This is a genomic window from Derxia lacustris (assembly GCF_002105195.1).
Classification (GTDB): Bacteria; Pseudomonadota; Gammaproteobacteria; order Burkholderiales; family Burkholderiaceae_E; genus Derxia; species Derxia lacustris.
In genome coordinates, this window is record NZ_MUHU01000002.1 from 226504 (window position 1) to 282252 (window position 55749).

Sequence of the window (55749 nt, forward strand, 5' to 3'; positions counted from 1 at the left end):
CCGCCGCGACGATGGCGTCGAGCGAGCCGTGCTCGGCCAGCCATTTCACCGCCGTCTTCGGGCCAACCTTGTCCACGCCGGGCACGTTGTCGACCGTGTCGCCGATCAGCGCCAGGTAATCGACGATGCGCTCCGGCGGCACGCCGAACCGCGCGATCACGCCTTCGCGGTCGAGCAGTTCGGGCTTGCCGTCCTTGCTCATGGTGTTGACCAGCGTGACGTGCTGATCGACCAGTTGCGCCAGATCCTTGTCGCCGGTCGACACCACCACGTCGATGCCCTTGGCCGAGGCTTCGCGGCACAGCGTGCCGATCACGTCGTCGGCCTCGACGCCTTCCACCATCAGGATCGGCCAGCCCTCGGCGCGCACCGCCGCGTGGATCGGCTCGATCTGGCGTGCCAGATCCTCGGGCATGGAGGCGCGGTTGGCCTTGTATTCCGGGTACAGGTCGTCGCGGAAGGTCTTGCCGCGCGCATCGAACACGCAGGCGATGTAGTCGGCGCTGAAGTCGCTGCGCAGCCGGCGCAGCATGGCCAGGATGCCGTGCAGCGCGCCGGTCGGCTCGCCCTGCGGACTGCGCAGGTCGGGCAGCGCATGGAAGGCGCGATACAGGTAGCTGGACCCATCGACCAGAAGAAGACGCTTGTTCATCGTTGGAGACAGCTCGTGGCGGGAAGGCCGGCATTATGTCGGGTCGCCCTGGGGGCCGCTGCTAGAATCCGGCCGATGAAAACCCCCTCGCTGCCGCCCGCGTCGCGGCACATCCCGGCCCGGCGCAGCCGCATTGCCGGCCTGCTCGCGGGCCTCGCGATCGGTCTGGCCGCAGTCGCTACGCAAGCCGCCGAGCAAGCGCCCGACCTCAAGCTCGAACCGGTGCCCGACGGCGCGCCCACGCTCGAAGGTGGCACGCCGGCCGACATCACCATCCGCCGCGACAACCGCGCCGAGTTCAAGGAATACCGCGTGAACGGCCGGCTCTATGCAGTCAAGGTCACGCCCATCGGCGGCAAGCCCTACTGGCTCATCGACCGCAGCGGCGGCGGACAACTCCAGCGTTTCGACGGCCCCTCGCCCAACCTCACGGTCCCGAGCTGGCTGATTCTCGAGTGGTGAGCAAGAACCCATGGCCGTATTCACGCCGGTAAGTCCGGCCGAGGCAGACGTCTGGCTGCGCCAGTACGACCTCGGCGCGCTCGTGTCGATCGAAGGCATCGGATCGGGCATCGAGAACAGCAACTTCTTCGTCACCACCACGTCGGCCGACAACGGCGGACGCTTCGTGCTGACCATCTTCGAGAACCTGGACGCGGCCCAGCTGCCGTTCTATCTCGAATTCATGGCGGCGCTCGCCGCGCGCGGCGTGGCCGTGCCGCGCCCGATGGCCGACCGCAGCGGCGCGATCCTGCAAAGCCTCAAGGGCAAGCCCTGCTGCCTGGCCACGCGGCTGGTCGGCGAGTTCGAGCTCGATCCGTTGCCCGAGCATTGCCGCCAGCTCGGCCGCACCATTGCCCTCATGCATGAAGGCGGCGCCGCCTTTGCCGCCGCCCGGCCCGAGCTGATGCAGCCCAATCTGCGCGGCCTCGACTGGCAGCGGGAAATGCTGCCGCAGGTGCTCAGCTGGCTGCCGGTCGACGTCGCCGCGCTGCTCCAGGACGAGATCGCCGCGCAGACCGCGCACCAGTCGGGCGCCGAGCACGCCGCCCTGCCGCGCGGCCCGGTGCATGCCGACATCTTCCGCAACAACGTGCTGTTCGACGGCACGCGCGCCGCGCCGCATCTGGGCGGCGTGTTCGACTTCTACTTCGCCGGCGTCGATACCTTCGTGTTCGACCTTGCCGTCGCGGTCAACGACTGGGCCATCGACCTCGACACCGGTGCGATCGATCCGGCGCGCGCCGAGGCACTGCTCGCCGCCTATGCCGCCGAGCGCCCCTTCACCGCCGCCGAACGCGCCGCCTGGCCGATGGCCCTGCGCGCCGGCGCGCTGCGGTTCTGGGTCAGCCGCCTGTACGACTACTACCGCCCGCGCGAAGCCGAAACACTCACGCCGCACGATCCGACCCACTTCGAACGCATCCTGCGACTGCGGCGCGCCTCCCCGGCCTGCGCCCTGCCCGCCTGACGCGCTCGCAACCAGCACCTACATGCAGGCCTATCGATTGCCGGCCGCCGCCGGATGGCACTGGATCCGCGACGGCTTTGCGCTGTTCCGGCGCCAGCCCATCGCGCTGATGACGCTGTTCCTGTTCTATCTGTTCACGCTGTTTCTGGTGGTGCTCATTCCGCTCGCCGGGCCACTGGTCGAAATCGCGCTGATGCCCGGGCTCTCGGTCGGCTTTCTCAGCGCCGCCAAGGCCGCCAGCGAAGGGCGCGGCGTGAATGTGCGCGAACTGGTGGTCGGCTTTCGCGCCAACGACGGCCGCGCCGCCAAGCCGCTGCTCCAGCTCGGCGGGCTGTATTTCCTGGCGATCTGCGCGGTATTCGTGCTGTCCGCCGCGCTCGACGACGGCACGCTCTACCAGCTGTTCATCGAGGGCCGCGAGCCGGTGCCGGGCGAGCTTGAATCGCCCCGGCTCACCGCTTCGATGCTGGCGGCCATCGTCGGCTATCTGGCGGTCACGCTCAGCTTCTGGTTCGCGCCGGCGCTGGTGGCTTGGCATGAGGTGCCGCCGCTCAAGGCGCTGTTCTTCAGCATGGTCGCGGGCTGGCGCAACATCGGCGCGTTCTTCAACTTCTTTGCCGGCGCCTTCGCGGTGATGCTGCTGGCCCAGGTGCTGCTGGTGGCGCCGCTCGCGCTGTTCGGCGCGCCGGCCTCGCTGCAAGCCTTTCTGGTGATGCCGCTGTCGGTCGTGGTGTTCTCGACGCTGCACTGCGCCATCTACCTGTCCTACCGCCAGACCTTCGGTCTCGACGCGCAAGCCTGACCTGCGCGATGCAGACCGCGCTGCTGCTGCTGCCCGATTTCGCGCTGATTGCGCTCGGCGTGCTGCTGGCGCGGCGCGGCGGCTTCGCGCCGCAGTTCTGGAGCGGCATCGAGCGGCTGGTCTACTTCATCCTGTTTCCGGCGCTGCTGCTGCATTCCATCGCGCGCACCAGCTTTCATGCCGGCACCGCGCTGGCGCTGGTGCAGAGCGCCGTCGGCATCACGCTGGCGGGCGCGGCACTGGGTTGCGCGGTGCTGGCGTTCAGGCCCGATGCGCGGCGCTTTTCGTCCGGCATCCAGTGCGCGTTCCGCTTCAACAGCTATGTGGCGCTGGCGCTTGCCAGCCGGCTCGGCGGCGAGACCGGCACCGCCAACATGGCGATCCTGATCGGCGTGGCGGTGCCGCTGGCCAATGCGATGGCGGTGTTCGCGCTGGCGCGCAACAGCGAGCGCAGCCTGCTGGCCGAGCTGGCGCGCAATCCGCTGCTGGTGGCGACGCTGGCCGGCCTGCTGTTCAACCTTGCCGGCGGCACGCTGGCCGAGCCGGTCGCGGCCCTGCTCAGCCGGCTCGGTCAGGCGTCGATCGCGCTCGGGCTGATCGCCGTCGGCGCCGGGCTGCAACTGCGCCATCTGGACAGCGCCCGGCTGCTGGTCGGCTGGTTCACCTTCGTCAAGCTGGGGCTGCTGCCGCTGGTGGCCTGGGCGCTCGCGCATGCCTTCGCGCTGCCGCCGGCCGAAGCCCGCATCGTGATCCTGTTCGGCTGCCTGCCGACCGCCTCGTCGGCCTATGTGCTGGCCCAGCGCATGGGCGGCGACGGCCCGCTGGTCGCCGGGCTCATCTCGCTGAGTACCGTGGTGTCGATGGCGGCGATCCCGCTTTGGCTCGCCCTGCTCGGCTAGTTGCGAAGCTTCAACAGGCTTTGTCCGGCGTTCATCCGGATTGGAATGCCGGCATCGACATCGTCGCCACCGACGACTGGACCGGCCCGCTGGCGGCGCGCGGAAACGTCTTCCTGAGCGAGCACCGTGAAGCGCTGCTCTCTTTCCGTCTCCGCCCATCCCAGGCGTGGTGTCCAGGCCCAAGCCTGACCCCGGCACAGGCACTGCCCGCACAGGCCTCGGGAATTTTTCCCGAGTTTGGATTGCTGGAACATTTCACATTCATTTCGACTTGTCCGTGGATCGAAGCGTCCAGGTGGAAGCCGGGCAAGGAGGAGCGCGCCTGAGACTCCGGGCCCGGTCTACTCCGTCATCCAGCTGACATGCATGAAACTGTCGCCCCCTACCCTGCGCCCATGTGCGCCGAGCGTGAAGCCGGTGCGGGCACCGGCCACTGGTCATGACGCCGCCGCCCCACCTCGCGGACGTCGACGCCGATCTCGATCCAGCGCGCTCGCGCGCTTCGACTTCACCTGGTTCATCCCTGCCGTCGTCAAGTCCCGGCGCCTGCTGGCCGAGGTGCCGCTCGCGCCGCTCGTGCTCCAGCTTGTCGGCCTCGTGACGCTCGCGATCATGTGGCTCGGCGACATCTCCTGAACACGCGCACCGGTATCGAGGGCAACCGCACGCGGATCCCGCGGCTCACGGGCCGCGTCGAGTTCGCCCACAGCTGGACCGACTGGCAGTCGGCCCGGCTGCGCCTCGTGCTGCTCGATGGTCTGCCGCCGTGCCGTCCCGATCCTTCCGACGGAGCCCACCCATGACGCTCTGCTTCGCCAGCAGATTCGTTCAACAGGTGCTCAAGCCATCCCGCTGAGCCGCCGCACACGCACCCGCCCAATGAACACTCCCCGCGCCCTGCGCCTCGGCGCCCTCGCCCTCCCCGTCCTCCTCACCGCCTGCGCGGGGCCGCCGGTGCGGTACGAGCCCGAGGCATGGAAGCCCTGGCAGCAGCGATGCGCCCGGGCCGGCGTCTTCATTCACCGCACGGTGGACAACGTCGAGGGCGTGCTGCTCATGAAGCCGCGCCCGGCGCGGCCCAATCTCGACCGCCAGTTCGATCTCGACGATCCCTACGGCAACGATGTCGGCGGCGACGAGTACATCGCGATGTTCCTGCGCAGCGCGCGCCGCAGTGCGCTGCCGCCGTCGCCGGCCCTCCCGGGCATCCCGCCGCGCGCGGGCTACCGCTACGTCGAGATGGTCGATCCGGCCGATGGTCGCCGCTACCGCTATTCGGGCGAGCTGGGGCCGTTGCCGGCGGCAGCGATCGTGCCGACCGACCTGCCCTGGCTCATGAAGGTCGGCGTGGGGGGCAGGCCCGTGCGCACGGAGCTTCCACGCGCCGAGTTCCATCTGCGCCGCGAGCCGGCGCCCGGCCCCGCGCCGCGCTACGGCGTGACCTGGGAGGACATCTCCACGCGCGAGGAGCGCCAGCTCTGGATCGCGGGCAGCTCGCTCAAGGTGGTGGACCTCCAGACCGGCGAGGTGATCGCGGAGCGCATCGGCTACATGGCCAGGATGTACCGCAGCGACGCGCCCTGGCACAGCGCCACCGACTACGCCTGTCCGGGCTTCACCCGCATCCCGGGCGATGGCCTGCGCTTCGAGGGTCCGCCCGCCCAGGCCGGCCAGACCCAGGTCTTTGTCGAACAGGTGCTGAGGCCCGCGCCATGACGGGCCCGCACCGCACCCCATCCCCACGGAGAACCCGCATGCGCAATGCCTGTTCCAGCGCACTCGCGGCCGGCGTCGCCGCCGCGCTTTTGTCCGGCTGCGTCACCGGCATGATCGAGCAGTACCAGGCCCGCAACCAGAGCAAGGCCGCCGTCGCCCGCTGGCAGGAGCACTGCAAGAAGGCCGGCGTCTTCATCCACCGCACCGTCGAGGATGTCGACGGCATCTTCGTGCTCAAGAAGCCGGTCGACGCCCTCAACCGCGGCGGGCAGTTCATCCTCGACGACCCCTACGGGGCCGACATCAGCGGCGACGGCTATATCGAAGGACTGCTGCGCATCGGCGACGAGGAGATTGGCTCGATCCAGGATTACGTCGTCACGCGCTCGCGCCGCCCCGGCTACCGCTACGTCGATGCGATTGACTCGTCCAATGGCGTGCGCTACCGCTATACCGGCAGGTACAAGGCCATCAAGACGCCAAACCTCAACGATCCGAAGATCCAGGACGAGCTGCGCCGCAATCCCGGGGTCGATCTGAACCGCTACGAGTTTGTGATGACCCGCCGACCCGCGCCCGATCCCGCGCCGCGCTACGGCCTCACCCGGGACGACATCTCCACCCACGAAGACCGACTGCTCTGGATCGCCGGCAGCTCCCTCAAGGTCGTCGATCTCCAGACCGGTGAGGTCATCGCCGAGCGCATCGGCTACATGGTCGATCCCGGCCAAGACCGCTATATCGGGCCGCAATCGCCCTGGTTCGAGGCCGCCTATTACTCATGCCCTGCATTCACACGCGGTTTTCAGCTCCGGCAGACAAGCACATTCGTCCAACGAATTCTCAGGCCCCGGCCCTAATCAGTGATTTCAGAAAGCGCTAACCATGACTACTCCAACCGTGGCCGAGCTACTTGGATATGCCAATCTCCAGATGGCGGCTGAAGCATTTCTGACGATAGGCAAAGACCCCGCCACCGGAACCGAGCTGGAAGAAGCACTAACCAGAGGGAATGAGCGTGCCAGCCGATTTACCTCCGTCCAGGCAACGCAGTTCCTGGACGAATGGGACGTCCTTGCCCAGCACTCCACCAACACCGGCTTCAGCGGCACGGTCTTCCGGCGCGGTGAAGGTGCCAACGCCGAATACGTCCTCAGCTTCCGCAGCACCGAATTCCTCGACGACTGCGCGCGCCGACTTGAGCCGGATGACGCAGCGCCGGATCGCCCGGCACGCCGGGCGATTTGCTGCACATCGACACCCGGAAACTCGGGCAAAGCCAAGGCGGTGCGCCACTGCGCCGCGCTCGGCGTCACCGGGAAGCGGCTGCGCTCGGCGCTGCACGAGTGGGCCCATGCGCGGAGCTGTCGGCAAACAAGCTCTTGAAGCCTCGCACCTAGGGCACACTGCGCGCGCCCGCCGGCCACCTCCGGTTGCCGGGCCCGCCGAAGCCCCGTCATCCCCATGCCACCCAAGCTTTTCCTCGCACTGATCGGCGCCAGCCTTGCGGCGGCGCTGCTGGCCGCACTGGCGCTGCGCCTCTGGCTCACGCGGCGCCGGCTGGCGCGCGAACTGGCCGAACTGCGCCAGCGCCTCGCGCGCGAAGCCGCCGACCGCGAACGCGCGCTCAGCCTCGCGCGCACCGAGGGCGAGCTGCTCGACGCCCTGGTCACCGAGCTGCACGGTCCGGCCATGATGCTGGCGCGCGCCACCGACACCCTGGCGCAGGACGCCGCCGGCAGCGCCGGCCAGCGCCTGGCCGACAGCCTGCGCCGCTCGGCCCGGCTGATCGACGGCACGCTGTCGACGCTGGCCGACCGCATGCTGCTGCAGGACGGCCGGCTCAAGCTGGCCGCCGCGCCGGTCGATGTGCCGGTGCTGATGCATGAACTGGTCGACCGGCGCCGCGCCAGCGCCGGCCCGTCGGGCGCGCTGCCGCGACTCGACATCACCGCCTTCGGCAACCAGTGCGTGCTGGCCGACCGCGACCGGCTGGCCCAGCTGCTCGGCCAGCTGCTCGATTCGGCGCTGGCCCAGGCCGATGCGCGCGGCGTGGCGGTCGAGCTGACCGAGACCGTCGTCGCACCCAAGCGGCTGGCGCTGCGCATCGACATGCGCAGCGCCGCCGTGGTCCATCCCGACCATGCCGCCGTGCTCACCCTGCTGCCCACGCTCGAACCGCTGCCGCCCGGCCTCGGCGCCAAGGGGCTGGCGCTGTCCAATGCGCGCCGGCTGGCCACGCTGATGAACGGCCGGCTCGACATCAGCCTGGGCAAGAGCGATCTGCTGATCCGCTTCGACGTGGAACTGCCGGTCGCCGAAGTGTCGGAAATCGCCACCCTGCCGCAGCCGCGCAGCGAGCCCGCCGCGCCCGAGCCGCGCGTGGCCGGACTGCGCCGCGTACTGCTGGTGGAGGACAACCGCATCACCCAGTTCATCACCGTCGACACGCTGACGCGCATGGGTTTCGAGGTGAGCAGCGCCGGCGATGGCGCCGAGGCGCTGGCGCTGCTCGACCGGCTCGACGTGGATCTGGTGCTGACCGATTGCGACATGCCCGACATCGACGGCCCCGAACTCGCGCGCCGGCTGCGCGCCGATCCGCGCCATGTGGGCCTGACCATCATCGCGGTCACGGTCGACGACTCGGAGCGCATGCGCGCCAGCTGTCTGGCCGCCGGCATGGACGGCTTTCTGGCCAAGCCGATCGAGCCGCACAAGTTGCAGCAGCTGTTCGACCGGCTGCCGCAGCGGCGCGACTAGGCGTTCGGGCCGCCCTGGGCCAGCGCCCAGTCGATGTGCTCGCGCAGCAGCGCCGAGGCGGTCGCGCGCTCGGCGGTCAGCGCCGCGACGATGGCGGCGGCGGCGGCGGCGGCGGCGGCGGCATCGGCATCGGCATCGGCATCGGCGGGCATGGTCGAGCCGGCCGCGACCGGCGCGATTCCGCCCGCATCCGCCGCCGCTCCTGCGCGCGCCGCCGCCGGCTGCGCGCCGGTCACCGCCGCCAGCGCATTCCCCAGCGCCACCGCCAGGTTCCGCCGCCAGCGCTCATGCCCGATGCGCCGGATCGCGCTGCCCTCGGTGCGACGCAGAAACTCCGCCTCGTCCCAGCGCCACAGCGCGAGCAGCCCGGCGCCGTCGAGCCCGGCGCGCGCATCGAAGTCGGGCAGGCTGGCGCGGCGCGCGAACTTGTTCCACGGGCAGACGCGCTGGCAGTCGTCGCAGCCGTAGATGCGGTTGCCCAGCGCCGGCCGCAGCTCGACCGGAATCGGCCCCGGATGCTCGATGGTCAGATAGCTGATGCAGCGGCGCGCATCCAGCTCGTAGGGCGCGACGATGGCGGCGGTCGGGCAGGCGTCGATGCAGGCGCTGCAACTGCCGCAATGCGGCGCCACCGGCGCATCGACCGGCAGCGGCAGGCTGGTGAGCAGCTCGCCCAGAAAGAACATCGAGCCGCCGTCGCGGTCGAGCAGCAGCGTGTGCTTGCCGCGCCAGCCGATGCCGGCCGCGCGCGCGAATTCCACTTCCAGCACCGGCGCCGAATCGGTGCAGGCGCGACTGAAATGCGGCCAGCCGGCCTCGGCCGCCAGCGCGTCGATGCGCTCGGACAGCTTCTGCAAGCGATTGCGCAGCACCTTGTGATAGTCGCGGCCGCGCGCATAGACCGACACCAGCGCGCGCTGCGGATCGGCGCTCGCGGCCTCCTCGCGCGCGCGCCAGTCGGCCGGCGCGGCGGCGGGCAGATAGTCCATGCGCACGCTGATGATGCGCAGCGCCTGCGCCAGCAGCCCGCGCGGATCGGCCCGGAGCGCCGCATGCCGCTCCATATAATCCATCGCGCCGTGGCGCCCGGCCGCCAGCCAGCGCGCCAGGCCGTCGATGGCCTCGGCCGGCACCTCTGCCGAAGCGATGCCGCAGGCGGCAAAGCCCAGCGCGGCGGCCTCGGCGCGGATGCGCTCGGCAAGCGCCGCGAGCGCGGCAGTGCCGGGCGGTGCCGGCGCGGCAGCTTCGGGCGCGCCGGCGCCGGTTTCTGAACGGTCTTCACTCATCGCCAACTCGTCTGCCCGGCGCGCGCAACATGGCTGTTGCCATGCGCCCACGGCGGCGCTTTTTCATCCTTTGAACCGATCGAGGCCCGAGTATGAATTCACCTCTCGCGACGCTCGCGGTCAGCCTGCCCGATGCCGCCGCCACCGATGCGCTCGGCGCGCGCCTTGCCGCCGTGCTGCGCGCGCCGCTGCATCTGCAACTGCACGGCGACCTCGGCGCCGGCAAGACGAGCTTTGTGCGCGCCGTGCTGCGGGCGCTCGGTCATGCGGGGCCAGTCAAGAGCCCGACCTACGCCATCGTCGAGGGTTACAGCCTTGAACCGAACTTGCGCACAACCGAGAACGATTCGAGAATTGCGTTCTACCACTTTGATTTTTATCGGTTTAACCGTGATGAGGACTGGCTCGATGCTGGCTTGCGCGAATACTTCGCCGCCGATGCGGTCTGTGCCGTCGAATGGCCCGAGAACGCCGGCGCGCTGCTGCCGGCGCCCGATCTGGCCCTGCATCTCGATTACGCCGATGACGGCCGCCTCGCGCGGCTCGATGCCTACAGCGAACGGGGGCGCGAATGTCTGAACGCGCTGGCAAGCCCACGGGCGACATGAACCGCCTCTTCGATCGTCGCCGCGTGCTGCGCGCCGGCGGTGCCGCCTTGCTGCTGCCGCTGGCGGCGCCGCAGGCCGCACGCGCCGCGCAGATCGCCGCCGTGCGCGTCTGGCCGGCGGCCGACTACACCCGCGTCACGCTCGAACACGACAACGAGATCCGCTTCAGCCATTTCATGGTCGACAACCCCGACCGGCTGGTGGTCGACGTCGAAGGCCTCGATCTCAACGCCACGCTGCGCGACCTGGTCTCCAAGATCACGCCCAACGATCCCTACATCCGCGCGGTGCGCGTGGGCCAGAACCGGCCGCGCGTGGTGCGCCTGGTGCTCGACCTCAAGCAGCGCGTGCGGCCGCAGGTGTTTTCCGTGGAGCCGGTGGCGCAGTTCCGGCATCGACTCATCTTCGACCTGTATCCGGCCGAGCCGAGCGATCCGCTGATGCAGCTGGCGCAAGGCGGCGACGCGCCGCCCGCCACCGACCCGCAGCAGCCGGCGCGCGCCGCCGCCAGCTCGCCGCTGCCCGAGCCGCCCGCCGGCCCGGCGCCGCTCGCGCGTGCCAACGAGCCCGGCAATGGCGACTGGATCACCCGCATCGATCCCGAGACCGGCGGCCGCGTAACGCAGACGCCACCCGCCGCCAATCCGGCCGATGCCGCACGCGGCGCCCACGCGCCGGCCACGCCGCCGTCGGCCGCCAACCGCCCGCCCGCGCCGGCGCTGGCCGATCCGCGCCCGTCGGTGGCGCGGCTCGTCACCATTGCGCTCGACCCCGGCCACGGCGGCGAAGACCCGGGCGCGACCGGCGCCAGCGGCAGCTACGAAAAGAACGTGGTGCTCGAAATCGCCCAGCGCCTGCGCCGCAAGCTCGATGCCGAGGCCAATGTGCGCGTCTTCATGACCCGCGACGACGACTACTTCGTGCCGCTCAACGTGCGCGTGCAGAAGGCGCGCCGCGTGCAGGCCGACCTGTTCGTCAGCATCCACGCCGACGCCTTCATCAACCGCGACGCGCGCGGCTCCAGCGTGTTCGCGCTCAGCGAAAGCGGCGCCTCGTCGGCCGCCGCCAAGTGGATTGCGCAGAAGGAAAACGACGCCGACCTGATCGGCGGCGTCAACGTCGCCGCGCGCGACCGCCAGCTCGCCAGCGTGCTGCTCGACCTGTCGACCACCGCCCAGATCAACGACAGCCTCAAGCTCGGCCGCGCCGTGCTCGAGCACATCGGCAAGATCAACAAGCTGCACAAGGGCGATGTGGAGCAGGCCAGCTTCGCGGTGCTCAAGGCGCCCGACATCCCGTCCATCCTGGTCGAGACCGCCTTCATCTCGAACCCCGAGGAAGAGCGCCGCCTGAACGACGACGCCTATCAGGACAAGCTGGCCGACGCCATCGTGTCCGGCATCCGGCGCTATTTCGCCAAGAATCCGCCGCTGGCCAAGAGCCGGCTCGCGGCGGCCGACGCGGCCGTGCGGCGCGGCTGACCGCCGCCTCGCGCCGCAAGACTTAACCGTAACGGCGTGGCCGCAGCGCCACGCCGGGCGCTGCCGTCAGACGTGCAGCGCCGCCGCCGCCAGCCCCAGCGCCAATCCCGCCGCTCCCAGCCCGTACACCCCCAGCTGAAGCCACTTGCGCCGCGTCAGCAGCGCAATCGCCGACAGCGCGATCGCCACCTGCATCGCCGTCGTGGCCTGGGCCCAGCGGTGATGCACATGCAGCTGCCGCTCCGACTCGTGATCGAACTCGGCCGACTCGTGCTCGAGTGCCTCGGCCTCCTTCTTGATGCCTTCCTTCTCGCTCTTGTAGCGCTCGGCCTCGGCCTTGAGCCGCGCGATCTCGGCCACCACCGCCTCGTTCTGCGACTGGGCGCCGAGCAGGCCCATGCCCAGCTCGGCCAGGTTCTGCTTGCCGCTCTTCGACTGGTAGAAGGCCCAGCGGTCGGCCGCCTCGGTCTTCTTGATGGCCGCATCGTTCTTGGCCAGCGACGATGCCGCCTGGGTCGCGCCGCCCTCGTAGGCGAACAGCGCGCCCACCGTGGCCAGCACCGCCGTCGTCACCGCCACCCGGCTCGCGAACGGATCCTTGTCGCCATGCGCGGCGGCATGCTCGATCTCGTGGTCATGCGGTCCATGCACATGGAAATGATCGCCAGACATTCGCTTTGCTCCTGCGGATTGCGGGGCGGCCCGGGCCGCTGCCCGATCGGTAGCGGCCATGCGTGGCCGACGGAAAAATCGGGGCCGGATTGTGCCGCAGGCAGAAGACCGCGCCATCGTCCGCGGCCGTGTCGCGGGTGGCGGATGTGACCGCCTCGCCCCCGTCGATCTCATGAAGATCACCGGTCTCGGCGCCCGCTGGCAGCAAGTCGCCTTCGACGGCCGGTCGCCCGACGCCTGCCCGAAGCCGGGCGTGCGGCGCCGCGCTGGCGCGATGCCGGCACTTGTGCGGTGCCGCACGAAGCTATCCTGAAGGGGAAAGCAGAGCGCCCCCCGCCCCTCCCGCATGCGGGTCCGAGGCGTCAACCACAGCCCGCATGATCGAACTCATCCACACCAGCGAACCCGGCGACAGCAACATCGCGGCCCGGATCGCGCAACTGGCGCGCGAATCGCGGCGCGGCAACCGCGCGGCCGGGCTTACCGGCCTGCTCATCTTCGACGGCTGGCGCTGCTGCGAATACCTCGAAGGCGAAGCCGAGGCGCTGGATCGGCGGCTCGGACTGCTCGCTGCCGATCCGGCGCTCGGCAGCGTCACCGTGCGCCATCGCGCACCGCTCGCGCTGCCTGAAAGGCGATTTCACGGCTGGAGCCTGAGCTTTGCCGAGCCGGCCGGCCCGCACAGCCTCGACGCCCTGTTCGCCAACCTCGGCCCGGCCTGCATCGTCCATCTGCTCGCGCTCATGCCCTGGCTCGACAGCGCGCCGGGCGGCGTCGGCGTCTGACGCGCCGGGCAGGTTCCGCCTCGCCGCCTCGCCCGCCACCCGTCGCCTCGCACGCCGCCTTCGCGCCGGATCGCCCGATCAGGTGCCGATCCGCCCGGCTTAGCCGGCTCAAGCCCTGCTGCCCGACGGCCGTCAACCGTTCATGCCCCCTCTTGCCGGGGCAACGAACGCTTTCCTCCGCATGGGCTTTTCCGATTCCCTTCGGGCGCGTTTTCGCCGCCTGCTGCCACGCCGACTGTCGCGCCAGATCACGCTGCTCGTGATGGGCATGCTGCTGATCGCCCAGGTCACGGGCTTCCTGATCGTGCGCGCCGGTCTGGACAGCGTCGCGCGCGAAACGCTCGCCATCGACCTCGACGCCGGCATGCGCATCGCGCAACGGCTGCTGGAGCAGAGCGGTGCCGAACTCGGCGCCGGCTTCCGCGTGCTGCGCAACAGCAGCGACTTTCTCGCCGCCGCGCGCGCCGACGCGCCCGACCGCGATCACCTGCGCGAACTGGCCGCGCCGCTCGGCGCCCGCCGCGTGACCGTGCTGACCGAATCGACGCACCCGCTGCTCGACGAACTCGACCTCGCCGGCGCGCCCGGCCTGCCGGCGCTGCTCACGCACGCCCGGCAAGCCGGGCTCGCCAGCTCGATGGCGCTCGCGCCCGACGGCATGGCCATGCGCGTGGTGGCGCTGAGCGTGGGCGCAGGCCCGCGCTTCGTGCTCTACGGCGTGCCGCTCGACCAGCCCGCGATGGACAGTCTCGCCAGCCTGAGTGGCGTCGACCTGATGCTGGCCGCACGCGCCGAAGGGCGGCCCCGCCTCCTCGCCGCCAGCCTGCCGCCCTCGGACTGGGTCACGCTCGAAACCCAGCTCGTCGCCGGCCCGGTCGAGCCGGGCGAACGCCAGTTCCTCTTCGCGCTGGGCGACACGCGCCGCGAAGGCGTGGCCGAATGGCTGCCCAGCCTGCGCGCCGAACCCCAGCTCCAGCTCATCGCGCTGCACACCCATGGCGACAGCCTCGCGCGCTTCACCGGCATGCGCCGCAACCTGCTGCTGGTGACGATCGCCACGCTCGCGCTCGGCCTCGCGCTGGCGCTGACGCTGGCGCGCTCGATCGCCGGGCCGATCCGGCGCATCGCGGTCAAGGCGCTGCGCGTCGGGCGCGGCGAGGCGGTCGAGCAGGTCGCCTTCCACAGCAGCGCCGAACTGGAACAGCTCGGCGCCGCCTTCAACGCGATGCGCGCCAGCCTCGCCGAGCGCGAGCAGCGCATCAACGAACTCGCCTTCTGCGACGGGCTGACCGGCCTGGGCAACCGCACGCTGTTCATGAGCCGGCTCGAACACGCGCTGCAGCACGGCGAGGCGCGCAGCGTCAGCGTGCTGCTGGTCAACCTCAACCGCTTCGGCACCATCAACGACGCGCTCGGCGCGCGGCTGGCCGACGCACTGCTGCGCGAGGTGGCGCGGCGCCTGTTCGAGACCGCGCGGCCGCAATGCGCCGCCATCGCGCGCATCGCCGCCGACGAGTTCGCCTTCCTCGTCGACCAGCCGCGCGCCAATCACGACCGCGTGCATGCGCTGGGCGAGGCGCTGCTCGCCGCGCTCGACGTGACGCTGTCGGTCGAGGGCCAGCCGGTCGACATCTCGGCGCGCGCCGCCAGCGTGACCGCGCCGGTCGACGGCCGCGACGCGCCCACGCTGCTGCGCCATGCCGCGCTCGCGCTCGACGAGGCGCAGCGCAAGCACCGCCCGCTCGTCGCCTACACGCCCCAGGTGCAGCGCGATCCCTGCGTGCGGCTCAGCCTGCTGTCGGAGCTGCGCGTCGCGATCGACAAGCACCAGCTCGAGCTGCACTTCCAGCCCAAGGTCGGCATCGGCAACGGCCAGCTCGAATCGGCCGAATGCCTGCTGCGCTGGCGCCATCCCGAGCGGGGCCTGATCCCGCCCGACAGCTTCATTCCCTGGGCCGAGCAGACCGGCTTCATCAAGCGGCTGACGGCCTGGGTGCTCGACACCGCCTGCGCCCAGATCGCGCGCATGCGCGCGCTGCACATCGAGCTGCCGCTGGCCGTGAACCTGTCGGCGGTCGATCTCGACAATCCGGCACTGCACGGCAAGGTCGAGGCGGCTCTCGCGCGCCACGGCGTGCCGCCCGCGATGCTGAAGCTGGAAATCACCGAGAGCGCGGCCATGAACGACCCGGGCCGCGCGCTGGCCACGCTGGCGCGGCTGCGCAGCCTCGGCATCGGGCTGGCGATCGACGACTTCGGCACCGGCCAGTCGTCGCTGTCGTACCTGAGCCGCTTTCCGGTCGACGAGCTCAAGATCGACAAGAGCTTCGTGCGCGGCATGTGCGCGCACCGGCATGACGCGATGCTGGTGCGCTCGACCATCGACCTCGGCCATCTGCTCGGCCTGAGCGTCGTGGCCGAGGGCGTGGAGGACGAGCGCACGCTGCGCCTGCTCGGCCATGTGGGCTGCGATCTGGTGCAGGGCTACATCGTGAGCCGGCCGCTGGCGGCCACCGACTTCGAGCGCTGGGTCGCCCAGCACCGGCTGCGCCACGAGGGGCCGCTGGTCGATCTCGATCCGACGGCGACGGTGATCGAGCTGTTCCACTGAGGGCGTCCGGGCGCCGGGACGGCGGTCGCGGGCCGGATGATGGGGCGCTGCCCGGGCCGTGCGCGGCGGCCGGACCCGGCCCGGACTGGCGCGCACGCCCGTTCCCGCACCGACACCGCCATCGGCGCCGATAATCCGCGCCGCCCGATCCGCCTGCCGCGTCCGATGTCCGCTCCCGCCCCGCCCCTCGCTCCCGTCTATGCGCCGCCGCCCGATACCGGCCTCGACCTGCTGCACGCCGATGACGCGCTGGTGGTCGTGGTCAAGCCGGCCGGCCTGCTCAGCGTGCCCGGGCGCGGCGCCGGCCATGCCGACTGCCTCGCGGCGCGGGTGCAGGCGCGCTTCGCCGATGCGCTCGTCGTGCACCGGCTCGACCTCGCCACCTCCGGCATCGTCTGCTTCGGGCGCGGCGCGGCGGCACAGCGCGAACTGAGCCGGCAGTTCCAGGCCCGCGAGACCGCCAAGCGATATGTCGCGGTCGTGGCCGGCCGGCCCGCCGCCGACGCCGGCGAGATCGACCTCCCGCTCATCTGCGACTGGCCCAACCGGCCGCGCCAGATGGTCAGCTTCACGCACGGCAAGCCGTCGCTGACGCGCTGGCGCCGGCTCGCCGCGACGGCGGTGGCGGACATGGCGGACGGTCACGCCAGCCTCGCCGCCCCGCTCGCCGTCCGGAACGACGCCGGGTCCGACGCGGCTGCAATCGCTTGCAGCCGCGTCGAACTGGAGCCGGTCACGGGCCGCTCGCACCAGCTGCGCGTGCATCTGCTCGCGCTCGGTCATCCCATCCTCGGCGACGAGCTCTACGCGCCACCGCCGGCGCGCGATGCCGCGCCACGCCTGCTGCTGCATGCGTCGCGGCTTGCGCTGACGCATCCCGTCGACGGTTTTCCGCTGGCCTTCGAAAGCCATCCCGGGTTCTGATGCGGGCGCCCGGACCGGGGCTATCAAGTCGAGCGGATCAATAGTTAATTGACTATCGATTCGCTTAACACAATGAATTAGACCTATCGGCGGCCCATCCCGATACTTCGCTCCATCGCTGCACGACGCAGCGCAGGTCAACCCCCAGCAGCACTGAACATTCCGAGGAGTCAGCAATGCCCACGTTTGAAAGCCGCGAAGGCCAGCGCGTCCCCAACGTCACCTTCCGCACCCGCGAGAACAACGCCTGGAAGGACGTCACCACCTCCGAGATCTTCGACGGCAAGACCGTCGTCGTGTTCTCGCTGCCCGGTGCCTTCACGCCCACCTGCTCGTCGTCGCACGTGCCGCGCTACAACGAACTCGCCGCGACGCTCAAGAAGCACGGCGTCGATACCGTGGCCTGCATCTCGGTCAATGACGGCTTCGTCATGAGCGAATGGGCCAAGGATCAGGAGAGCGCCAACATCGTCATGATCCCCGACGGCAACGGCACCTTCACCGAAGGCATGGGCATGCTGGTCGACAAGGCCGACCTCGGCTTCGGCAAGCGCAGCTGGCGCTATTCGATGCTCGTGAAGGACGGCGTGGTGCAGAAGATGTTCATCGAGCCGGACAAGGAAGGTGACCCGTTCGAAGTCTCGGACGCCGACACGATGCTCAAGTACGTGGCGCCCGAAGCCACGGCGCCCGACCAGGTCGTCGTGTTCACCAAGCCGGGCTGTCCGTTCTGCACCAAGGCCAAGGAAGAACTCAAGGCCGCCGGCTACGAGTTCATCGAAGTCCCGCTCGAACACAAGGTGCGCGGCAAGGTGCTGGGCGCGCTGAGCGGCAAGATGACGGCGCCGCAGGTGTTCATCAACGGCAAGCTCATCGGCGGTTCGGAAGAAGTCACCGCCTTCGTCGCCGGCAAGAAGTGATGCCGCGATGCCGCCCCGCCCGGGGTGGCGACGGCAGGGTGACGCGGCATCACGGGCCGCGTCACCCTGCCTGATGCAAGCCTTTGCAGGCCTGGCCTTCCGGTGGGTCGGCCTGCATCGGCGGCAATTCCAGACGCCCTGTCGCCCGGGTGCGTCGCCGGCATGACCGGCATGCAACTCCTCCAATCGATTCCCGGCCCGGGACATCCGCAGCGCCCGCGCGCGACCCGGCCCGCCCCCCCCTTCCGCTCCTGCCCGAGTCGCGCGCCGCGCCCCGGCCGGCAGCGTTCAGCCCGACGATCTGCAAACCCTTGCAAGGCGTCGCCCGATCCGGGCCGCCCACGGAGATAACGAGATGAAGACCCTCACACCCGACGTTGCGGTGATCGGTGCCGGCACCGCCGGTCTGGCTGCCTACCGCGCCGCCAAGGCGGCGGGCGCCAGCGCCCTGCTCATCGAGGGCGGCGCCCACGGCACGACCTGCGCCCGCGTCGGCTGCATGCCGTCCAAGCTGCTCATCGCCGCCGCCGAGGCCGCGCATTCGGCCCGGCACACGGCGCCCTTCGGCGTGCATGTGGACGGTGCGGTGCGCATCGACGGCCGCGAGGTGATGGACCGCGTCAAGCGCGAGCGCGACCGCTTCGTCGGCTTCGTGGTGAAGGGCGTGCTCAACATCCCGACCGAAGACCGCATCGAGGCCTTCGCGAAGTTCACCGCGCCGATGGAGCTGCTGGTGGGCGAGGACACGATCGTGAAGCCCGGCCGCATCGTCATCGCCACCGGCTCGGCGCCCGCCGTGCCGCCGCCGTGGCGCGCGCTCGGCGACCGGCTGATCGTCAACGACGACGTGTTCGCCTGGGACGATCTGCCCGAGCGCGTGGCCGTGTTCGGCCCCGGCGTGATCGGGCTGGAGCTGGGCCAGGCGCTGCACCGCCTCGGCGTGAAGGTGCGGTTGTTCGGCATGGGCGGCAAGGTCGGCCCGCTGAGCGACGAGGCCGTCATCCGCAGCGCGATCGGCATCTTCGGCGCCGAGTTCCCGTTCTCGCCCGACATCAAGGGCAGCGACATCCGCCGCGAGGGCGACGAGGTGGTCGTGACCTGGACCGAGGCCGCCACCGGCGAGACGCATACCGAGCGCTTCGACTACCTGCTGGCCGCGACCGGCCGCCGGCCCAATCTCGGCAAGCTGGGGCTGGAGCATTCCGGCCTCGAACTCGACAAGCAGGGCGTGCCGGTGTTCGACCCGGCCACGCTGCAATGCGGCACGCATCCGGTGTTCATCGCGGGCGACGTCAACAACATCGTGCCGCTGCTGCACGAGGCCGCCGACGAGGGCAAGACCGCCGGCCACAACGCGGCGGTGTTCCCGGACGTGGTGGCGGGGCTGCGCCGCGCGCCGATCTCGGTGGTGTTCAGTGAGCCGCAGATCGCGATGGTCGGCAAGCGCCGCGGCGAGCTGGAGGACGGCTGCTACGTGACCGGCGAGGTGGATTTCGCCGACCAGGGCCGCAGCCGCGTGATGCTGAAGAACGCCGGCCTCATGCATGTGTATGCCGACGTGCGCGACGGCCGCTTCCTGGGCGCCGAATGGCTCGGCCCGCGCGCCGAGAACATCGCCCACCTGCTGGCCTGGGCGGTGCAGCAGCGGCTGACGGTGGCGCAGATGCTCGACATGCCCTTCTATCACCCGGTGGTGGAGGAAGGCCTGCGCACCGCGCTGCGCGACGCGGCGGCCCATCTGGCAAAGCTGGGCGCGGCGGAGCGGGAGTGCCTGAGCTGCGAGGACAAGGCCAGCGACGCGAACTGAGCGATGGCGGCCCGGGCGACCGGGCTGTCCCCGCTCAGGACGCAAAAAGTCGGCTAAAGAGTCGGCTAAAGAGTCGGCTAAAGAGTCGGCTAAAGAGTCGGCTAAAGAGTCGGCTAAAGAGTCGGCTAAAGAGTCGGCAGAAAATTATTCTTCAAACTCATCATTCCAATAAAATTCTCTTCCTTATCAACAAGTTTTGACTGCAAAATTTCGGCAGTAAAGTCGGCAAAAAATGTTCACGCATCCCGCGCAGTTCGAACCCCTTCAACCGGACTTCCAGCATCGGAAGCTCGACGAACTGCGCGAGCGCTGCGCGACGCTGGTCGAGCGTGCCCAGCGCCTCGCTGGCATGGCCCATCCGGTCACGCGTACCGAGTTGCGCGAGCTGCTGCGGGCAATGAACTCGTACTACAGCAACCGCATCGAGGGGCAGGGCACGCATCCGCTCAACATCCAGCGCGCGCTTGCCCGCGATTTTTCCGAGCGGCCCGACGTAGCGCGGCTCCAGCGCATCGCCGTGGCCCATCTCGATGCCGAGCGCGAACTCGAAGCGCGCGTCGCGGCCGGCGACTCGCCCACCACCATGGCCTTCCTGATCGACGCCCATCGCGCGCTGTATTCCCGCCTCGCGCCTCAAGACCGCCTCACCGATGACGGCCTGCCGATCGAACCCGGCGCCCTGCGCAACCGCGAGGTCGAGGTCGGGCGCCATGTACCGCCGGCCGCCGCCGCGCTGCCCGCCTTTCTCGCGCGACTCGACCAAGTGTTCGGCAAGCTGCCGCCCGGCGAGCGCCTGCTGCTGCCGGTCGCCTGCCTGCATCAGCGCGCCGCCTGGGTCCATCCCTTTCTCGACGGCAATGGCCGCGCGCTGCGGCTCCAGACCCATGCCGCGCTCTGGCGCCTGAGCGACGGGCTGTGGTCGGTCAATCGCGGGCTCGCGCGGCGCCGCGCCGACTACTACGACCATCTCGCCGCCGCCGACGCCGCGCGCCGGGGCGATCTCGACGGGCGCGGCAACCTGAGCGAGGCCGCGCTGCGCGACTGGTGTGATTTCTTTCTCGGCATCTGCGAGGACCAGGTCGGCTTCATGACCCGCCTGCTCGACCTCGACGCGATGAAGACGCGCATGCAGGCGCTGCTGAGCTTCCGTGCCGCGCACGACAAGAACATCCGCATGGAAGCGCTAGCGCCGCTGCACTACGTGTTTGCCGCCGGGCCGGTCACGCGCGGCGAGTTCGCGCAGATGACCGGACTCAAGGAACGCACGGCGCGCGCGCTGCTGTCGCGCCTGCTCACGACCGGGCTGCTGCGCAGCGACACACCGCTCGGTCCGGTGCGGCTCGGGCTGCCGCTCGACGCGCTGCAATTCCTGCTGCCCGATCTCTATCCCGAAGCCGCTACCCAGCCGGATTGAGCGACCCTCCCCTCGGAGGGACGGCCGGCTCGCCGCCGGCTGCCGGTCGCCCCCCGGCCAGAACAGCGCGGCGGTCTTGCATGCCCCCGTCATCTCCGTTTCACCCCAGCGCCGCCACCGCAAAGTCCACGAAGCTCCGCAGCTTGGGCGGCGTGAACCTCCGGCTCGCCCACAGCGCATGCAGCATGAACGGCGGGTGCTCGTGGTCGGACAGCAGCCGTTCCAGCCGGCCTTCGGCCAGGTCATCGACGATGAGCACGTCGGGCAGCCAGGCGATGCCGAGCCCGGCCTGCACGGCGCGCAGCGCGAGCAGGGTGTCGTCGGTCTTGAGCACGGAGCGCGGGCGCAGGCGCGCCGGGCCGGCGGGGCCGTTCATCGTCACCGAACTCATGTCCACGTAGGTCGGCAGGATCGCGTCGAGGCGCGGGATGTCGTCCGGCCCGGCCGGGCGACCCGCGCGGTCGAGATAGGCCGGCGCCGCCACCAGCAGCAGCCGGATCGGGCACACCGGCCGCGCCACCAGCGACGGCGTCGGCTCGTTGGTCACGCGCAGCGCGAGGTCGAAGCCTTCCGACGCGAGATCGACCTTGCGGTTCTCGAGCCTCAGGTCCACCACCACCTCGGGATAGCGCGCGTGATAGTCCACGAGCATGCGGGCGAAGCGCGGCGTCGCGGCCCAGACCGGCGCGGTCACGCGCAGCAGGCCGCGCGGGCGGTCCTGGATGCCGAGCAGCTCGGCCTCGGCTTCGTCCAGCAGTTCCAGCGCGCCGGCCGCGTGGGCGTGATAGCGCTCGCCGGCCTCGGTCAGGCTCAGATGGCGGCTGGTGCGGTTGAGCAGCCGGGCGCCGACGCGGCGTTCGAGCGCGGCGATGTGCTTGCTCGTCATCGCGGCCGACAGGCCCAGCCGCTCGGCCGCGCCAGCAAAGCTGCCCGCGTCCACCACCTCGCGGAAGACCTTCAGACCGAGCAATCCGTCCATTGAGTTTCTTTTTGGGAAAGAAAGCCTCAACGGTATCGCGCTCGATCAACGGGCAGGAAAGCTTTACGGTCGGCAGCTCCGGCTTCCAGCATCTTCGATCGTCATGTCTGATCTCTCCTCCCTCAAGGCCGCGCAAGCACGCGGCCCGGTTGCCACGCCGCTCGCGGCGGCGGTGGCGGCCTCATCAGCTGTCACGGCTGCGTCGGCCGCCTCGACCATCGCGGCCGCCATGGCCGGCGCACCGGCGGGTTCGGCGCGCGCGAAGGCCAATGCGCAACGCCCCGAGCTGTGCGCCGGGCAGCTGCTGCCGCTGCCGGCCAATCCGCTCGCGCGCGCGGCCGTGCGCGGCCGGCGGCTGTTCGTCGCGGCAGTGGTCGTCAGCGCGCCGATCGGCTGGGGCATCGGGGCGCTCGGCCTGCTCGGGCACTGGGCGCTGGGCTGAGTCCGTGCCCTTCGTCGTCACCGAAGCCTGCATCCGCTGCCGGCATACCGACTGCGCGGTCGTGTGCCCGATGTCCTGCTTCCGCGCGGGACCCGACGTTCTCGTGATCCATCCGGACGAATGCATCGACTGCGCGGTGTGCGTGCCCGAATGCCCGGTCGGCGCGATCTTCCCCGACACCGGACTGCCGGCCGGCCAGGAGGCCTTCGCCGCCATCAACGCGCGGCTCGCGCGCCACGCGGGCTGGCCCGTCATCACCGAGCGCGAAGCCGCGCCGGCCGATCACGCGCGCTGGGCCGAGGTGAAGGACAAGCGCGCGCTGCTCGCCGCGACGCTCGCGCGGCTGCCGGGCTGATTCAGCCCTCGCCGCCGGCCACCGTGTCGTGATGCCAGTCGGGCAGCTTCGCGCCGCAATGGCGGCAGAAGTTGGCCTCGGGCGAATGGCCTTCGGTCAGGCAGAACTGGCAGGTGCGCGTGGTGACGGCGCCGGGCCAGCCGCGCCGCTGGGCGGTCATCTCGGCGGTGACGATGCCGGTCGGCACCGCCAGCACGCCCCAGCCGAGCAGCATCATCACCGACGAGATGAGGCGGCCCAGCTCGGTCTTGGGCGTGATGTCGCCGAAGCCGACGGTCGTCACCGTGGTCACCGCCCAGTACATCGCCACCGGAATGCTCGTGAAGCCGTTGTCCGGCCCCTCGATCACGTACATGACCGAGCCGAACACGAGGATGAGCATCAGCACGAAGCTCAGGAACACGGCGATCTTGCGGTAGCTCGCGCGCAGCGCCGCGCCGAGCGCGCTGAACTCGGCCACGTAGGCCGTGAGCCGCAGGATGCGGAACACCCGCAGCAGCCGCAGCACCCGCACGTCGATGAGCACATGCGCGCCCGGCACCAGCACCGCGATGTAGGTGGGCAGGATCGACAGCAGGTCGATCACGCCGAAGAAGCTGAGCGCATAGCGGCCCGGCCGCCGCACGCACAGCAGCCGCGCGACGTACTCGGCGGTGAACAGCAGCGTGAAGAACCATTCCGCGCCGTACAGCCAGCCGCCCCAGCGGTCGGAGATCGCATGCGTGCTGTCGAGGATGGCGACCAGCACGCTCGCGAGGATGGCGCCGATCACCGCGAGGTCAAAGGCGCGGCCGGCGCGCGTGTCGGCCTCGAAGATGATGGTGTAGAGCGTCAGCCGCCAGCCCGACAGCGGCTTGCCGAACTGCTGCGCGGCGCGGGCATAGGCGGGGACGGGCGGTGGCGCGGGGCGGGCGGAAGTGCGGTCCATGGGCGACGGCGCGAATCTGGATGAAGCCAAATTGAAACAAAGTGCGCGCGGCGGCAAGCGGCGTTGCGACGGGCGCGATGTTGCGCGCAAGACGGTGGCGAGCCGTGCCGGTGCACCGCCGGCGGCCGCGCGGGAAGGCGCCGCCCAGCCAGCCATCATGGCAATTTCGGCCGAAATGGCTAAGATTCAGGCATTCCCCGCCGGAACGAGGCCGTCATGTCCGCATCTGCTTTGAGCCTTACCACCTCCCTCGGCCAGTCGGTCGAGATGCCCGCCTTCAGCGCCACCGAGGTCAAGAACGAATTCGGTCGCGTGCTCGAAACCGCCTTCACCAAGGGCGCGGTCGCGATCACGCGGCATGACGCGCCCAAGGCGGTGCTGCTGTCGCTCGACGCTTGGCGCGCGCTTACCGGCGCGCAGGCCGCGCCGGCCGATCCGCTCGCGGCGCTCGGCGCCGAATTCGATGCGCTGCTCGCCGGCATGCAGACGCCGGCGGGCCGATCGGCGGGCGAGGCGCTGTTCGACGCCTCGCCCGATGAACTCGGCGCCGCCGCCGTGATGGCCGCCGCCACTGCCGGCCGATGACGGCCGCCGCGCCGCCAACCGATTCCGCCGCGGTGCCGACCGCCGCCGTCGCCTCGACCTCCGCCAGCAGCGCCGCGCCGCCCGCCGACGGCGCCGTACCGCGCCCGACGATCCGCGTGCTCGCCGGCACCAACGGCGCCGGTAAGAGCAGCGTGGCCGGCGCGATGCTGCGCGCCGCCGGCGGCGATTGGTTCAACCCCGACGCGGTCGCGCGCCGCCTGCGCGACGCCCATCCCGATCTCGACCAGGCCACGGCCAACGGCCTCGCCTGGCAGGCCGGCAAGTCGCTGCTCGAACGCGCGATCGCCGGCCGACTCGACTTCAACTTCGAGACCACGCTCGGCGCCAGCACCCTGCCGGCGCTGCTCGCGCGGGCGGCCGACGCGGGCTTCGCGGTGCGGGTCTGGTACGTGGGGCTGGAAAGCGTCGAGCTGCATCTGAAGCGCGTGGCCGAGCGCGTCGCCAAGGGCGGCCACGACATTCCCGAGGCCGACATCCGCCGCCGCTACGACGCCGGCCGGCGCAACCTCGTCGCGCTGCTGCCCCGGCTGGCGGAGCTGAAGCTGTTCGACAACAGCGCCGAGGGCGATCCGCAGGCGGGCATCTCGCCCCAGCCGCACGCGCTGCTGCACTGGAAGGATGGCCGGCTGCTGGCGATGTGCGAGCCGGCGGCGATGCCAGGCTGGGCGAAGCCGATCGCGGCGGCGGTGCTGAGGCTGGCGGCGGGTTGAGACGGGCGGGCCGGCACGCCGTCGCCCGCAAACGCCGGCAGCCACAAGCGCCTGCAACCAAAGCTGCGCCGGCATGAGCGATCACGCATGCTGCAAACGCTTGCAGCCCGGCATCACCTCACCAGCAACTGTCGCGCAAACGCGTTGTGCCGCTCCAGCACCACCGGCAGATCCACCGTGGTGACGCGCCCGTCGCGCACTACCACACGGCCGTTGATGACGCTCGTCGCCACCTTGGGCGGCGCGCAGAACACCAGCGCCGCCACCGGATCGTGCAGCGCGCCCGCGAACTCGATCGCGCCCAGGTCGAAGGCCACGACGTCCGCCGCCATGTCCACCGCCAGCGCGCCGATGTCGTCGCGGCCGAGCACCTTCGCGCCGCCGAGCGTGGCGATCTCCAGCGCCTCGCGCGCGCTCATCGCGGCCGGGCCGAAGCCCACGCGCTGGAGCAGCATCGCCTGCCGCGCCTCGCCGAGCAGATGGGCGCCGTCGTTCGAGGCCGAGCCGTCCACGCCGAGGCCCACGCTCACGCCCGCGTCGCGCATCTTGCGCACCGGCGCGATGCCCGAGGCGAGCCGCATGTTCGAGCACGGGCAGTGCGCGACGCCCGTGCCGGTGCGCGCGAACAGGTACACGCCCTCGTCGTCGAGCTGGACGCAGTGGGCATGCCACACGTCGGGGCCGACCCAGCCGAGGTCTTCGACGTACTCGGTCGGCGTCATGCCGAACTTCTCGCGGCTGTAGGCGATGTCGTTGACGTTCTCGGCCAGATGCGTGTGCAGCGACACGCCGCATTCGCGCGCGAGCGCGGCCGAGTCGCGCATGAGTTCGCGGCTGACCGAGAACGGCGAGCAGGGCGCGAGCACCAGCCGCGTCATCGAGAAGCGGCCGGGGTCGTGGTACGCGTCGATGAGGCGCTGGCTGTCGTCGAGGATGTCGGCTTCGCGCTCGACAAGGCTGTCGGGCGGCAGGCCGCCGGCGCTCTCGCCGACGCTCATGCTGCCGCGCGCGGCGTGGAAGCGCATGCCGATGCGGCGCGCCGCGTCGATGCTGTCGTCGAGCGTGCAGCCGTTGGGGTAGAGGTAGAGGTGGTCGCTGCTGGTGGTGCAGCCCGAGAGCATCAGCTCGGCCATTGCCGTCTGCGTCGAGATCTCGATCATCTCGGGCGTGATGCGGCTCCAGATCGGGTACAGCGTCTTGAGCCAGCCGAACAGTTCGGCGTCCTGCGCGGCGGGCACGGCGCGCGTCAGGCTCTGGTACATGTGGTGATGCGTGTTGACGAGGCCGGGGATGACGATGTGACCGGTCATGTCGAGCACTTCGTCGGCGGTCGGCGGCAGTTGCGCCGTCGGGCCGACCTGGGCGATGCGGCCGTTCACGCAATACAGGCCGCCGCCGCGGATCTCGCGGCGCTCGCCGTCCATGGTGACGAGCACGTCGGCGTTGCGGACGAGCAAGGTCTTGTTTCCAGTTGCGGCGGAACGGGCCGGCATCGATTCACCTTCAGAAAGAAATGGCGCGCCAGAATCGGCACGCCGGTCGGCAATGATGCAGTGCAAGCCGCGCGCCAGCCGGGGCTTACGCCTTTCGGGTGGCTTGCGGCCGATGGTCGAGCGCAAGCCGGAGTTGCCGCTGCCGGAGTTGCCGCTGCCGGATTCGCCCTGGCCACCGGATTCGCCGCCGCCGGCCCGCGCCGGCCGACGCCCCCTTCCGAACCTTCGCTCTCCCGCGCGCCTGCCCCAATGTCCTTACGACTCCGCCCGCTCGCCCTCGCCGCTCTGCTCGCGGCGCTGTCCGTCCTGCCCACCCTGCCGGCCGGCGCCGATCCGGTGGCCGATTTCGCGCCACCCGACAACGACCTGCGCTTCGACGCCGCCGGCGCCACCCTCGGCAACGCGGGCGACGGCTGGTTCGTGCCCGTGACCTTCGCGCCCGGCGCCGCGCCGCGCCTCACGCTCGCGCCGCCCGCCGGCGAATGGAACTGGGCCCGGGCCGGCAGCCTGCGCCTGCATGCGCAGAACGGCATGCCCTGGGCCGTCACCTTCGATCTCGCGCTGACCGATGCCGCCGGCAACCGGCTGGAGGCCCGTGTCGCGCTGCCGCCCGGCCCGCCGCAGACGCTGGTGCTGCCGCTCGCGGCCACGAGCGGGCGCGGCTGGGGCATGGTCGCCGCGCCCTTCGCGCCCTGGCTGCGCAATGACGAGCGCCTGCTCGTCGCCACCGAGGTGCGCGGCGCGATCGACCGCGCCCACATCACCGGACTGACGCTGTCCATTCCCGGCCCGACCGCGCCGCAGACCCTGCTGTTCGGCAAGCTCTTCACCGACGCCGAGGGACTGGACGCGCGTCTGGCCTACGAGCGCATCGTCGATACCTTCGGCCAGCTCAACCGGGGCCAGTGGCAGGACAAGGTGCTGTCGAAGGCGGAACTGCTCGAAGCCGCCGAGGACGAGGACGACCAGCTCGTGCAATGGGCCACCGAGGTCAAGCCCGCCGACGCCTTCGGCGGCCTGCCCGACGCACCCGGTGCCGCGCCGCTCGTGCCGGTGCCGCTCACGGCGACCGCGCCGCCGCCGGCCGCGACCGCGCCCGCCGACACCGCCGTCGAGGGAGGCGCACCGGCGGGGGCCACGCCCGCCGCTCCCGCCCCGAATGCCCCCGCCTCCGGCTTCTTCCGCACCGAAAAGCGCCCCGGCGCCGACGGCCAGCCGCGCTGGTGGCTCATCACGCCGGCCGGCAACCGCTTCTTCTCGCTCGGCGTCAACACGCTGCGCATCGACGATGCCGACACCGTCGTCGAGGGCCGCGAATTCATGTTCGACGACCTGCCGGCGCGCGCCGATCCGCTCGCCCGCTTCTACGGCCAGCGCGACGCCGGCAGCGTGCTCGGCGCCGACGCCGGCGCAGCCCAGGGGCGCGGCTTTGCGCGCGGGCGCAGCTACGACTTCTATCGCGCCAACCTGTTCCGGCGCGACCGCGACCGCTTCGAGGCCGCCTGGCGCGACCGCGCCCATCTGCGCCTGCGCGCCTGGGGCTTCAACACCGTCGGCAACTGGAGCGACGACGCCCTCACCGCCCAGCACCGCACGCCCTATGTGCGCAACCTGGAAATCGGCGGCGACTTCGCCCGCATCAGCGACGGCCACGACTGGTGGGGCCGCAGCCCCGATCCCTTCGATCCCGCCTTCGCCGCCGCCGCCGACAGCGCGCTGGCCGCCGGCACCCGGGCCCGGCGCGACGATCCCTGGCTGATCGGCTGGTTCGTCGACAACGAGCTGGCCTGGGGCAACGGCGCCGCCAGCGATCCGCGCCAGCGCTATGCGCTCGCCTACAGCACCCTGCGGCTCGACGGCACGGCGCCCGGCGCCGGCTTCGCCAAGCGCGCCTTCGTCGAGCTGCTCAAGGCGCGCTACGGCGAGGTGGCGCTGTTCGCCAACGCCTGGGGCATGGCGCTCGACAACTGGGAGCAGCTGCTCGCGCCGGTGTTCACCGCGCCGCTGCCCGATGAGCAGCATCCGGCCGTCGCCGCCGACCTGTCGGCCTTCCTCGGCTTGCATGCCGAGACCTACTACCGCGTCGTCGCCGAAGCGCTCAAGCGCCACGATCCCAACCACCTCTACCTCGGCAGCCGGCTCGCCAGCCGCACGCCCGAAGCCACCGCCGCCTGCGCGCGCTGGTGCGACGTGGTCAGCTTCAACCTCTACGTGCCCGACATCGCCAGCGGCTTCGAGGCGGCCGAATTCGCCCACTACGACAAGCCGGCGCTGCTGACCGAATTCCACTTCGGCAGCCGCGATCGCGGGCCGTTCTGGAACGGCGTCATGGCGGTCGCCAGCGAGCCCGAGCGCGCCGGTGCCTATGCCCGGATGCTGGCCTCGGTGGCGGCCAATCCGGCCTTCGTCGGCGCGCACTGGTTCCAGTACCTCGACGAACCCGCCACCGGCCGCTGGCTCGACGGCGAGAACGGCCATCTCGGCCTGGTCGCCATCACCGACCTGCCCTGGAACGAGTTCGTGCCCGGCGTGCGCGCCGCCAATCTCGGTCTGCTGCGCCGGCTCGGCGGCGAATAAGCCGCGCCAACGGCCGGCGGCGCCGGATTCGGCCCGGCATTGCATGCCGCCGGGCCGAATCAGGTGCAATCGCGCGCCAATTGCCGCCGCCCGACCCGAATGCCGGCGCAATCGCCACCAGAGAAAAGACTAGGCATTTTCATTAGGTGTGCGGATTGCGCCGGCGCGAATCGCGCATTCCGCAAAAGCGCATACCCACTTTCTGCGCGATGCAGGACGGCAGCGCATTCCCCGCAACGGCAACTGCGGCAACTACGTCCTCGTTAATAGAACGGCCTATTCCGGCCGACTACACTGCGCGCCCGGCATCCCAATCACGCCCTGCAATGGCCGCAACGGGAATTGACCTGGCGCCGGAAAATCCGCCTGCCCCAATCCAACGGAATTCACGTCTTGCATCGGTATGGGGCAAGAGTCGGAACAATTTCGTCCACCTGGGGCTGGCAGGTGAATTTGCGCACAGGAAGATTCGACGGGCTTGACTACGGTTGGGCCACAGCCAACCGGGTTACAACCCTCTCCTTCAGGAACAGCAATGAAACTTAAATTCCTTGCGGCCGCTCTGCTGTTGGGCGGCGCGGTCGCTGCCCCCGCCGGCGCCACGGTAATCGACTTCGAGAACGTGCCTGGCCTCGCCAGCAGCGGCATCGACTCGCTGTCTTCGCTGACCAGCTATGCCGGCTTCAACTGGTCGAGTTCGGACGACATGGCACTGGTCGGCAGCAGCAGCTTTTTTGCCGACAACACCGCGTCCTATCTGGGGCTCGTCGCCGGATGGTCGCTGGGTGCCATTCAGGGCGGCTACGGCGCCTTCCTCGGCGAGAGCCACAACACCGTCTCGTTCGCCGCGGTCGATGGCAGCACCTTCAGCATCAATAGCGGCTACTTCGCCGGCTTGAGGGCTGACGGTCTGGCGGGCGCCACGCTGGGCTACACCGCCCTCGTCAACGGCAGTCTGGTCACCGGCAGCGTTCAGCTGAACGGTACGGGCGCAAGTTCGACGGTGGCGTTCAACCTCAACAACGTCAGCCGCTTCAGCTTCACCTCCGACGGCTATGTCAGCTTCGACAACCTCAATGTCGGCGCCGTCCCCGAGCCCACCAGCGCCGCCCTCACCGGCCTGGGCATTGCCGTTCTCGCGCTCAAGCGCCGCCGCGCCCAGCGCAACAACGTCGCCGCCTGACGACGTTTTCACGTCGGCGGAACGCCATCCCCGGCGTTTTGCCGACGTCTGGCCGCAGCCATCGCGGCCGCCAAATCCCGAGCGCCAATCAGGGTTTATCTTTCGGCTTCCACCCCTTCCCGCGAAAGAAAAACCATGAGCCTCATCGCCATCGCGTGGCGCGCGCATCCCGAGTACCCCTTCATCATGATCATGAACCGCGACGAGGCTCATGATCGGCCGACCACGCCTGCGGCCTGGCACGAGGCCGACGGCCTGCGCTGGGTCGGCGGGCAGGATGGCGTGGCCGGCGGCACCTGGTTTGGCGCGACCGAACAAGGCCGCTATGCCGCCGTCACCTCGTGGCGCGGTGTCGGCGATGCGCCGGCGGGCAGCCTGTCGCGCGGCAAGCTGCCGCTCGATTTTCTGGCCAGCGATGCCGAACCGGTGCAGCACGCCCGCGGCTTCATGCGCGCCAAGCCCGACTGCAATCCGTTCAACCTGGTGGTCGGCACCACGCGCGACGTGTTCTATGCCGGCTCGCGCAGCAAACTGCCGCTGGCGCTGACGCCGGGCATCCACACCATCAGCAACGGCCTGCTCGACGAGCACTGGCCCAAGAACGACTGGCTCAACAACGCCTTTGGCGCCTATGTGCGCGACAGCGGCGGCTACCGCATGCTGCTCGACTGCTTCACCGGCATGGCCTTCGCCACCGAGGGCCGCGATCTGGGCCTGAAGGTCGCGCCCAACGCCACCGCCGAAGAACTCGCCGACGGCTGCTTTGCGCTGCTGAGCGACACCACGATCTACGCCGAAGGCCTGCCGAACACCGGCATCAGCCGCGAGGAAGAAGAGCGGCTGTCGGCCGTGTTCGTGCTGGGCGAGCAGCACGGCACCCGCGCCAGCACCGTGCTCGTGTTGTCGCGCGAGGGCGATTCCTGGTTCGAGGAGCGCAGCTTCGACGCGAGCGGCGCCGAAACCGGTCGCGCGGTCCACAAGTTCGCGCTGCCGGCCGGCGCCTTTGCCGGCGGCGAAGACTGAGCCAAGCCGTCCGCGTGGCGCCGCCTAAACTCGCGCCTGCCGCGCTTCGCGGCGCCACGCCTTCGCCTTTGCCATGACGCCTGCCCACACTCCCTCGCCCGTCCGTCCGCCCGCCTCCTTCGCCGAACGCCTGCGCCTGTACGGCCAGCTGATCCGCTTCGACAAGCCGGTCGGCACGCTGCTGCTGCTCTGGCCCACGCTGACCGCGCTGTGGATTGCCGCCGGCGGTCCGCCGCCCTGGCACATCGCGGCGATCTTTGCGCTCGGCACCTTTCTCATGCGCTCGGCCGGCTGCGCCATCAACGACTGGGCCGACCGCCATGTGGACCTGCATGTGGAGCGCACCCGCAACCGGCCGCTCACCAGCGGCCGCATTACCGGCGCCGAGGCGCTCGGCGTGGCGGCGGCGCTGGCGCTTGCCGCCGGCCTGCTGATCCTGCCGCTCAATCTGCTCACCTGGGCCTATGCGGTGCTCGCCGTGGGCGTGGCCGCGAGCTATCCCTTCTTCAAGCGCTTTTTCCCGGTGCCGCAGGCCTGGCTCGGCATCGCCTTCAGCTTCGGCATTCCGATGGGCTTTGCGGCGGTGCGCGGCGAAGTGCCGGCGCTGGCCTGGCTGCTGTTGGCGGCCAATCTGCTGTGGGTGATCGCCTACGACACCGAATACGCGCTGGTCGACCTGCCCGACGATCTGAAGATCGGCATCCGCACCTCGGCCATCACCTTCGGCCGGCATGTGGTCGCCATCGTCATGGCCTGCCATGCGGCGCATCTGGCGCTGATGGCGCTGGCCGGCGCACTGGCCGGTCTGGGCTGGCCGTGGTGGCTGGCGCTGGCCGGCGCCGCCGCGCTGGCCGCGCGCGACTGGTGGCTGATCCGCGAAAAGGACCGCGCCCGCTGCTTTCAGGCCTTCCGTGAAAACCATCGGATCGGTGCGCTGCTGTGGCTGGGCGCAATTGCCGCCAGCGCGCTTGGCTGAATCGCCAGCGGCTGACCGCAGCGCCAGCCGATGAATTGCCGGCAATTCATCAGTCAATTCGCTCGATGCAATGTTTTTCGATAGCACCAGCGATTGCGCTCATCCCGTGCCTGCGCAATGCAGGCAATCACCTCGGCCATTTCCCGATGGATGGTTTCGGCCCAGTTCACTCGGCAAGCCCGGATAGCCGGCAATCTCGTCAAAGCGTAGAACCGGGAATCCAGCGGATCGCCGGCAATTCCTCTACCCGACTCACCGACCGCCATCGCGCAATTGCCCGATGGCGCACCGGTAAAACTCCCCGGTAAATACTCAGGCAATTGCCGCATTGGCCTGATCGCTCCTCGCAGTGCGGCAAACCGGGCATCGCGGCGCTCGCCATGCGCACACCGGCTGCCGCTACCGCAGCCGATTTGCGCCCGGTACGCAAGCAAACCAGTGCAAACGCCTGAACTGGCGGCTTTTTCCCCAACATCGCACGCCCGGTGTCATGCAAGCGGGCGATGCACAAACCGGTGGCTCTCAATCGGCCAATATGCGCTGCTGCATTGCCGCATTTCAAATTCAAGTTCCGCGATTGACTGCCGAAAGCCGAAATAGAATCTCCACAACCAAAGCCAGCGCTTTCCCGGAGATTCCAATGAATTCGGTTGTTCGTGAACTGCCTCGTCTCAACAGCCCGGTTGCCCCTGCGCAATACGAGACCGAATTCGATCCGGAATTCGGCGTGTTCTGGGGCTATTTCGCCAACAGCGGCAATGCCTGCTTCACGCTCGAACTGCTGCACGACATCCGTCGCGCCGATGCACGCTTTCAGGCCAGTCATGGCCAGATCGAGATCGACGGTCAGCGCCGCCGGGCCAATTACTACGTGGCGGCGTCGCGCCAGCCCGGCGTATTCAATACCGGCGGCGATCTGGCGCTATTTACCCAATTGATTGCCGAGCGCGACCGCGAAGGGCTGCACGATTACGCGCGGCTGTGCATCGACAATCTTTATGCGCGCAGCCAGCGCTATTTCTGCGAAGGGCTCATCACCATTTCGCTGGTGCAGGGCGATGCGCTGGGTGGCGGCTTCGAGACCGCGCTGTCGAGCGACATCATCATTGCCGAGGAGCAGAGCAAGTTCGGCCTGCCCGAAATCCTGTTCAACCTGTTTCCGGGCATGGGCGCCTACAGCTTTCTGGCGCGCCGCGTGGGTCGGCGCACCGCCGAGCGGCTGATCCTGTCGGGCGAAATCCTGAGCGCGCGCGAGCTGCACGAGCTGGGCATCGTCGATGCGGTGGTGCCCGAGGGCACGGGCCGGGCCGGCACGATGGACTGGATCCGGCGCCAGCACCGGCGCCGCAACGGCATGCAGGCGGTGTTCCAGGCGCGCGACGAGATCCAGCCGGTCACGCATGACGAGCTGATGCGGGTGACCGGCATCTGGGTCGATGCGGCGCTGCGGCTCGACGACAAGGATTTGCGCACGATGCAGCGGCTGGTGCGGGCGCAGACGCGCCGCTTCCAGCCCGAGACCGCGGCACGCCTGCCGCAACGGCCGATGCCGGCGACCGCCAGCCGGGCGACCGGGACGCAGCCGGCCGACCAGCCAGCCGGCTGCGCCTGACGGCAGGGCGGGCGGCGGCTGGCGACGGCGCCGCTCGGTGCCGCCGCCCGCCCCGCCACAGCCGCTCAGGCCGTCGGCCGCACCGCCGTCGCCTCGGCAACCGTGGCGATCAGCCGCAGCGCCGACACCGGCTTGGACAGGAAATGCGCAATCCCCACCTGCCGCGACGCCTCGATCACCTCGGGCGTGGCATTGGCGGTGAGCATGACCAGCGGCGTGCGCGGCCGGCCCAGCTCGATGTGGGCCAGCGTCTGCGCCACCTCCAGCCCGCCCAGGCCGGGCATGTTCATGTCGAGCACGATCAGGTCGAAGCCGCCGGCCTCGGCCGCATCCAGCGCCTGCTCGCCGTCGGCCACCAGGGTCACGCAGCAGCCGACCAGTTCGAGGATGCGGCGCGCGACTTCCTGATTGATGAGGTTGTCGTCGGCCACCAGCAGCCGCAGCCCGGGCCGGCCGCCGAGCGCCGCGAACTGCTCGGCCAGGCCCAGATCGCTGCGCGCGCCGCCGGGCCGGGTCGCCTCGCGCGCGAGCTGGCCCGGCGCCAGCGGCCAGGGCAGCACATCGGCATAGCCGATCGAGCGGCAGAGCGCGCCGAGCCGCGCGTCCTGCGCCGGATCGCAGAGCGCCAGCCGCGGCGCGGCATCGAGCCGGTGCAGCGCCGCGCCCAGCTCCACCACGTCTTCCTGCGGCAGGCCGCCCCACACCAGCACCAGCGCAAACGGGCGCGACTCGGCAAACGCGCGGTCGATGGCCGAGAACGCCGTGGCCAGCTGCTCGGCCTGGACCAGCTCGACCGCGGCGGCCTCCAGCCCGGCCAGCGTCGCCGGCGCAAACCCCACCGCCAGACAGCGCGGTCGCGCGTCGGCCGCCGCATCGCCGCGCGCCGACACCGAGGCCAGCGCGATGTCGAACCAGAACCGGCTGCCCTGGCCCGGCGTGCTTTCCACCTTGAGCTCGCCGCCGAACAGCTGCACCAGCTGGCGCGAGATGGTCGTGCCCAGCCCGGTGCCGCCAAAGCGCCGCGTGGTGCTGTCGTCGGCCTGGGTAAAGCTGTCGAAGATGCGGGTCAGCGCCTCGGCGCTCATGCCGATGCCGGTATCGCTGATGACGAAGCGCAGCCGCTGGCCGGCGCCGGCGTCGGGCTCCAGCCGCTCCACCGCCAGCTCGACCCGGCCGCGCTCGGTGAACTTGAGCGCATTGCCCACCAGATTGAGCAGCACCTGGCGCAGCCGGAAGGCATCGCCGCGCAGCGCCGTGTGCAGCCGCGCATCGAGCCGGGTGACGAGCCGCAGCCCCTTGGCGCGCGCCTGCGGCTCCAGCAGCCGGACCATGCCGTCGACCAGCTCGCGCAGATCGAAGGGCGCGTCTTCGAGCACGATCTTGCCGGCCTCGATCTTGGAAAAGTCGAGCACATCCTCGACCAGCCCCAGCATCGCGTTCGACGCGGTCGAGATCGAGGTGAGCATCTCGCGCTGATGCACATCCAGCTCGGTTTCACGCAGCAGATCGTGCATGCCCTGGATCGCGTTGAGCGGCGTGCGCAGCTCATGCGTGACGGTCGACAGAAAGCGCCGCTTGGCCTCGTTGGCCACCTCGGCATGCTCGATCGCGGTGTAGAGCCGCCGGATCAGCGTGCGCGCATACAGGCTGATCGCCACCAGACCGATGGCCACGCCGATGCCGAAACCGTGGTTCTCGCGCCAGAACGGCGCCTGCCGCAGCACCGCTGCAAAGCCGATCAGGCTCAGCCCCAGGCTGATGTCGAGATAGCGCCGGCCAAACCGGAAACCGTTGCCGATGGTGATGAACAGGTAGACGAAGAACAGCGCCGCCCCGTCGAGCCCGGTGGCGATCATCGAGAAGCTGGTCATCGCCACATCGGCCACATTGCCGATCAGCCGGGGCCAGGGCGCCAGCCAGGGCGCGAGCCGCATCGCCAGCAGGATCGCCAGCGCCAGCGCCAGAAAGCCGAGCAGCGCCATCGACACCTCGGCCGCCGCCGGATGCGGCTCGGCGCCGAAGAAGGCCGGCAGCAGGCACAGGTAGATGCCAAGGCTCACCGCGATGCGCAGGGCAGCCTGCTCCAGCTCATTGTCGAGCGGCAGCGTGAAATGGCGCGTCAGGAATCTGGACATGAGGGAGAGCGGACCTCCGGGCGCTTCGGCAGCGGGAGGGGCGCGCGCCGGGACCAGTGTTTGAGCGGCGATTGTCTTCAGCCCGTCAGGCCGGCGATCCGGCTCGGTCTAGGGCTTTTCCCGGGCAATGTCCCGGTTCGCCAGCCCTCAATTTTTTGCCGGGAACGCCGTGTGCATGCATCGCCGCCCCGCTGCCCGCCGCCGACAAGAAACACAGCCCATGTACGTCGCCGCACTCCTCGCCAATTTTTTCGAAGCCGGTCATGCCATCCAGGTGCTGATGGGCGACATCACCCGGGAGCAGTACTTTGCTTCCCGACTGGCGCGCCCGTCCATTCAAAAACATCTGCGCACGATGGCCGACAGCGCCGCCGCCCTGCCGCCCGAAACCCGCGAGCTGCTGGCCAAGGTCGACTGGCAAGGCTGGATCGATCTGGGCGAGATGCTCGATTGTTCGACACCCGACAAACGCGACGCGGTCTGGATTGCGCTGGAGAAATGGCTGCCGCCGGCCGGGCTTTATCTGCGGCAATACCGCGCGCGCTATCCCGAACTGTTCACCTTCAAGATCGGCTGACAAATCGGTATCGGCCCCCGGCCGATCGAATCCATCGCCCAAATGAAAAACGGCCGGCCGGGGCAATCGCCGCCCCGGCCGGCCGTTTTGCGCGCAAGTGCAATCAGAAGGCGCGGACTTCGTCGGCCAGCGCAATGAATTCGAGCTTGTCGGCCTTTTCGAAAACCTCGGCCGGGATGTCGAAGAACACCCGGTTCTCGTACCAGGCGCAGGCATAGGGCAGGAAGACCGCGCCGTGCTTGTACTCGCCGAGCAGCGTGTCGCCGGCGTAGAGCGCCAGATCGATGCCGCTGTTCAGGCCCACGGGCGCGTTGTCGTCGCCGAAGATCTCGAAGGCCACGATGAGCTTGCCGCTAGGCTGGCCGCCCTCGGCGGTGCTGACCAGCAGCACGCGGATGTTCTGGAACATGCGGCCGACCTTGCCGCTGTCCTGGGCCTGGCTGAACTCGGCCAGCTTGCCCTTCTTGACGGTCGGTTCGCCGGGAATGCCGTAGTCGCCCAGACCCGTGGGCTTGGCGGTGGCAACGGTAATGAACGCGCTTTTCTTTTCGAGGGCGGGCACGGTGGTTCTCCGAATGTGGGGGAATTGATTTGAATTCCCGCGCGCCTCGGCGACATCGCGCCAATTCGGCCCGAACCGAATCGGGCGATCAGTCGCGGCCGAATTCGTCGCCGAGTTCCGCGCTGCGGGCTGCGGCGGCAAGAACACCGGCGGCAATCGCTTCCGGCACGCCCTTGTCGCGCATAGCGGTCAGGGCTGCAAAGGTCGTGCCGCCTTTCGATGTCACCTTTTCCCGCAGCACGGCGGGCGAATCCTCGGAATGCGCGGCCAGTTGCGCGCCGCCGACGAAGGTCTGGATCGCGAGCGCGCGCGCCTCGGCCGCGCCGAGCCCGAGCTGCACGCCGGCCGCCTCCAGCGCCTCGATGAACAGGAAGACATAGGCCGGGCCACTGCCCGAAATGGCGGTGACGGCGTCGAGCCTGGTCTCGTCGCCGACCCACACGGTGCGGCCGACCGCGCCGAGCAGGTCGTCGGCCAGCGCGCGATCGGCATCGGAGCAGGCCGGCAGCGCGGCCAGTCCGGTGATGCCTTCGGCGATCAGCGCCGGCGTGTTGGGCATGCAGCGCACCACGCGTTCCGAGCCGATCCAGCGCGCGATGTCGCGCGCGCGGATGCCGGCCGCGATGCTGATGACGACGGCCTGACCGACGCCGCCGGGCAGCGCCGCCAGCTCGACGGCGATGGAACGCAACACTTGCGGCTTGACCGCCAGCACCACGGCCGCCGCGCCATCTAGTGCCCCGTCGGCGCTGGCGCGCACATCGACGCCGAAGCGCCCGGCCAGCGTGGCGCGGGTGGCGTCGTTGGGCTCGACCACGCGCAGGCTGCGCGGCAGCGCGCCGCGCGCGATCAGCCCGCCGATCAGCGCCTGAGCCATGTTGCCGCCGCCGATGAAAGTGATGGTTCGCGATTGATCGTTCATGGCCTCGCCCGGGGGGATGAAGAAGGAAGGCGCGGACTCTAGCAAAGCGGCGCCGCGCGGTGCCGCACTGCCGGCCATCGCCGGCAGGCCGTCGGGCGCTAGCCGCAGCGTGGTCGGCCTCGGCCCGGATCGCTTCGCCCGGTCGGCAGTAATGGTCCGTACTTGGCAGCGTCATCGCTCGGGGGCTACAACTCGCGACCAGCAGGCAACTTAACGAAGCGGAAACATCCGCTCATCAGGAGACCGGTCTGCCCTGGCAGCCGGCACGAGGACGACATGGCCCGGTATGACGCGATCCGTGCAATCGGAGAAAGCGTGCTGGAAATGATGCGCGACGCCTGCCCGGTGGCCGAGCTGCAATTTCCGGCGCCACCCAAGTTCGAGCTGGCCTCGTTCAACACGCTGGTCGATGCGCAGACGCCACCGCCCGAGGGCTTCTACCTCTGCCTGTGGCGGGTCGGCATCGGCGGCATGCCGCGCAATCTGCCGCCGCGCCGCACCCGCGACGGGCTGGTGTTCCGGCCGTCGCTGCCGGTCGATCTCTACTTTCTGCTGCTGCCGGTGGCGCGCAGCGCCGACCGCCAGGCGCAGATGCTGGGCTGGGTGCTCGGCTTCATGCACGACCTGCCGGCGCTCACCGGCGAGACGATCAATCGCTACACCAAGGGCGGGCCGGCGGTGTTCGCGGCCGAGGAATCGGTCGAGCTGATCGCCGATCCGCTGAGCATCGCCGACTACCTCGCGCTGTGGGACCGGGTGAAGTCGGGCTTCCAGGCCGGCATGACCTATGTGGCGCGCATGGTGCTCATCGATTCCGACCGACCCGAGGCGCAGGGCGCGCTTGTCACCGAACGCCAGCTCGGCCTGCGCCGGCCCGGAGCCGCCTGATGGCCGAGCTGCTGCTCGAAACCCTGCTGCTCAAGAGCGCCATCGGCCTGCGGCTGCTGGATGCGTGGTCGGGCCAGCCGGTCGCCGACGGCCTCGACTGCGCGCTGCTGCGCAAGCGCGACGGCGCGGTGCTGGCGCCCACGGCGGTGTCGAGCGGCGGCGTGCAGCACTGGCCGGCGTTGCGCTGGCCGTGGAACGCGGCCGACGCGCCACCCGATGCGCCCGCGCCCGCCCCGGCGCCGCAAGCGCTTGCGGAAATCCTCGTCACCGACCGGCTCGACCGTTTTCTGCCGCTGCGGCTCGACTGGCCGCCCGCGCCCGACCAGCCCGGCGGCGCGCTCGCCAGCGCGACGCTGCTGTCGGCGCCGCAGCGCCTCGCGCCCGTGGGCGCCGCCAGCATCGCCGGCCTGCTCACCGATGCCGCCGGACTGCCGGCCGCCTGGGCCCGCGTGCTCGCCACCGATGCTGCCGGCCGCGTCACCGAAGGCAGCGCCGATGCCGCTGGCCGGCTCGCGCTGCATCTGCCGTTTCCGCGCCCGGAGCGCGTCGCGCCGGCCAGCCCGCCGCTGCCCTGGGCGCCGCCGACCGCGCCGGTCACGCTGCGGGTCTTTCACAGCGCCGCCGTCGCCACCGAAGCCATGCAAAGCCGCGGCGCGGGCACGCCCCCCGGCGGCGCGCCGCTCGCCGCGCTCTGGCGCGCGCAACCCGAAGTCCGCGCACTCGCGCACATCGCGACGACCGACGCCCTCGGCCCGTTGCGCCTCGAACCCGGCCGGCCGGCTGTGCCGCGCACTGCGGGTCTGCCCCTCAACCGCTCGGAACTGCGGCTGCTGCCGCCCTGATCTGCAAGGAGATCGCGATGCCCGAATACCTGGCCCCAGGCGTCTTCGTGGAAGAAGTTTCCTTCCGCTCGAAGTCCATCGAGGGCGTGAGCACCACCACCACCGGCTTCATCGGCCCGGCGCGCTTCGGCCCGGTGACCGAGGCGTCCGACATCCTCACCAGCCTGACGGAATACGAGCGCGCCTACGACGCCGGCAGCGAGATGGCCTTCGGGCCGGCCGGCGACATCACCGGCCCCAATTTCCTCTGGCACGGCCTGCGCGCGTTTTTTGAGGAAGGCGGCAAGCGCGCCTATGTGAGCCGGGTGTTCCGCCCGCTCGCCGCGCCGGTCGACGGCGGTCTCGAAGCGCCGTTCGCCGATGTGGCCATCGCCGGCAGCACGCCGCTCAAGTACGGCGACGGCCACGGCCGCGCCACCGTCGGCAGCGGCGACGCCTTCCGCATCGTCGCGCGCTGGCCGGGCTCGGGCGGCAATCTGCGCGCGCGCTTCGGCATCAAGCTCGGGCCCAACCTGCTCGGCGCCCTGCCCGACCCGGACGACGCCAGCCAGCTCGTGCCCACGGTCAGCAACCTCGCCGACGGCGATGTGGTCTGGATCAGCTCGGCCGCCGCCTACGGCAACGATGTGGCGCCCAGCTCGCCGCCCGCGCCGCGCGGCGTCGACCAGCTGCCGATCTATGTCGCCAAGAAGCTGCTCGACGGCACCTGGAATTTCATCGAGGGCGGCATCCGTCCGGGCAGCCCGCCGCAGCCGGCCGATCCCAACGCCATCCTCACGCTGGCCGATTTCAATCTCGATCCGCAGCCCGGCAGCGGCGACGCGATCCGCCCGCTCACGCTGTCGCTCGAAGTGCTGAGCGACGACGGCACGCGCAGCCTGGGCGCCTGGAGCGGCCTGTCGCTGTCGCCGTCGCACAAGACCGCCGGCGTGCCGGACTCGATCTTTGACCTGTTCAGCCTCGACGGCGCGGCCAGCGCCGGCACGCCGATCGTGCTGCTCAACGACGTGCCGGGCGGCGTGATTGGCGGCGGCACCGACCTGCTGCGCGCGCTCGATGCGCTCAAGGGCATCGACTTCGCGCTGACGCCGGCCGAATGGCAGGACGCCAACTTTGCCGATGAACTCGGCGCGCTGCGCCGCAAGCTGGAGCGCGGCCTGAGCGGCGTGGCCTGGCTCGAAGGCGGCAACGACGGCCTGCTGCCCGGCCGCGCCGAATACGAAGGCCGCGCCGATCCGACCGAGGACTTTTCCACCGGCCTCAAGCAGCTCGAAGCCATCGAGGACATTTCCATCGTCGCCGCGCCCGGCGCCACCTGGAAGTACGAGAGCCGCGTCGACGACGTCAACTCGGTCATCAACCTGCTCATCGCCCACGCCGAGCGCATGCGCTATCGCATCGCCGTGCTCGACACGCCCGAGGGCATGAAGATCGCCGACGTGCGCAAGCTGCGCGCCAAGATCGACAGCAAGCACGCGGCGCTCTACTGGCCCTGGGTGACGGTGTTCGACCCGATCACGCGGCTGCCGCTCAACCTGCCGCCGTCGGGCTTCGTGGCCGGCATCTTTGCGCGCAACGACACCGAGCGCGCCGTGTACAAGGCGCCCGCCAACGAGGTGGTGCGCGGCGCCATCGGCTTCGAGACGATGGTCAGCGCGGCCCAGCAGGAAGTGCTCAATCCCGAGGGCATCAACGTGTTCCGCTTCTTCGAGGGTCGCGGCTTCCGGCTGTGGGGCGCACGCACGATCAGCAGCGACCCGGAATGGAAGTACGTCAACGTGCGGCGCTACTTCGCCTACCTGGAACGCAGCATCGACAAGGGCACGCAATGGGCCGTGTTCGAGCCGAACGGCGAGGCGCTGTGGGCCAATGTGCGCGCCACGGTGCGCGACTTTCTGGTCAACGAATGGGCCGGCGGCGCGCTGCTCGGCGACAAGCCCGAGAAGGCCTTCTTCGTGCGCTGCGACCGCTCGACCATGACCCAGAACGATCTCGACAACGGCCGCCTGGTCTGCCTGATCGGCGTGGCGCCGCTCAAGCCGGCCGAGTTCGTGATCTTCCGCATCGGCCAGTGGACGGCCGACCAGAAGAACTGATTCCGCAGCACTGAACCCCCAGCAAGGAGACCGACATGGCAGTCCTGCGCGACCGACCCTATGTGCAGTTCAACTTCCTCGTGAACCTGGGCGACGGCGTGACCAACACGCCGCAGGCCGGCTTCCAGGAGATCAGCGGCATCGGGATGGAAGTGACCATCACCGAATACCGGCCCGGCAATTACGCGTTCAACAACGTCATCAAGACCGCCGGCCTCAACAAGGCCACCGACGTGACGATGAAGCGCGGCGTGATCGGCTCGCTCGACCTCTACAAGTGGCTCGACGATGTGCGCAACGGCGTGAACAACGGCCTGCGCAACGTGACCATCGAGCTCAAGAGCGAGGACCGCAGCACCACGGTGCAGACCTGGCGGCTCATCAATGCGCGCATCGCCAAGCACCAGTCCGGCCCGCTCAATGCCAAGGGCACGGATGTGGCGATGGAGGAGCTGACGCTCTCCTACGAGCGGCTGGAGATGGAGTAAGCGATGCGCCGCCTGCCCGGGATCGCCATCGTCGATGTGCCGCCGCCGACTGCCGACGGTCTGCCGGTCATGGACGTGCCGGTGTTCGTCGGCTTTGCCGAGCGCGGGCCGCTGGACCGGCCGGTGGCGGTCGAGGATCCGGGGCAGTACGCGGCGGTGTTCGGCACGGCGGTGGAGCTGGTGGCGGAGGCTGGCGCGGCGACGCCGCTGCGCGCGCATCTGCCGGCAGCGGTGGCGGGGTTCTTTGCCGGTGGCGGGCGGCGCTGCTACGTGGTGCGGGTGGCCGGCGATGCGGCGGACAGCGCGCGGTTTGCGCTGACCGGCTTGCGGCTGGCGACACGGCAGCGCGTGGCGGTCGGCGACGCCACACTCGCCGGGCCGTGGACGCTCGCCGCGAGCGACTTCGAGCTGCGCGCCAGCAGCCCCGGCGCCTGGGCCGATCGCGATGAACTCGCGGTGCGGCTGAGCGGTGCCGCGCTACATGCCGGCGACCGCGTGCGCACCGGCGCCGTGCTGCGCGCGCGCAAGCCGCAGCCGGCCGGCCAGCCCGATGCCGAGCTGCCGACCGGCTGGCTGCGCGCCGATGCGGGCAGCACGGTCGAGGCGCTGCTCGCCGCCGCGCGCGCCGCCGACTGGCTCTGGACCCGCGACGGCGCATCGCTCGATGCCGCCGCCGTTGCCAGCGCCTTCGGCCTGCCGAACGCGCCGCGCCCCGATGCCGACGGCTGGCTCATCGACCGCGTCACCGTCGACCTCGCGCTGCGCCATCCCGCGCGCGCCACGCTGCGCCGCGACGGCTGCGCGCTGGCGGCGGGCGGCGGCGATCTGCCGTGGTTCGAGCCGGATGCGGTCGCGCGCTTCGACGCCGGCGACGATCTCGCAAGCGTCGGCTGGCCGCTCGCCGGGCCGGCGCTCGTCGATGCCGCGCTCGACCTTGCCGGCGCCGACTGGATGCTCGTGCCCGCAGCCGTCACGCCCGACTTCGCGCCGTGGTCGCCGGCGCGCGTGGCGGCTGCCGATGCGCTAGCCCGCAACGGCCTGGCCGACTACCGCGCCAGCCTCTTCCTCGACCCGGCGCTCGCCGATCCCGAGCTGCGCGGCGCCCAGCTGCGTGCCCGCGCCGACGACCTGCGCTTCTTCGGCGCCGCGCCGCGCCGGCTGCGCGGCCTGCATGCGGCACTCGGCCGCGACGACGCCGTGGCGCGCGACGCGACCTGGATCGCCGTGCCCGACGCCGTGCATCCGGGCTGGCGCGACACCGCCGCGCCGCCGCCGCGCGCCGGCACGCTGCTGCCCACGCCCGACCCCGTCTGCACCTGCGACGACCTGCCCGCCTTCGCCGATTGCGTGCAGCCACCCAAGCGCCCGCAGCCGCCGCTGCTGCACCTCCCGGCGGTCGGCGAGACGCTCGCCGATCACCTCGCGCGCCACGCCGCCGCCGATGCAGCCATCGCCGCCGCGACCGATGCCGACGCGCGCGCCGCCGCCGTCCACGCCGCCACGCTGCTCGACCATGCCGACGTGCCGGCCGATGCGGAGTGGTTCATCGACGCGCCCGCCGCTGCCGACGCCATCAGCATCGAAGCCCAGCTCGCCCGCCTGCCCGACTTCGCCGACGCGCGTCCACTCATCGCCGTCGCCGGCCTGCCCGACGACACGCCCACGCTCGACCCGCACAACCGCCAGCCCGCCGCCGGCGCCCGCATCCACGCCCCGGCGCGCTACGCCCTCACGCTGCCCGCCGGCCTCGTCTTCCTGCGCGCCCGCGTCTGGCGCAACGGCCTCGCGAGCTGCTGGTCGCCGACCGTCGAAATCCACGCCGTCGGCACCGGCCGCATTGCCGCGCCGGGCCCGGTCGATGCCGCCGCCGTGCTGCTCCCGGTCCACCTCGCGCTGATGAACCTCTGCGCCGCCACGCGCGAGCATTTCGCGCTGCTGTCGGCGCCGCGCGACTGGACGCCGGCCGACCTCGCCGCCCACGCCACCACGCTGCGCGCCGAAGCCGCGCGCGAAGTCGAGGCCAGTCAGGCGCCGAGCTTCGTCGCGCTGCATCACCCCTGGCTGCTGCGGCGCGAGGACGGCGCGCTGGTCGCCCATCCGCCCGAGGGCGCGCTGCTCGGCCAGTACGCGCGCCGCACGCGCGACAAGGGCGCCTGGTCGGCGGCCGGGCTCGATCCGCTGCCCGACGCCGCCGCGCTCGCCACGCCGGCCGATCCCGAAGCCATCGAGGCCGCCGGCGCCAACGCCATCGAGCTGCGTCCGCGCGGCCTCGCCGCCACGCGCGCCAACACGCTCAGCCTCGATGCCGACTGGAGCGCCATCGGCGTGCGCCGGCTGTTCATCCTGCTGCGCCGGCTCGCGCGCCGCGAGGGCGAGCGCTATGCCTTCGAGCCCAACGACCTCACGCTGCGCCGCAGCCTCGAACGCAGCTTCGACGCGCTGCTGCAAGGGCTGATGCAGCGCGGCGCCTTTCGCGGCAGCCGCGCGCCCGACTGCTACCTGCTGCGCACCGCCAGCGGCGCCCCCGCCGCGCGCGAGATCGAGCGCGGCGAATGCAGCCTCGAAATCCGCGTCGCGCCGTCGCGCCCGCTGCGCTTCCTCACGCTGCGCGTGGTGCGCGCCGGCGAGCAACTCACCATCGAGGACTGAGCCATGCCGCGCCCCGACCGCCTCCCCAAGGACCGCTGACCATGGCCACCGCCCAGGAACAGGAGCGCCAGAAATGGCAGCCCTTCCCCGCCTTCAACTTCGTCGTGGAAATCCTGCGCGAGGACAAGTCGGCGCCGCTCGCCGGCGGTGCCTTTTCGGAGTGCGACGGCATCGAGATGTCGCAGGAAGTGAAGTCGCTGCGCGAGGGCGGCAACAGCTCGCGCGTGCATCGGCTGTCGGGGCCGGTGGCCTTCGGCCAGCTCGCGCTCAAGCGCGGCGTCACCCAGGGCTTCGACCTGTGGGACTGGTTCTCGACCTCGCTCGAAAACCCCTGGCTGCGCGCCGGCGTGACGGTGAGCGTGCTGCGCCACGACGGCCGGACCGAATGGGGCCGCTTCGTGCTGAGCCGCTGCCTGCCGGTCAAGCTCAAGGCGCCTACGCTCAATGCGCGCGACGGCACGGTGGCGGTCGAGGAAATGCAGATCGCCTACGAAAGCTTTCGCTGGGAGGACAAGAGCCATGACTGATCGCGTGATCGTCCGCGCCGAACTCATCGAGCTGAAGGACGACCTGAGCGACGTGCTGCCCGGCGGCAAGCGCGTGCCGGTGCAGTTCAACCCCGAGACGCTGAAGCTGGCCTACGCCAACCAGACCAAGGAAGGGAACAACGCCAGCAGCAAGCCGGCCGGCAACCAGTCGCAGGGCACGCCGGCGCGGCAGTTCGTGGGCGCGGGCAGCACCAAGCTGTCGGTGCAGCTCACCTTCGACGTGAGCGCGGCGACCGATGCGGCCTTCCTCGTCAGCGACGGCGGCCGCAACGACGGCGCCGCGCAATCGGGCAAGGCCAGCCTGTTTCAGGTGGACGACGTGCGCCGCGTGACCGCCGAGGTGCTGCACTTCATGAAGCCCAAACCGCCCGGCAAGGGCGCCAAGGATGCGAGTCAGCAGGTGCCGCCGGGCGTGCGCTTCATCTGGGGCCGCTTCCTGTTCGACGGCATCGTCGAGAGCATCGAGGAGACGGTCGATTTCTTCTCCGCCGACGGCAAGGCGCTGCGCGCGACCGTGGCGCTCAACCTCGTGCAGCAGACGATTCTGGTGCCGGCGTTCAGCGGCGATGGCCGCGTGACCCACGACCGCAAGAACACCGGCAGCAATCCGCTGGCGCTGGCGCGCGGCGGGCAGAGCCTGCAACAGATGACCGACGGGCAGCCGGGGATGGCGCCGGGCGGCGGCAGCGGCTTTGGCGCGGGCCTGTCGGCATCGCTGAGCGTGGGCGCGAGCGCCGGGCTGTCGGTCGGCGCGGGCGCATCCATCGGCGCGAGCGTGGGCGCCGGGCTCGCGGCCAGCCCGGGCGCGGCCTTCGGCGCGGGCGGCTGGCAGCGGGTCGCGGCGGCCAACGGCATCGAGAACCCGCGCGCGATCGCGCCGGGCCAGTTCATCGACCTGAGCGCGACCAAGCCGCGCATCGTCACCGGCTGAGGAGGCCGCCATGCCCGTCCACATCGGCGAGTTCGAACTCACGCCGGCGCCGGCCGCTGCCGGCATGCGCGCTTCCACCGCGAGCGATGCGGCCGACGGCGGCAGCCAGCCGCCCGCGCCCGAGCCGCCGCGTCCGGCCGCGCTGCAACAGGCCGCCGAGCAGCGCCGCGAACGCGCGCTGCGCAGCTTCGCGCACTGACGCCGCCGCAGTTCACCCGCGCCCTTCAACGCCACCGCCAACACCCCAGCCCCAGCCATGCCCGACGCCAATCTCCCGCTCGCTTCCGCCCGGCCCGTCGTGCTCGTCGACGGCAGTTCGGCGGCCGATCTGGCGGCGGCGCTGGCCGAGATGCGCGTCGAGGAACGCAGCGACGGCATGGCGCGCTGCGAGCTGGCCTTCCACGGCTGGGGCCTGACGGCCGACGGCTCGCACGGCTATCCGCTGTTCGGCCGCGACCGGCTCGAATTCGGCAAGCGCATCGAGGTAAAGCTGCAGAACGACCGCATCTTTGCCGGCCGCATCAGCGCCATCGAGGGCCGCTTTCCGCGCCTGGGCGCCGGCGAGGTGCTGGTGGTGGTCTATGCCGAAGACCGGTTGCAGGACCTGCGCATGACGCGCCGCACGCGCTGCTTCGCGCAGGCGAGCGACGCCGACATCGCACGCCGCCTCGCCAGCGACCACGGCCTCGGCGCGCAGATCGACCTGCCCGGCCCGACCCACGCCGTCGTCGCCCAGGTCAACCAGAGCGACCTCGCCTTCCTGCGCGAACGCGCGCGCGCCGCCGGCGGCGAAGTCTGGCTGGCCGACGACACGCTGCATGTCGCGCCACGCCCGGCGCGTGCCGGCGGCGCCAGCATCGCGCTCGACTACGGCAGCACGCTGCTCGGCTTCGACGTGCGCGCCGACCTCGCGCTCCAGCGCACAAAACTCGACGTGAGCGGCTGGGACGTGGCCGCCAAGCGCGCGCTGCGCGAAAGCGCGACCGACAGCGTGCTGGCCGGCGAACTCGACGGCGGCGACAGCGGCCCGGCGCTGCTGCAACGCGGCTTCGGCGAGCGCGCCGACAACGTCGCCCACCTCGCGCCCGCCGATGCCGGCGAAGCCCGCGCGCTCGCCGAAAGCTGGATGCGCCAGCTCGGCCGGCGCTTTGTCACCGGACGCGGCATCGCCACGCCCGACGCCCGCCTGCGCTGCGGCGCGCGCGTGGAACTGGGCGGCGTCGGCGCGATGTTCAACGGCAAGTACGCCGTCACCGAGGTCTGCCACCGCTACGACAACGTCGAGGGCCTGCGCACCGAATTCGCGGTCGAGCGCGCCGCCGTCGGCAAGCCCTGACGCCCGCGCCAGCCCACCACCGCCCGATCACCGAAAGCCGCCGCCATGTTCGACTTCACCCCTGCCGAAGCGCTCTACGCCGACCGCCTGCCGTCCGGCTGGGGCGGGCGCTGGTACGGCTGCCATGTGGCCGTCGTGACCGACCTGCGCGACCCCGACAGCCAGGGCCGCATCAAGCTCACGCTGCCCTGGACGCCCGACGGCAAGGGCGAGCGCTATGAAGCCTGGGCCCGCGTCGCGACGCTGTTCGCCGGCAACAACCGTGGCTCGTGGTTCATGCCCGATGTCGACGATGAAGTGCTGGTCGTGTTCGAGGGCGGCGATCCGCGCCATCCCTGCGTGATCGGCGGGCTGTGGAACGGCCGCGACGCGCCGCCCGAAAGCCCCGACGCCAACAACGCGAAGAAGACGATCCGCAGCCGCAACGGCGTGCTCATCAGCATCGAGGACAGGTCCGGGCAGGAAAGCATCGTCATCGCCACGCCGGGCGGCTGCTCGGTCACGCTCAAGGACGGGCCGGGGAGCATCGAGGCCAAGGACAGCAACGGCAACAGCGTGAAGCTGGAGCCGGCCGGCATCACGGTGAATGCGTCGGCGCAGGTCAAGGTCAGCGCGAGTCAGGTCGAGGTGTCGGCCGGCATGGTCACGGTGAATGCCGGCATGTCCAAGTTCTCGGGCGTGGTGCAGGCCGACACGGTCATCACCAACACCATCATCGCGGCCACCTACACGCCGGGCGCGGGGAACATCCTGTGAGCGCGAAGCATGTGTTGCGCTGGGTCGGCGCCGAGGCTTTCGTGGCCCAGCCGGTGCGGCCGGCGCCGGCGCTGCTGCGCTTCGACGGCGACGATTTCATGGACCGGCTGCTCGGGCTGCTGGCGCAATCGCCGCAGCGGCTGCCGGAGCTGATCGCCAAGTACGAAAGCTGGAGCGGCGTGGGCGAGCCGACGCCGGCGCCGTCGGCCACGGCGCTCGCCTTCGACGGTGCGCGGCCGGCGCGGCTGCTCAAGCGCGGCACGGCGCTGCTCGGCTTTCGGCGCGACGCGCAGGCGACGCAAAGCCCGGCCACTTCGGCCGAGGTGATGACGCTGCCGCCGCCGGCGCCGGTCACGCCCACGCTCAAGCTGTTCCAGCCGGTGCATCAGCGCTACTACCTCGCGGCCGCGCATCTGGTCTGCGAGCTGCCGGGGTTGCCGCCGCGCGTCACCTCGGGCGGCGACAAGTCGGGCTTCGTGCTGCGGCGGCTGTTCACGCTGGCCGACGGCAATGGCACGCGCGTGGTCGAGCACGCCTTCATCAAGCCGACCGGCGAGGCCGGCTACTGGGCGCCGGTCGCCACGCCGGCCGCGCGCTGCGCCGACAGCGAGGAATGGCTGCCGGTCTTCCCGCTCAACTACGACCCGCCGGCGGGCCCGCGCCGCAGCATGCTCGGCGGGCTGATCCCGGTCGCGCGGCATGACGAATACCGCTTCGCGCGGCGCGCGGCGGCCGAGCCGACCACGGCTGCCGACGCGAGCGGCTGGAGCCGCGCCGACGACCTCAAGGCGCTCGCGCGCATGAAGGTGCTGGCGCCGTGGCAGGCGCTGGTCGAGCGCGCGGTGCAAAGCCTCGACGCCGCGCGCATCGGCTTCGACAAGGACCAGAACGAGATTCCCGCCAGCGCCGCGCAGATCAAGGCCGCCGCCATCGCGCTCAACGACCAGCTCTGCGAAGCCTCGTGGCGGCTGATGCAGGACCTGCGCGAATTCATCGATGCCCATCTGCCGCAGACCGCCGCGCGGCTCGGCTCGGTGGCGCCGGCCAATCCGCCCGCCAGCGACGCGCCGGGCCGGCTGCTGCGCGCGCTGGAGGACATCGCCTGGCCGGCGGCGTGGCGCACGACGCTGCCGGACAGCATCGCGCGCTCGCTGTCGTCGGCGGTGGTGGTCGCGGGCAAGCGGCCGCTGGCGCTGTCGCTACGCGCCGCGCTCAGTTCGATTGCCGCCGCCTCGGCCAGCCTCGATGCCGCCGACCGGCTGTTCTCGCCGCAGTCCGACGGCACGCCGTCGATCTGGCCCGGCTTTGCGCTGCCGCTGCTGCTGGCCGACGTGGGCGGCACGGTGGCCAGCGCCGATCCGCGCCTGCGCCTCGCGTTCGCCAACGGCACGGTCGCGCTGGTGCCGAGCGACACCACGCAGGACGACGCCATCGCCTACATCGACGCCTTCGCCGCCACGCTCGAAGACACCATCGACGCGGCCGTCGCCGCGCAGCAATCGGGCAGCGCCAATCCGCAACCGGCCGCCGCCGCGCGCCTGGCCGCCGAGCTGCAACAGGCGCTCTCCGAGGACGCCGGCCCGCCGCGCTTCGTGCTGCGCTTCGTGCACCGGCGCTGCGATTGCGGGCCGCTGCATCCGCTCGTCATCTCGGCGCCGAGCGAGGTCTTTGAACTTGCCGGCTTCTTCGACAGCGAGGCGCCGCTGCGGCCGATCCGCATCGCCCTGCCCTTCGACACCACGCCGGGCGGGCTGCGCAAGCACGGCCGCAACAGCGCTTTCATCATGAGCGACCTGCTCTGCGGCCAGATGAAGCGGGTGCGCCGCATGGGCTTCGGCCGCATGGTCCGCTCGGTGCTGCCCTGGCCCTTTCACAAGGACCTGGACGCGAACGAGGCCCAGGTGTGCAGCGGGCCGTCGGGCAGCTTCGGGACCATCTGCACGCTGTCGATTCCGATCATCACCATCGTCGCCTTCGTGCTGCTCATCGTCATCGCGACGCTGCTCGATCTCATCTTCCGCTGGCTGCCGTTTCTCATCGCCTGCTTCCCGGTGCCCGGCCTGAAAGGAAAGCGCTGATGGACGACGCCAGCATCTACGGGCGGGGCTTCGGCTTTCCGCTGCGCGTGACCGCCGACGGCCGCATGGCCTGGTCGAGCGGCGAAGCCAATGTGCGCGAATCGCTGAAGCTGGTGCTGCTCACCGGCCAGGGCGAGCGGCTGCGCCGGCCGGGCTTTGGCGCCGGGCTGGAGCGCTTTCTGTTCGAGCCGAACACGCCGCCCACCTGGCGCGCGATCGAGGAAAGCATCCGCCGCAGCCTGGAGCGCTTCGAGCCGCGCCTGAAGGTCGATTCGGTCAGCGTCGGCGCCGATCCGTCCGATCCCGAGGCGGCGCTCGCCACGCTCGCCTTCACGCTGGTCGCCACCGGCGAGGCCGGCCGCACCACGCTCAGCGTGCCGGTGCAGGGCCGCTGAACGCCCGCCCGCCGCCAACCTCCGAGACCGCCATGCCGATCACCCTGCCCGCCATCGACGACCGCGACTTCGACAGCCTGGTGCGCGATGCGCTCGCCTACGCCTCGGTGCACGCGCCCGAATGGACCCACACCGGCCCGTCCGATCCCGGCGTGACCCTGGTCGAGCTGTTCGCCTTCATGGCGGAAAGCCTGCTCTACCGCGCCAACCTCATCCCCGAGCGCAACCGGCTCAAGTTCCTGCAACTGCTCGGCATCAAGCTGCTGCCGGCCAGCCCGGCGCACGGGCTGGTGCAGCTGCGCAACGAATCGCCCGAGCGCCGCCGGGTGACGCTGCTGCCCGGCTTGCAAGCCTTTGCAGGCGCGCTGCCCTTCATCACCGACAGCGGGCTCGACCTGCCGCCGGTCGAGGGCCTCGCGGTGTTCAAGCGCACCGTGGCCGCGCCCGATCCGGCGCTGCTCGACTACTACCGCCAGCTCTACGAAGCCACCGGCCGCGACTGGGCCGCCGGCGGCAGCGCGCTCGCGCCGGTGCTCTACGAAACCGTCGCGCTCGACGACCTGCCGGCCGCCTTCGACGTGGGCGCCGAGGCGGTCGACGGCGCGCTCTGGCTCGCGCTGCTCGCGCCCAAGGCCGCCAGCGCCGCCGAGCGCGAACAGGTGCGCAACGAGCTGGCCGAATCGACGCTGTCCATCGGCCTCGTGCCCGAACGCGCCGATCCGTCGGCGGCCATCGTGCCGGGCGCGAGCGCGCGGCCGGCGCCGGCGCTCGGCGTGTGGATTCCCAAGGTCGGCAGCAGCGCCAGCTATGCCCGGCTCGACGCGGTCGCGCCGGCCGGCTTTCCGGACCGCGCCGGCATCCTGCAAGTGACGCTGCCGCGCGCCGAAGCCATCGCCAGCTGGGGCATCGACGAGCCGCTCGAAGCCGGCGTCGGCGAGCTGCCGCCGCTGCTGGTCGACGACGAACTCAACGACCGGCTGCTGACCTGGCTGCGCATCGACGGGCTGGGCACGGCGGGCGTGAAGCTGCGCTGGGCCGGCGTGCATTGCGCCACGGTCACCCAGCGCACGCGGGTCGAGCGCGAAATCCTCGCGCCCGGCGACGGCGATGTGGACCAGCAGCGCCAGCTCGGCCACGGTCAGGTGCTGGCCGATTCGATTGCGCTCGCGGTCGGCGGCGTGAGCTGGCAGCTCACCGATGAACTCGAAGCCGCTCCCGCCGAAGGCAAGGCCGGCTCGAACGTGTTTGCGCTCGACGCCGAGGCCGGCCTTCTGCGCTTTGGCGACGGCACCCACGGCGCGCGGCCCGCGCCCGGCGCCGCGATTGCCGCGCGCTACGACTGGTCGAACGGCGCCGACGGCAATGTCGCGGCCGGCGCAATCGCGCTTGCGCCCGCGCTGCCGGCCGGCATCAAGCTCGGCAATCCGGTCGCCTGCACCGGCGGCAGCAATGCCGAGACCGCCGCCGACGGCGAGCGCCGCATTCCTCTCGTGCTGCGGCACCGCGACCGCGCGGTGAGCGCCGACGATTTCGCCGACATCCTCAAGGCCGCGCCGGGCGCCGACACCGGCCGGGTCGAGGTGCTCGCGGCCTGGCATCCCGAGCTGTCGCCGGCGCTGCCGGGCGATCAGCCGGGCGTGGTCACCTGCATGGTCATTCCGCGCACCGACCCCGCGCACCCCGACAACCCGCTGCCCGATGCCGATTTCATCGACGCGCTGTGCAGCCATCTGGCGCCGCGCCGGCTGGTGACTTGCGAGGTGCTGCTGCGCGGGCCGGTGTATGCGGGCGTGTGGATCAGCGTGGGCATCGAGATCGTGGCCGGGCAGTCGGTGGCGACGGTGCGCGACCGGGTGCGCACCGCCCTGCGCGATCACCTCGCGCCGCTGCCGCCGGCCGTGACCGGCGCACCCGCAGCCACGCTGCCGGGGCTGGAGAACGGCTGGCCGCTGTTCCGCGCCGTGACTGCGCTGGAGCTGGCGGCGGTGGTCGCGCGCACCACCGGCGTGGCCGGCGTGGCCGGGCTGCTGCTTGGAGACGCCAACGGCAGCCGGCGCGACAGCGTTGCGATGCAGGGGCTGCAACTGCCCTACATCGCCGGGCTGTCGGTGACGCTCGGCGATCCGGTGTCGCTCGACGATCTGGTCGGGCGCGGCAGCGGCGCGGGCGACGGCGCGGACGGCAGCGGCGACGGCGGCACGCGCGCGCGCCGTCTGCCGGTGCCCAAGATTCCGCAGGAGTGCTGAGCATGGATGCCAACGGCAGCCGCTACCGCGCCCTCGTCACGCAGGGTGATTGGCAGGCGGTGCTCGACAGCGCGCTGGCCGGCGTGCCGCTCGGCGACCGTCCGCTCGAATGGGCCGACGGCAGCAGCGGCAGCGGGCCGATCGCCACCAACTGCGGCGCGGGCGGGCTGGCGCTCAAGGGCCTGCTCTACGAATTTCGCGCACGCGGCGTGGAGGCCGCGCCGCTTGCCGAGGACGGCGGGCGCGGCGGCGCCTTCGATGCCTGGGGGAATCTGTATTCGCTGTCGACCGACCGGCGCGCGATCCGCATCCGCTCGGCGGGCAGCGGCGCGATGTCGGACTTCTGGCCGGTGACCGGCGAGCAGCCGGGCGCGCCGCAGCGCGACGGGATTGCCGCCATCGAGGGACTGACGGCGGGGCGGCGCGCGCCGGGGCCGGGCGGCTTTGCGCCGGTGAACAAGCCGGCCGATCCGGCGCCGCTCGCGCTCGATGCGCTGGCGGTCACGCGCGGGCATTACCTCGTGGTGGCGTCGGCGGCGGCGGGCGGATTGCTGATCTTTGATCTGCACGGCGCCGGGCCTCCGCTGTTCCAGGGCTGGCCGGGGCTGGGCCGGCTGCCGGGCGAGGCACCGGGCGCGGCGCGCACCGCCGAGGCGCTGATCGCGCTGGAAGACGGCGGCATTGGCGCGCTGGTGAATGGCTGGCTCTGGCGCGTCGGCGCCGATCTCAAGCCGCGCGTGGCGGCGTCGGCGGTGGCGCCGGCCTTCGGGCCAAAGCCGGCCGCCGACGGTGCCGCGCCGGCCGAAGCGGATGGCGCAGCACCGGCCGCCCCGGCAGACGGCGCCACGCCTGCCGCCAAGGCCGCACCCGCCACGCCGCAACCCTGCACCCTCGACCTGCGCCCGGCGCTCGCCGACCCCGCGCTGCTCGCCAGCCTCGCGCCCGGCGACGCGCTGCCCGCCGACGCCCTCGCCGCGATCCGCGTCACCGCCGTCGCGGCGCTGCGCGGCGAACGCCTGCTCGTCGTCGGCCGGCGCGACATCGACGGCATCGCCACACCCGTCGCCGGCGCGCTCCACCTCGACGGCCGCGTGCTGCCACTGCTGCGCCGCGACCGCGTCGAAGCCGTGCCCGCCGGCCCGCTCGACGCGCTCATCGCCGAAGTCGTCGAGGCGCGTGCCGACGGCGGCGAACGCCCACGCCCGGCGCTCGCCAGCCGCGCGCTCGCGGTCGATTACGGCAGCGACGCCAGCGCCGCCGACGCCGGCTTCGGCTTCCTCGTGCTCGCGGCCGGCGGCGACCAGGCCTTCCGCTTCGCGGCCGAATGGCGCGCCGACGGGGCGCTCGCCATCGGCATCGCGCGCGACTTTCTGCCGCTGCGGCGCTATCTGGGCCTGGGGCTGGCCGCGCTGCCGGGCGGGCTGGTGCTGCATGCCTATCCGGCGGCGCGCGTGTTCTATGCCGCCGACGAGCGCTGGGTGCCGCTGCTCGCGCTGCCGCAGCCGCGCCATCTGCGTGCCGCCAGCCTCGACCTGCCGGCCTGGGACAGCGGCATCGTGGCCTGCGTCTGGCACCGCGTCGCGCTCGACCTGCGCCTGCCGCCGGGCACGACGGTCGTCATCGAAACCCGCGCCGCCGACGACCCCGCCGACCTTGCGCGCCAGCCCTGGCAGCGCGAGCCCGGCCCGGCGCGCAGCCCCGCCGGCAGCGAGCTGCCGTGGCGCGGCTCGGGCGCCTGCGCCGGCGCAGCGAGCACCGACGCCGCCTCCGGCACCTGGGCCACGCTGCTGCAATCCGCCCACGGCCGCTGGCTGCAACTGCGCCTGAGCCTTGCCGGCGACGGCAAGCAGACGCCGCTGCTGCGCGGCCTGCGCGCCTGGTATCCGCGCTTCTCCTACGCCCGCGAATATCTGCCGCCGGTCTACCGCGCCGACCCGGCCAGCGCCGATTTCCTCGACCGCTTCCTCGCGCTGTTCGAGGGTGAATTCACGCGCTGGGAAGACCGCATCGCCGCCGCCCAATGGCTGCTCGATGCGCGCACCGCGCCAGCCGGCGCGCTCGACTGGCTCGCCAGCTGGGTCGGCCTCGCGCTCGACCCGGCCCTGGACGACGCGCGCCGCCGCCTGCTGCTGCGCCACGCCGTCACCCGCCATGCGCGGCGCGGCACCGTGCCCGGCCTGCTGCTCACCGCGACGCTCGCCTGGGAGCCGGTCATCGACGAAGCCTGGCTCGCCGCGCCCGAGCAACTGGCCACGCGCGCCCACGGCCTGCGCCTGCAGGAGCTGTTCGGCCTCGTGCCGCCGCTGCCCGCGAGCGCCTGGAACCCGGCCACGCAGAACCGCGCGCAACTGCTCGCGCGGCTGGCCGGCGACGATTCGCTGGTCGATCTGCAAGCCGTTGCAGCGCTTGGCGCGAGCTGGCCCGCGCCCACCGGCAGCACGCCGGCCGCACGCCGCGCCGCGCTGCTCGGCGCGCTCGGCTTCGTCCCGCGCGGGCCCATCGAGGAAGCCCGGCTCTGGCCGGCCTGGGTCGAGGCGCGCGCCGCCGACGCCGCAGTCACCGGCACCGCCCTGCCCGCCGACGAACCCGCCAGCGCCGCCGACCG

The 55749-nt window shown here is 71.2% G+C and carries 52 protein-coding genes (2 of these 52 cut by a window edge); 42 read left to right on the forward strand and 10 right to left on the reverse strand.

What is annotated here, in order from left to right:
* Nucleotides 1-652 carry the 5' portion of a DNA polymerase I gene (polA, locus tag B9P64_RS02890; RefSeq protein WP_085314769.1) on the reverse strand. The gene continues 2117 nt to the left of window position 1, outside the view, so the window shows 652 of its 2769 coding nt (coding positions 1-652); the start codon lies at nt 650-652; the stop codon falls past the left edge of the window.
* Between the two features lie 75 nt (nt 653-727).
* Between polA and B9P64_RS02895 the strand changes: the two genes are divergently transcribed.
* The 4 genes from B9P64_RS02895 to B9P64_RS02910 are packed head-to-tail and all read left to right on the forward strand — an operon-like array spanning nt 728 to nt 3824.
* Nucleotides 728-1114, forward strand: a complete 387-nt coding sequence (locus B9P64_RS02895; protein WP_176256702.1) for a DUF2782 domain-containing protein — start codon at nt 728-730, stop codon at nt 1112-1114.
* A gap of 10 nt (nt 1115-1124) precedes the next feature.
* Nucleotides 1125-2123 (forward strand): homoserine kinase, encoded by a 999-nt coding sequence (locus B9P64_RS02900; protein ID WP_085314770.1) that lies wholly within the window; start codon nt 1125-1127, stop codon nt 2121-2123.
* 22 nt (nt 2124-2145) lie between these two features.
* Complete coding sequence (locus B9P64_RS02905; protein ID WP_085314771.1) at nt 2146-2925, forward strand: BPSS1780 family membrane protein; 780 nt, start codon at nt 2146-2148, stop codon at nt 2923-2925.
* 8 nt (nt 2926-2933) lie between these two features.
* Nucleotides 2934-3824 (forward strand): AEC family transporter, encoded by an 891-nt coding sequence (locus tag B9P64_RS02910; RefSeq protein ID WP_085314772.1) that lies wholly within the window; start codon nt 2934-2936, stop codon nt 3822-3824.
* On the opposite strand, the gene B9P64_RS23480 is transcribed toward B9P64_RS02910, so the two are convergent.
* On the reverse strand, nt 3821-4078 hold the full coding sequence (locus B9P64_RS23480) for a hypothetical protein (RefSeq protein WP_139826110.1): 258 nt from the start codon (nt 4076-4078) through the stop codon (nt 3821-3823). The genes B9P64_RS02910 and B9P64_RS23480 overlap by 4 nt on opposite strands.
* 112 nt (nt 4079-4190) lie before the next feature.
* Here B9P64_RS23480 and B9P64_RS23485 point away from each other — a divergent pair, with 112 nt between their 5' ends.
* The 5 genes from B9P64_RS23485 to B9P64_RS02925 all read left to right on the forward strand — a co-directional run bounded on the left by B9P64_RS23485 (nt 4191) and on the right by B9P64_RS02925 (nt 8303).
* The gene (locus B9P64_RS23485; protein ID WP_139826111.1) at nt 4191-4460 is read left to right on the forward strand and encodes a hypothetical protein; all 270 of its coding nucleotides are present in this window, start codon (nt 4191-4193) and stop codon (nt 4458-4460) included.
* 243 nt (nt 4461-4703) lie between these two features.
* The gene (locus B9P64_RS02915; protein WP_139826112.1) at nt 4704-5540 is read left to right on the forward strand and encodes a hypothetical protein; all 837 of its coding nucleotides are present in this window, start codon (nt 4704-4706) and stop codon (nt 5538-5540) included.
* A 38-nt stretch (nt 5541-5578) separates the two neighbouring features.
* Complete coding sequence (locus tag B9P64_RS02920; protein ID WP_085314774.1) at nt 5579-6400, forward strand: hypothetical protein; 822 nt, start codon at nt 5579-5581, stop codon at nt 6398-6400.
* 25 nt (nt 6401-6425) lie between these two features.
* Nucleotides 6426-6926 (forward strand): hypothetical protein, encoded by a 501-nt coding sequence (locus tag B9P64_RS23490; protein WP_139826113.1) that lies wholly within the window; start codon nt 6426-6428, stop codon nt 6924-6926.
* A 78-nt stretch (nt 6927-7004) separates the two neighbouring features.
* The gene (locus B9P64_RS02925; RefSeq protein WP_085314775.1) at nt 7005-8303 is read left to right on the forward strand and encodes a response regulator; all 1299 of its coding nucleotides are present in this window, start codon (nt 7005-7007) and stop codon (nt 8301-8303) included.
* Here the strand turns inward: B9P64_RS02925 and queG are convergent.
* Nucleotides 8300-9589, reverse strand: coding sequence for a tRNA epoxyqueuosine(34) reductase QueG (queG, locus tag B9P64_RS02930; RefSeq protein ID WP_085314776.1), 1290 nt, complete (start codon nt 9587-9589; stop codon nt 8300-8302). The two genes, B9P64_RS02925 and queG, sit on opposite strands and share 4 nt — an antisense overlap.
* 92 nt (nt 9590-9681) lie before the next feature.
* On the opposite strand from queG, the gene tsaE reads away from it, so the two are divergent.
* Together tsaE and B9P64_RS02940 are read left to right on the forward strand one after the other, a co-directional pair.
* Nucleotides 9682-10197, forward strand: coding sequence for a tRNA (adenosine(37)-N6)-threonylcarbamoyltransferase complex ATPase subunit type 1 TsaE (gene tsaE / locus B9P64_RS02935; protein WP_085315087.1), 516 nt, complete (start codon nt 9682-9684; stop codon nt 10195-10197).
* Nucleotides 10194-11678 carry an N-acetylmuramoyl-L-alanine amidase gene (locus B9P64_RS02940; RefSeq protein WP_235839878.1) on the forward strand — a complete coding sequence of 495 codons (1485 nt, stop codon included), beginning with the start codon at nt 10194-10196 and terminating at the stop codon, nt 11676-11678. The genes tsaE and B9P64_RS02940 overlap by 4 nt, the downstream gene beginning before the upstream one ends.
* A 66-nt stretch (nt 11679-11744) precedes the next feature.
* Here the strand turns inward: B9P64_RS02940 and B9P64_RS02945 are convergent, their stop codons facing one another.
* Nucleotides 11745-12350 carry a DUF4337 domain-containing protein gene (locus B9P64_RS02945; RefSeq protein WP_085314778.1) on the reverse strand — a complete coding sequence of 202 codons (606 nt, stop codon included), beginning with the start codon at nt 12348-12350 and terminating at the stop codon, nt 11745-11747.
* 377 nt (nt 12351-12727) lie between these two features.
* Between B9P64_RS02945 and B9P64_RS02950 the strand changes: the two genes are divergently transcribed.
* The 6 genes from B9P64_RS02950 (at nt 12728) to B9P64_RS02975 (ending at nt 20811) form a co-directional block, all read left to right on the forward strand.
* A complete protein-coding gene (locus tag B9P64_RS02950) occupies nt 12728-13135 on the forward strand; it encodes a BLUF domain-containing protein (RefSeq protein WP_051377998.1) in 408 nt (135 codons plus the stop codon).
* A 181-nt stretch (nt 13136-13316) separates the two neighbouring features.
* The gene (locus B9P64_RS02955; RefSeq protein WP_051378000.1) at nt 13317-15746 is read left to right on the forward strand and encodes a putative bifunctional diguanylate cyclase/phosphodiesterase; all 2430 of its coding nucleotides are present in this window, start codon (nt 13317-13319) and stop codon (nt 15744-15746) included.
* Nucleotides 15747-15911: 165 nt separating this feature from the next.
* Nucleotides 15912-16670 (forward strand): pseudouridine synthase, encoded by a 759-nt coding sequence (locus tag B9P64_RS02960; RefSeq protein WP_028310471.1) that lies wholly within the window; start codon nt 15912-15914, stop codon nt 16668-16670.
* 176 nt (nt 16671-16846) lie between these two features.
* A complete protein-coding gene (locus tag B9P64_RS02965; RefSeq protein WP_028310472.1) occupies nt 16847-17590 on the forward strand; it encodes a glutathione peroxidase in 744 nt (247 codons plus the stop codon).
* Nucleotides 17591-17945: 355 nt separating this feature from the next.
* On the forward strand, nt 17946-19397 hold the full coding sequence (locus B9P64_RS02970; protein WP_028310473.1) for a dihydrolipoyl dehydrogenase: 1452 nt from the start codon (nt 17946-17948) through the stop codon (nt 19395-19397).
* Between the two features lie 232 nt (nt 19398-19629).
* Nucleotides 19630-20811, forward strand: coding sequence for a Fic family protein (locus B9P64_RS02975; RefSeq protein ID WP_028310474.1), 1182 nt, complete (start codon nt 19630-19632; stop codon nt 20809-20811).
* Between the two features lie 100 nt (nt 20812-20911).
* Here B9P64_RS02975 and B9P64_RS02980 read toward each other — a convergent pair whose 3' ends face one another.
* Nucleotides 20912-21790, reverse strand: a complete 879-nt coding sequence (locus B9P64_RS02980) for a LysR family transcriptional regulator (protein WP_028310475.1) — start codon at nt 21788-21790, stop codon at nt 20912-20914.
* Nucleotides 21791-21893: 103 nt separating this feature from the next.
* Here B9P64_RS02980 and B9P64_RS02985 point away from each other — a divergent pair, with 103 nt between their 5' ends.
* Entirely contained in the window at nt 21894-22232 is a 339-nt protein-coding gene (locus B9P64_RS02985; RefSeq protein WP_034410439.1) for a hypothetical protein, read from the forward strand.
* Between the two features lie 4 nt (nt 22233-22236).
* Nucleotides 22237-22587 (forward strand): ferredoxin FdxA, encoded by a 351-nt coding sequence (fdxA, locus tag B9P64_RS02990; RefSeq protein ID WP_028310477.1) that lies wholly within the window; start codon nt 22237-22239, stop codon nt 22585-22587.
* Nucleotide 22588: 1 nt separating this feature from the next.
* Here the strand turns inward: fdxA and B9P64_RS02995 are convergent, their stop codons facing one another.
* On the reverse strand, nt 22589-23515 hold the full coding sequence (locus B9P64_RS02995) for an ion transporter (RefSeq protein ID WP_034410441.1): 927 nt from the start codon (nt 23513-23515) through the stop codon (nt 22589-22591).
* Here B9P64_RS02995 and B9P64_RS23495 point away from each other — a divergent pair.
* The 3 genes from B9P64_RS23495 to B9P64_RS03005 are packed head-to-tail and all read left to right on the forward strand — an operon-like array spanning nt 23514 to nt 24831.
* Nucleotides 23514-23750, forward strand: a complete 237-nt coding sequence (locus tag B9P64_RS23495; RefSeq protein ID WP_139826114.1) for a hypothetical protein — start codon at nt 23514-23516, stop codon at nt 23748-23750. The two genes, B9P64_RS02995 and B9P64_RS23495, sit on opposite strands and share 2 nt — an antisense overlap.
* The gene (locus tag B9P64_RS03000) at nt 23732-24100 is read left to right on the forward strand and encodes a type II toxin-antitoxin system Phd/YefM family antitoxin (protein ID WP_051378003.1); all 369 of its coding nucleotides are present in this window, start codon (nt 23732-23734) and stop codon (nt 24098-24100) included. The genes B9P64_RS23495 and B9P64_RS03000 overlap by 19 nt, the downstream gene beginning before the upstream one ends.
* Before the next feature lie 32 nt (nt 24101-24132).
* On the forward strand, nt 24133-24831 hold the full coding sequence (locus B9P64_RS03005) for a zeta toxin family protein (RefSeq protein ID WP_235839879.1): 699 nt from the start codon (nt 24133-24135) through the stop codon (nt 24829-24831).
* Between the two features lie 113 nt (nt 24832-24944).
* Here the strand turns inward: B9P64_RS03005 and B9P64_RS03010 are convergent, their stop codons facing one another.
* Complete coding sequence (locus B9P64_RS03010; protein ID WP_028310480.1) at nt 24945-26324, reverse strand: 8-oxoguanine deaminase; 1380 nt, start codon at nt 26322-26324, stop codon at nt 24945-24947.
* Between the two features lie 249 nt (nt 26325-26573).
* On the opposite strand from B9P64_RS03010, the gene B9P64_RS03015 reads away from it, so the two are divergent.
* From B9P64_RS03015 to B9P64_RS03035, 5 genes are all read left to right on the forward strand, one after another.
* Complete coding sequence (locus tag B9P64_RS03015) at nt 26574-28901, forward strand: beta-galactosidase (RefSeq protein WP_085314780.1); 2328 nt, start codon at nt 26574-26576, stop codon at nt 28899-28901.
* A gap of 535 nt (nt 28902-29436) precedes the next feature.
* The gene (locus B9P64_RS03020) at nt 29437-30084 is read left to right on the forward strand and encodes a PEP-CTERM sorting domain-containing protein (RefSeq protein WP_085314781.1); all 648 of its coding nucleotides are present in this window, start codon (nt 29437-29439) and stop codon (nt 30082-30084) included.
* A gap of 135 nt (nt 30085-30219) precedes the next feature.
* Entirely contained in the window at nt 30220-31107 is an 888-nt protein-coding gene (locus B9P64_RS03025) for an NRDE family protein (protein WP_085314782.1), read from the forward strand.
* A 73-nt stretch (nt 31108-31180) separates the two neighbouring features.
* Nucleotides 31181-32083, forward strand: a complete 903-nt coding sequence (gene ubiA / locus B9P64_RS03030; protein ID WP_085314783.1) for a 4-hydroxybenzoate octaprenyltransferase — start codon at nt 31181-31183, stop codon at nt 32081-32083.
* Between the two features lie 640 nt (nt 32084-32723).
* Nucleotides 32724-33695, forward strand: coding sequence for a crotonase/enoyl-CoA hydratase family protein (locus B9P64_RS03035; protein ID WP_085314784.1), 972 nt, complete (start codon nt 32724-32726; stop codon nt 33693-33695).
* 65 nt (nt 33696-33760) lie between these two features.
* On the opposite strand, the gene B9P64_RS03040 is transcribed toward B9P64_RS03035, so the two are convergent.
* Entirely contained in the window at nt 33761-35830 is a 2070-nt protein-coding gene (locus tag B9P64_RS03040) for an ATP-binding protein (RefSeq protein WP_085314785.1), read from the reverse strand.
* Nucleotides 35831-36050: 220 nt separating this feature from the next.
* Between B9P64_RS03040 and B9P64_RS03045 the strand changes: the two genes are divergently transcribed.
* Complete coding sequence (locus B9P64_RS03045) at nt 36051-36407, forward strand: hypothetical protein (protein WP_085314786.1); 357 nt, start codon at nt 36051-36053, stop codon at nt 36405-36407.
* Nucleotides 36408-36510: 103 nt separating this feature from the next.
* Here B9P64_RS03045 and B9P64_RS03050 read toward each other — a convergent pair whose 3' ends face one another.
* Together B9P64_RS03050 and proC are read right to left on the reverse strand one after the other, a co-directional pair.
* On the reverse strand, nt 36511-36969 hold the full coding sequence (locus tag B9P64_RS03050) for a hypothetical protein (protein WP_217808637.1): 459 nt from the start codon (nt 36967-36969) through the stop codon (nt 36511-36513).
* 88 nt (nt 36970-37057) lie between these two features.
* The gene (gene proC / locus B9P64_RS03055; protein ID WP_085314787.1) at nt 37058-37891 is read right to left on the reverse strand and encodes a pyrroline-5-carboxylate reductase; all 834 of its coding nucleotides are present in this window, start codon (nt 37889-37891) and stop codon (nt 37058-37060) included.
* A gap of 276 nt (nt 37892-38167) precedes the next feature.
* On the opposite strand from proC, the gene B9P64_RS03060 reads away from it, so the two are divergent.
* The 14 genes in view from B9P64_RS03060 to B9P64_RS03125 are tightly spaced (at most 57 nt apart) and all read left to right on the forward strand, a layout consistent with a single transcriptional unit that may run on beyond the window.
* On the forward strand, nt 38168-38779 hold the full coding sequence (locus B9P64_RS03060) for a Pvc16 family protein (RefSeq protein ID WP_085314788.1): 612 nt from the start codon (nt 38168-38170) through the stop codon (nt 38777-38779).
* On the forward strand, nt 38779-39621 hold the full coding sequence (locus B9P64_RS03065) for a hypothetical protein (protein WP_085314789.1): 843 nt from the start codon (nt 38779-38781) through the stop codon (nt 39619-39621). Before B9P64_RS03060 ends, B9P64_RS03065 begins: the two co-directional genes overlap by 1 nt.
* Before the next feature lie 17 nt (nt 39622-39638).
* On the forward strand, nt 39639-41717 hold the full coding sequence (locus B9P64_RS03070) for a phage tail sheath family protein (RefSeq protein ID WP_085314790.1): 2079 nt from the start codon (nt 39639-39641) through the stop codon (nt 41715-41717).
* A gap of 35 nt (nt 41718-41752) precedes the next feature.
* Nucleotides 41753-42205, forward strand: a complete 453-nt coding sequence (locus B9P64_RS03075) for a phage tail protein (protein WP_085314791.1) — start codon at nt 41753-41755, stop codon at nt 42203-42205.
* Nucleotides 42206-42208: 3 nt separating this feature from the next.
* Nucleotides 42209-44854, forward strand: coding sequence for a hypothetical protein (locus tag B9P64_RS03080; RefSeq protein ID WP_085314792.1), 2646 nt, complete (start codon nt 42209-42211; stop codon nt 44852-44854).
* A 41-nt stretch (nt 44855-44895) separates the two neighbouring features.
* Nucleotides 44896-45381: a phage tail protein gene (locus B9P64_RS03085; RefSeq protein ID WP_085314793.1), complete on the forward strand. Its 486-nt coding sequence runs from the start codon at nt 44896-44898 to the stop codon at nt 45379-45381.
* Nucleotides 45374-46333, forward strand: coding sequence for a CIS tube protein (locus B9P64_RS03090; protein WP_085314794.1), 960 nt, complete (start codon nt 45374-45376; stop codon nt 46331-46333). The genes B9P64_RS03085 and B9P64_RS03090 overlap by 8 nt, the downstream gene beginning before the upstream one ends.
* 10 nt (nt 46334-46343) lie before the next feature.
* Nucleotides 46344-46532 carry a hypothetical protein gene (locus B9P64_RS03095; RefSeq protein ID WP_085314795.1) on the forward strand — a complete coding sequence of 63 codons (189 nt, stop codon included), beginning with the start codon at nt 46344-46346 and terminating at the stop codon, nt 46530-46532.
* 57 nt (nt 46533-46589) lie between these two features.
* The gene (locus tag B9P64_RS03100; RefSeq protein ID WP_085314796.1) at nt 46590-47669 is read left to right on the forward strand and encodes a phage late control D family protein; all 1080 of its coding nucleotides are present in this window, start codon (nt 46590-46592) and stop codon (nt 47667-47669) included.
* 45 nt (nt 47670-47714) lie between these two features.
* Complete coding sequence (locus tag B9P64_RS03105) at nt 47715-48425, forward strand: phage baseplate assembly protein V (RefSeq protein ID WP_085314797.1); 711 nt, start codon at nt 47715-47717, stop codon at nt 48423-48425.
* Nucleotides 48422-50503 (forward strand): hypothetical protein, encoded by a 2082-nt coding sequence (locus B9P64_RS03110; protein ID WP_085314798.1) that lies wholly within the window; start codon nt 48422-48424, stop codon nt 50501-50503. Before B9P64_RS03105 ends, B9P64_RS03110 begins: the two co-directional genes overlap by 4 nt.
* A complete protein-coding gene (locus B9P64_RS03115; protein ID WP_085314799.1) occupies nt 50503-50898 on the forward strand; it encodes a GPW/gp25 family protein in 396 nt (131 codons plus the stop codon). The genes B9P64_RS03110 and B9P64_RS03115 overlap by 1 nt, the downstream gene beginning before the upstream one ends.
* Before the next feature lie 32 nt (nt 50899-50930).
* Nucleotides 50931-53144, forward strand: a complete 2214-nt coding sequence (locus B9P64_RS03120) for a baseplate J/gp47 family protein (RefSeq protein ID WP_085314800.1) — start codon at nt 50931-50933, stop codon at nt 53142-53144.
* 2 nt (nt 53145-53146) lie between these two features.
* Nucleotides 53147-55749: the 5' portion of a phage tail protein gene (locus B9P64_RS03125; RefSeq protein WP_085314801.1), read on the forward strand. The gene runs 580 nt beyond the window's last position; 2603 of the gene's 3183 nt are visible here — the first part of the coding sequence; its start codon is at nt 53147-53149; the stop codon falls past the right edge of the window.

What these genes read in the sequence shown, in the direction of transcription:
- B9P64_RS03040 (WP_085314785.1), bottom strand. Translation starts at nt 35,830, where the DNA reads ATGTCCAGATTCCTGACGCGCCATTTCACGCTGCCGCTCGACAATGAG.
- B9P64_RS02915 (WP_139826112.1), top strand. Translation starts at nt 4,704, where the DNA reads ATGAACACTCCCCGCGCCCTGCGCCTCGGCGCCCTCGCCCTCCCCGTC.
- B9P64_RS03115 (WP_085314799.1), top strand. Translation starts at nt 50,503, where the DNA reads ATGGACGACGCCAGCATCTACGGGCGGGGCTTCGGCTTTCCGCTGCGC.
- B9P64_RS03010 (WP_028310480.1), bottom strand. Translation starts at nt 26,324, where the DNA reads ATGCCGGCCCGTTCCGCCGCAACTGGAAACAAGACCTTGCTCGTCCGC.
- B9P64_RS23480 (WP_139826110.1), bottom strand. Translation starts at nt 4,078, where the DNA reads ATGTTCCAGCAATCCAAACTCGGGAAAAATTCCCGAGGCCTGTGCGGG.
- B9P64_RS03025 (WP_085314782.1), top strand. Translation starts at nt 30,220, where the DNA reads ATGAGCCTCATCGCCATCGCGTGGCGCGCGCATCCCGAGTACCCCTTC.
- B9P64_RS03070 (WP_085314790.1), top strand. Translation starts at nt 39,639, where the DNA reads ATGCCCGAATACCTGGCCCCAGGCGTCTTCGTGGAAGAAGTTTCCTTC.
- B9P64_RS02925 (WP_085314775.1), top strand. Translation starts at nt 7,005, where the DNA reads ATGCCACCCAAGCTTTTCCTCGCACTGATCGGCGCCAGCCTTGCGGCG.
- proC (WP_085314787.1), bottom strand. Translation starts at nt 37,891, where the DNA reads ATGAACGATCAATCGCGAACCATCACTTTCATCGGCGGCGGCAACATG.
- B9P64_RS02980 (WP_028310475.1), bottom strand. Translation starts at nt 21,790, where the DNA reads ATGGACGGATTGCTCGGTCTGAAGGTCTTCCGCGAGGTGGTGGACGCG.
- B9P64_RS23485 (WP_139826111.1), top strand. Translation starts at nt 4,191, where the DNA reads ATGAAACTGTCGCCCCCTACCCTGCGCCCATGTGCGCCGAGCGTGAAG.
- B9P64_RS02940 (WP_235839878.1), top strand. Translation starts at nt 10,194, where the DNA reads ATGAACCGCCTCTTCGATCGTCGCCGCGTGCTGCGCGCCGGCGGTGCC.
- B9P64_RS03015 (WP_085314780.1), top strand. Translation starts at nt 26,574, where the DNA reads ATGTCCTTACGACTCCGCCCGCTCGCCCTCGCCGCTCTGCTCGCGGCG.
- B9P64_RS03095 (WP_085314795.1), top strand. Translation starts at nt 46,344, where the DNA reads ATGCCCGTCCACATCGGCGAGTTCGAACTCACGCCGGCGCCGGCCGCT.
- B9P64_RS23490 (WP_139826113.1), top strand. Translation starts at nt 6,426, where the DNA reads ATGACTACTCCAACCGTGGCCGAGCTACTTGGATATGCCAATCTCCAG.
- B9P64_RS23495 (WP_139826114.1), top strand. Translation starts at nt 23,514, where the DNA reads ATGGGCGACGGCGCGAATCTGGATGAAGCCAAATTGAAACAAAGTGCG.
- B9P64_RS03020 (WP_085314781.1), top strand. Translation starts at nt 29,437, where the DNA reads ATGAAACTTAAATTCCTTGCGGCCGCTCTGCTGTTGGGCGGCGCGGTC.
- B9P64_RS02955 (WP_051378000.1), top strand. Translation starts at nt 13,317, where the DNA reads ATGGGCTTTTCCGATTCCCTTCGGGCGCGTTTTCGCCGCCTGCTGCCA.
- B9P64_RS02975 (WP_028310474.1), top strand. Translation starts at nt 19,630, where the DNA reads ATGTTCACGCATCCCGCGCAGTTCGAACCCCTTCAACCGGACTTCCAG.
- B9P64_RS02945 (WP_085314778.1), bottom strand. Translation starts at nt 12,350, where the DNA reads ATGTCTGGCGATCATTTCCATGTGCATGGACCGCATGACCACGAGATC.
- B9P64_RS03075 (WP_085314791.1), top strand. Translation starts at nt 41,753, where the DNA reads ATGGCAGTCCTGCGCGACCGACCCTATGTGCAGTTCAACTTCCTCGTG.
- B9P64_RS03100 (WP_085314796.1), top strand. Translation starts at nt 46,590, where the DNA reads ATGCCCGACGCCAATCTCCCGCTCGCTTCCGCCCGGCCCGTCGTGCTC.
- B9P64_RS03045 (WP_085314786.1), top strand. Translation starts at nt 36,051, where the DNA reads ATGTACGTCGCCGCACTCCTCGCCAATTTTTTCGAAGCCGGTCATGCC.
- tsaE (WP_085315087.1), top strand. Translation starts at nt 9,682, where the DNA reads ATGAATTCACCTCTCGCGACGCTCGCGGTCAGCCTGCCCGATGCCGCC.
- B9P64_RS02985 (WP_034410439.1), top strand. Translation starts at nt 21,894, where the DNA reads ATGTCTGATCTCTCCTCCCTCAAGGCCGCGCAAGCACGCGGCCCGGTT.
- B9P64_RS02910 (WP_085314772.1), top strand. Translation starts at nt 2,934, where the DNA reads ATGCAGACCGCGCTGCTGCTGCTGCCCGATTTCGCGCTGATTGCGCTC.
- B9P64_RS03120 (WP_085314800.1), top strand. Translation starts at nt 50,931, where the DNA reads ATGCCGATCACCCTGCCCGCCATCGACGACCGCGACTTCGACAGCCTG.
- B9P64_RS03035 (WP_085314784.1), top strand. Translation starts at nt 32,724, where the DNA reads ATGAATTCGGTTGTTCGTGAACTGCCTCGTCTCAACAGCCCGGTTGCC.
- B9P64_RS02960 (WP_028310471.1), top strand. Translation starts at nt 15,912, where the DNA reads ATGTCCGCTCCCGCCCCGCCCCTCGCTCCCGTCTATGCGCCGCCGCCC.
- B9P64_RS03105 (WP_085314797.1), top strand. Translation starts at nt 47,715, where the DNA reads ATGTTCGACTTCACCCCTGCCGAAGCGCTCTACGCCGACCGCCTGCCG.
- B9P64_RS02895 (WP_176256702.1), top strand. Translation starts at nt 728, where the DNA reads ATGAAAACCCCCTCGCTGCCGCCCGCGTCGCGGCACATCCCGGCCCGG.
- B9P64_RS03000 (WP_051378003.1), top strand. Translation starts at nt 23,732, where the DNA reads ATGTCCGCATCTGCTTTGAGCCTTACCACCTCCCTCGGCCAGTCGGTC.
- B9P64_RS02950 (WP_051377998.1), top strand. Translation starts at nt 12,728, where the DNA reads ATGATCGAACTCATCCACACCAGCGAACCCGGCGACAGCAACATCGCG.
- B9P64_RS02900 (WP_085314770.1), top strand. Translation starts at nt 1,125, where the DNA reads ATGGCCGTATTCACGCCGGTAAGTCCGGCCGAGGCAGACGTCTGGCTG.
- B9P64_RS02970 (WP_028310473.1), top strand. Translation starts at nt 17,946, where the DNA reads ATGAAGACCCTCACACCCGACGTTGCGGTGATCGGTGCCGGCACCGCC.
- queG (WP_085314776.1), bottom strand. Translation starts at nt 9,589, where the DNA reads ATGAGTGAAGACCGTTCAGAAACCGGCGCCGGCGCGCCCGAAGCTGCC.
- B9P64_RS03065 (WP_085314789.1), top strand. Translation starts at nt 38,779, where the DNA reads ATGGCCGAGCTGCTGCTCGAAACCCTGCTGCTCAAGAGCGCCATCGGC.
- B9P64_RS02920 (WP_085314774.1), top strand. Translation starts at nt 5,579, where the DNA reads ATGCGCAATGCCTGTTCCAGCGCACTCGCGGCCGGCGTCGCCGCCGCG.
- B9P64_RS03080 (WP_085314792.1), top strand. Translation starts at nt 42,209, where the DNA reads ATGCGCCGCCTGCCCGGGATCGCCATCGTCGATGTGCCGCCGCCGACT.
- B9P64_RS02905 (WP_085314771.1), top strand. Translation starts at nt 2,146, where the DNA reads ATGCAGGCCTATCGATTGCCGGCCGCCGCCGGATGGCACTGGATCCGC.
- B9P64_RS02965 (WP_028310472.1), top strand. Translation starts at nt 16,847, where the DNA reads ATGCCCACGTTTGAAAGCCGCGAAGGCCAGCGCGTCCCCAACGTCACC.
- B9P64_RS02995 (WP_034410441.1), bottom strand. Translation starts at nt 23,515, where the DNA reads ATGGACCGCACTTCCGCCCGCCCCGCGCCACCGCCCGTCCCCGCCTAT.
- B9P64_RS03060 (WP_085314788.1), top strand. Translation starts at nt 38,168, where the DNA reads ATGGCCCGGTATGACGCGATCCGTGCAATCGGAGAAAGCGTGCTGGAA.
- B9P64_RS03090 (WP_085314794.1), top strand. Translation starts at nt 45,374, where the DNA reads ATGACTGATCGCGTGATCGTCCGCGCCGAACTCATCGAGCTGAAGGAC.
- B9P64_RS03085 (WP_085314793.1), top strand. Translation starts at nt 44,896, where the DNA reads ATGGCCACCGCCCAGGAACAGGAGCGCCAGAAATGGCAGCCCTTCCCC.
- ubiA (WP_085314783.1), top strand. Translation starts at nt 31,181, where the DNA reads ATGACGCCTGCCCACACTCCCTCGCCCGTCCGTCCGCCCGCCTCCTTC.